This window comes from Rhizobium sp. 2YAF20 (genome assembly GCF_052114685.1).
GTDB lineage: Bacteria > Pseudomonadota > Alphaproteobacteria > Rhizobiales > Rhizobiaceae > Rhizobium.
Window position 1 is genome coordinate 1 of the sequence record NZ_JBFRFF010000037.1, and the last position, 57,538, is coordinate 57,538.

General features: G+C 57.4%; 53 protein-coding genes and 4 pseudogenes (1 of these 57 cut by a window edge). 23 read left to right on the top strand and 34 right to left on the bottom strand.

From position 1 onward, the window contains the following. The 5 genes and pseudogenes from AB4Z52_RS28520 to AB4Z52_RS28540 form a co-directional block, all read left to right on the top strand. Window positions 1–846: zinc-binding dehydrogenase (locus AB4Z52_RS28520; protein WP_442221249.1), on the top strand; the 846-nt coding region annotated here is incomplete at its 5' end. Window positions 847–885: 39 nt separating this feature from the next. Next, the gene (locus AB4Z52_RS28525; protein WP_442221250.1) at window positions 886–2,457 is read left to right on the top strand and encodes a Re/Si-specific NAD(P)(+) transhydrogenase subunit alpha; all 1,572 of its coding nucleotides are present in this window, start codon (window positions 886–888) and stop codon (window positions 2,455–2,457) included. A gap of 19 nt (window positions 2,458–2,476) precedes the next feature. Then, window positions 2,477–3,916, top strand: a complete 1,440-nt coding sequence (locus AB4Z52_RS28530) for an NAD(P)(+) transhydrogenase (Re/Si-specific) subunit beta (protein WP_442221251.1) — start codon at window positions 2,477–2,479, stop codon at window positions 3,914–3,916. A 498-nt stretch (window positions 3,917–4,414) separates the two neighbouring features. Continuing rightward, a pseudogene (locus AB4Z52_RS28535) lies at window positions 4,415–5,450 on the top strand (IS110 family transposase). Between the two features lie 329 nt (window positions 5,451–5,779). After that, a protein-coding gene (locus AB4Z52_RS28540) for an IS5 family transposase (protein ID WP_442221252.1) occupies window positions 5,780–6,612 on the top strand; the annotation gives its coding sequence in 2 pieces (ribosomal slippage) (window positions 5,780–6,209 and window positions 6,209–6,612; 834 coding nt in all). Between the two features lie 408 nt (window positions 6,613–7,020). On the opposite strand, the gene AB4Z52_RS28545 is transcribed toward AB4Z52_RS28540, so the two are convergent. The 7 genes from AB4Z52_RS28545 to AB4Z52_RS28575 form a co-directional block, all read right to left on the bottom strand. After that, window positions 7,021–7,341, bottom strand: a complete 321-nt coding sequence (locus tag AB4Z52_RS28545; protein WP_442221253.1) for a 2Fe-2S iron-sulfur cluster-binding protein — start codon at window positions 7,339–7,341, stop codon at window positions 7,021–7,023. Window positions 7,342–7,375: 34 nt separating this feature from the next. Then, a complete protein-coding gene (locus AB4Z52_RS28550; RefSeq protein ID WP_442221254.1) occupies window positions 7,376–8,617 on the bottom strand; it encodes an NAD(P)/FAD-dependent oxidoreductase in 1,242 nt (413 codons plus the stop codon). Window positions 8,618–8,621: 4 nt separating this feature from the next. Further along, entirely contained in the window at window positions 8,622–9,173 is a 552-nt protein-coding gene (locus AB4Z52_RS28555; RefSeq protein WP_442221255.1) for a cupin domain-containing protein, read from the bottom strand. Next, window positions 9,166–9,834: a 4-carboxy-4-hydroxy-2-oxoadipate aldolase/oxaloacetate decarboxylase gene (locus AB4Z52_RS28560; protein WP_442221256.1), complete on the bottom strand. Its 669-nt coding sequence runs from the start codon at window positions 9,832–9,834 to the stop codon at window positions 9,166–9,168. The genes AB4Z52_RS28555 and AB4Z52_RS28560 overlap by 8 nt, the downstream gene beginning before the upstream one ends. Window positions 9,835–9,955: 121 nt before the next feature. Continuing rightward, window positions 9,956–10,885: an ABC transporter substrate-binding protein gene (locus AB4Z52_RS28565; RefSeq protein WP_442221257.1), complete on the bottom strand. Its 930-nt coding sequence runs from the start codon at window positions 10,883–10,885 to the stop codon at window positions 9,956–9,958. Between the two features lie 31 nt (window positions 10,886–10,916). Continuing rightward, entirely contained in the window at window positions 10,917–11,942 is a 1,026-nt protein-coding gene (locus AB4Z52_RS28570; protein ID WP_442221258.1) for an amidohydrolase family protein, read from the bottom strand. Further along, a complete protein-coding gene (locus tag AB4Z52_RS28575; protein ID WP_442221259.1) occupies window positions 11,942–13,132 on the bottom strand; it encodes a cytochrome P450 in 1,191 nt (396 codons plus the stop codon). Before AB4Z52_RS28575 ends, AB4Z52_RS28570 begins: the two co-directional genes overlap by 1 nt. Before the next feature lie 233 nt (window positions 13,133–13,365). Between AB4Z52_RS28575 and AB4Z52_RS28580 the strand changes: the two genes are divergently transcribed. From AB4Z52_RS28580 to AB4Z52_RS28600, 5 genes are read left to right on the top strand one after another with little or no spacing between them, the layout of a single operon-like run. Then, the gene (locus tag AB4Z52_RS28580) at window positions 13,366–14,157 is read left to right on the top strand and encodes an ABC transporter ATP-binding protein (protein ID WP_442221260.1); all 792 of its coding nucleotides are present in this window, start codon (window positions 13,366–13,368) and stop codon (window positions 14,155–14,157) included. Continuing rightward, a complete protein-coding gene (locus AB4Z52_RS28585; protein WP_442221261.1) occupies window positions 14,154–14,870 on the top strand; it encodes an ABC transporter ATP-binding protein in 717 nt (238 codons plus the stop codon). The genes AB4Z52_RS28580 and AB4Z52_RS28585 overlap by 4 nt, the downstream gene beginning before the upstream one ends. After that, complete coding sequence (locus tag AB4Z52_RS28590) at window positions 14,867–15,748, top strand: branched-chain amino acid ABC transporter permease (protein ID WP_442221262.1); 882 nt, start codon at window positions 14,867–14,869, stop codon at window positions 15,746–15,748. The genes AB4Z52_RS28585 and AB4Z52_RS28590 overlap by 4 nt, the downstream gene beginning before the upstream one ends. Continuing rightward, complete coding sequence (locus AB4Z52_RS28595; RefSeq protein ID WP_442221263.1) at window positions 15,745–16,743, top strand: branched-chain amino acid ABC transporter permease; 999 nt, start codon at window positions 15,745–15,747, stop codon at window positions 16,741–16,743. The genes AB4Z52_RS28590 and AB4Z52_RS28595 overlap by 4 nt, the downstream gene beginning before the upstream one ends. After that, the gene (locus AB4Z52_RS28600) at window positions 16,740–17,972 is read left to right on the top strand and encodes an ABC transporter substrate-binding protein (RefSeq protein WP_442221264.1); all 1,233 of its coding nucleotides are present in this window, start codon (window positions 16,740–16,742) and stop codon (window positions 17,970–17,972) included. The genes AB4Z52_RS28595 and AB4Z52_RS28600 overlap by 4 nt, the downstream gene beginning before the upstream one ends. A gap of 67 nt (window positions 17,973–18,039) precedes the next feature. On the opposite strand, the pseudogene AB4Z52_RS28605 reads toward AB4Z52_RS28600, so the two are convergent. The 4 genes and pseudogenes from AB4Z52_RS28605 to AB4Z52_RS28620 all read right to left on the bottom strand — a co-directional run. After that, window positions 18,040–18,651: pseudogene (locus AB4Z52_RS28605) on the bottom strand (SAM-dependent methyltransferase); the annotation flags it as partial. A gap of 235 nt (window positions 18,652–18,886) precedes the next feature. Continuing rightward, window positions 18,887–19,201: a hypothetical protein gene (locus AB4Z52_RS28610; RefSeq protein ID WP_442221265.1), complete on the bottom strand. Its 315-nt coding sequence runs from the start codon at window positions 19,199–19,201 to the stop codon at window positions 18,887–18,889. A gap of 321 nt (window positions 19,202–19,522) precedes the next feature. Continuing rightward, entirely contained in the window at window positions 19,523–19,984 is a 462-nt protein-coding gene (locus AB4Z52_RS28615; protein ID WP_442221266.1) for a MarR family winged helix-turn-helix transcriptional regulator, read from the bottom strand. Window positions 19,985–20,087: 103 nt separating this feature from the next. Further along, complete coding sequence (locus AB4Z52_RS28620; RefSeq protein WP_442221267.1) at window positions 20,088–20,546, bottom strand: MarR family winged helix-turn-helix transcriptional regulator; 459 nt, start codon at window positions 20,544–20,546, stop codon at window positions 20,088–20,090. 112 nt (window positions 20,547–20,658) lie between these two features. Between AB4Z52_RS28620 and AB4Z52_RS28625 the strand changes: the two genes are divergently transcribed. The 5 genes from AB4Z52_RS28625 (at window position 20,659) to AB4Z52_RS28645 (ending at window position 28,146) form a co-directional block, all read left to right on the top strand. After that, window positions 20,659–22,479, top strand: a complete 1,821-nt coding sequence (locus AB4Z52_RS28625) for a chloride channel protein (RefSeq protein WP_442221268.1) — start codon at window positions 20,659–20,661, stop codon at window positions 22,477–22,479. A 224-nt stretch (window positions 22,480–22,703) separates the two neighbouring features. Next, on the top strand, window positions 22,704–23,363 hold the full coding sequence (locus AB4Z52_RS28630; RefSeq protein ID WP_442221269.1) for a peroxiredoxin: 660 nt from the start codon (window positions 22,704–22,706) through the stop codon (window positions 23,361–23,363). Window positions 23,364–23,854: 491 nt separating this feature from the next. Further along, window positions 23,855–24,607 (top strand): F0F1 ATP synthase subunit A, encoded by a 753-nt coding sequence (locus AB4Z52_RS28635; protein ID WP_442221270.1) that lies wholly within the window; start codon window positions 23,855–23,857, stop codon window positions 24,605–24,607. 596 nt (window positions 24,608–25,203) lie between these two features. Then, window positions 25,204–25,800, top strand: coding sequence for a carbonic anhydrase (locus AB4Z52_RS28640; RefSeq protein WP_442221271.1), 597 nt, complete (start codon window positions 25,204–25,206; stop codon window positions 25,798–25,800). Window positions 25,801–26,133: 333 nt separating this feature from the next. After that, window positions 26,134–28,146: a methyl-accepting chemotaxis protein gene (locus AB4Z52_RS28645; protein ID WP_442221272.1), complete on the top strand. Its 2,013-nt coding sequence runs from the start codon at window positions 26,134–26,136 to the stop codon at window positions 28,144–28,146. A gap of 70 nt (window positions 28,147–28,216) precedes the next feature. On the opposite strand, the gene AB4Z52_RS28650 is transcribed toward AB4Z52_RS28645, so the two are convergent. After that, the gene (locus tag AB4Z52_RS28650) at window positions 28,217–28,384 is read right to left on the bottom strand and encodes a hypothetical protein (protein ID WP_442221307.1); all 168 of its coding nucleotides are present in this window, start codon (window positions 28,382–28,384) and stop codon (window positions 28,217–28,219) included. Window positions 28,385–28,935: 551 nt separating this feature from the next. On the opposite strand from AB4Z52_RS28650, the gene AB4Z52_RS28655 reads away from it, so the two are divergent. Beyond that, window positions 28,936–29,208 carry a hypothetical protein gene (locus AB4Z52_RS28655; protein WP_442221273.1) on the top strand — a complete coding sequence of 91 codons (273 nt, stop codon included), beginning with the start codon at window positions 28,936–28,938 and terminating at the stop codon, window positions 29,206–29,208. 756 nt (window positions 29,209–29,964) lie between these two features. On the opposite strand, the gene AB4Z52_RS28660 is transcribed toward AB4Z52_RS28655, so the two are convergent. Further along, entirely contained in the window at window positions 29,965–30,204 is a 240-nt protein-coding gene (locus AB4Z52_RS28660) for a hypothetical protein (protein WP_442221274.1), read from the bottom strand. Window positions 30,205–31,536: 1,332 nt separating this feature from the next. Here AB4Z52_RS28660 and AB4Z52_RS28665 point away from each other — a divergent pair. Beyond that, window positions 31,537–31,911, top strand: a complete 375-nt coding sequence (locus AB4Z52_RS28665) for a hypothetical protein (RefSeq protein WP_442221275.1) — start codon at window positions 31,537–31,539, stop codon at window positions 31,909–31,911. A gap of 700 nt (window positions 31,912–32,611) precedes the next feature. Here the strand turns inward: AB4Z52_RS28665 and tkt are convergent. From tkt to AB4Z52_RS28690, 5 genes are all read right to left on the bottom strand, one after another. Continuing rightward, on the bottom strand, window positions 32,612–34,723 hold the full coding sequence (tkt, locus tag AB4Z52_RS28670) for a transketolase (RefSeq protein ID WP_442221276.1): 2,112 nt from the start codon (window positions 34,721–34,723) through the stop codon (window positions 32,612–32,614). Window positions 34,724–35,034: 311 nt separating this feature from the next. Next, a complete protein-coding gene (gene tal, locus AB4Z52_RS28675; protein WP_442221277.1) occupies window positions 35,035–36,138 on the bottom strand; it encodes a transaldolase in 1,104 nt (367 codons plus the stop codon). Next, entirely contained in the window at window positions 36,135–36,539 is a 405-nt protein-coding gene (locus AB4Z52_RS28680; protein ID WP_442221278.1) for a DUF982 domain-containing protein, read from the bottom strand. The genes tal and AB4Z52_RS28680 overlap by 4 nt, the downstream gene beginning before the upstream one ends. A gap of 252 nt (window positions 36,540–36,791) precedes the next feature. After that, on the bottom strand, window positions 36,792–38,525 hold the full coding sequence (locus AB4Z52_RS28685) for a molybdopterin-dependent oxidoreductase (RefSeq protein ID WP_442221279.1): 1,734 nt from the start codon (window positions 38,523–38,525) through the stop codon (window positions 36,792–36,794). A gap of 41 nt (window positions 38,526–38,566) precedes the next feature. Next, window positions 38,567–38,782, bottom strand: coding sequence for a DUF2945 domain-containing protein (locus AB4Z52_RS28690; RefSeq protein ID WP_442221280.1), 216 nt, complete (start codon window positions 38,780–38,782; stop codon window positions 38,567–38,569). Between the two features lie 656 nt (window positions 38,783–39,438). Between AB4Z52_RS28690 and AB4Z52_RS28695 the strand changes: the two genes are divergently transcribed. After that, on the top strand, window positions 39,439–39,663 hold the full coding sequence (locus AB4Z52_RS28695) for a hypothetical protein (protein WP_442221281.1): 225 nt from the start codon (window positions 39,439–39,441) through the stop codon (window positions 39,661–39,663). A 61-nt stretch (window positions 39,664–39,724) separates the two neighbouring features. On the opposite strand, the gene AB4Z52_RS28700 is transcribed toward AB4Z52_RS28695, so the two are convergent. The 9 genes and pseudogenes from AB4Z52_RS28700 to AB4Z52_RS28740 form a co-directional block, all read right to left on the bottom strand. Then, window positions 39,725–41,281, bottom strand: coding sequence for a mercuric reductase (locus AB4Z52_RS28700; RefSeq protein WP_442221282.1), 1,557 nt, complete (start codon window positions 41,279–41,281; stop codon window positions 39,725–39,727). Continuing rightward, the gene (locus AB4Z52_RS28705; RefSeq protein WP_442221283.1) at window positions 41,278–42,540 is read right to left on the bottom strand and encodes a glucoamylase family protein; all 1,263 of its coding nucleotides are present in this window, start codon (window positions 42,538–42,540) and stop codon (window positions 41,278–41,280) included. The genes AB4Z52_RS28700 and AB4Z52_RS28705 overlap by 4 nt, the downstream gene beginning before the upstream one ends. Window positions 42,541–42,985: 445 nt before the next feature. Further along, window positions 42,986–43,303, bottom strand: a complete 318-nt coding sequence (locus AB4Z52_RS28710) for a hypothetical protein (protein ID WP_442221284.1) — start codon at window positions 43,301–43,303, stop codon at window positions 42,986–42,988. A 530-nt stretch (window positions 43,304–43,833) separates the two neighbouring features. Next, the gene (locus tag AB4Z52_RS28715; RefSeq protein WP_442221308.1) at window positions 43,834–44,028 is read right to left on the bottom strand and encodes a hypothetical protein; all 195 of its coding nucleotides are present in this window, start codon (window positions 44,026–44,028) and stop codon (window positions 43,834–43,836) included. Between the two features lie 26 nt (window positions 44,029–44,054). Next, window positions 44,055–44,495, bottom strand: a pseudogene (locus AB4Z52_RS28720) (helix-turn-helix domain-containing protein); the annotation flags it as partial. A gap of 211 nt (window positions 44,496–44,706) precedes the next feature. Further along, window positions 44,707–44,937 (bottom strand): LysR family transcriptional regulator, encoded by a 231-nt coding sequence (locus AB4Z52_RS28725; protein WP_442221285.1) that lies wholly within the window; start codon window positions 44,935–44,937, stop codon window positions 44,707–44,709. Window positions 44,938–44,987: 50 nt separating this feature from the next. Next, on the bottom strand, window positions 44,988–45,131 hold the full coding sequence (locus AB4Z52_RS28730; protein ID WP_442221286.1) for a hypothetical protein: 144 nt from the start codon (window positions 45,129–45,131) through the stop codon (window positions 44,988–44,990). Window positions 45,132–45,250: 119 nt separating this feature from the next. Beyond that, the gene (locus AB4Z52_RS28735) at window positions 45,251–45,742 is read right to left on the bottom strand and encodes an RrF2 family transcriptional regulator (RefSeq protein WP_442221287.1); all 492 of its coding nucleotides are present in this window, start codon (window positions 45,740–45,742) and stop codon (window positions 45,251–45,253) included. Between the two features lie 57 nt (window positions 45,743–45,799). Continuing rightward, window positions 45,800–46,264 carry a group III truncated hemoglobin gene (locus AB4Z52_RS28740; RefSeq protein ID WP_442221288.1) on the bottom strand — a complete coding sequence of 155 codons (465 nt, stop codon included), beginning with the start codon at window positions 46,262–46,264 and terminating at the stop codon, window positions 45,800–45,802. A gap of 470 nt (window positions 46,265–46,734) precedes the next feature. On the opposite strand from AB4Z52_RS28740, the gene AB4Z52_RS28745 reads away from it, so the two are divergent. Then, window positions 46,735–47,064, top strand: a complete 330-nt coding sequence (locus AB4Z52_RS28745; protein WP_442221289.1) for a c-type cytochrome — start codon at window positions 46,735–46,737, stop codon at window positions 47,062–47,064. Window positions 47,065–47,376: 312 nt separating this feature from the next. Here AB4Z52_RS28745 and AB4Z52_RS28750 read toward each other — a convergent pair whose 3' ends face one another. Further along, on the bottom strand, window positions 47,377–47,745 hold the full coding sequence (locus tag AB4Z52_RS28750) for a DUF488 domain-containing protein (protein WP_442221290.1): 369 nt from the start codon (window positions 47,743–47,745) through the stop codon (window positions 47,377–47,379). Between the two features lie 142 nt (window positions 47,746–47,887). Between AB4Z52_RS28750 and AB4Z52_RS28755 the strand changes: the two are divergent. The 3 genes and pseudogenes from AB4Z52_RS28755 to AB4Z52_RS28765 all read left to right on the top strand — a co-directional run bounded on the left by AB4Z52_RS28755 (window position 47,888) and on the right by AB4Z52_RS28765 (window position 51,772). Continuing rightward, window positions 47,888–48,546: pseudogene (locus AB4Z52_RS28755) on the top strand (transaldolase family protein). 265 nt (window positions 48,547–48,811) lie between these two features. After that, complete coding sequence (locus tag AB4Z52_RS28760) at window positions 48,812–50,347, top strand: FAD-dependent oxidoreductase (protein ID WP_442221291.1); 1,536 nt, start codon at window positions 48,812–48,814, stop codon at window positions 50,345–50,347. 1,140 nt (window positions 50,348–51,487) lie between these two features. Continuing rightward, complete coding sequence (locus AB4Z52_RS28765) at window positions 51,488–51,772, top strand: DUF2945 domain-containing protein (protein ID WP_442221292.1); 285 nt, start codon at window positions 51,488–51,490, stop codon at window positions 51,770–51,772. A gap of 132 nt (window positions 51,773–51,904) precedes the next feature. On the opposite strand, the gene AB4Z52_RS28770 is transcribed toward AB4Z52_RS28765, so the two are convergent. The 3 genes from AB4Z52_RS28770 to hmpA all read right to left on the bottom strand — a co-directional run bounded on the left by AB4Z52_RS28770 (window position 51,905) and on the right by hmpA (window position 54,605). Next, window positions 51,905–52,423, bottom strand: coding sequence for a uracil-DNA glycosylase family protein (locus tag AB4Z52_RS28770; protein WP_442221293.1), 519 nt, complete (start codon window positions 52,421–52,423; stop codon window positions 51,905–51,907). Between the two features lie 433 nt (window positions 52,424–52,856). Continuing rightward, the gene (locus AB4Z52_RS28775; protein WP_442221294.1) at window positions 52,857–53,324 is read right to left on the bottom strand and encodes an RrF2 family transcriptional regulator; all 468 of its coding nucleotides are present in this window, start codon (window positions 53,322–53,324) and stop codon (window positions 52,857–52,859) included. A 72-nt stretch (window positions 53,325–53,396) separates the two neighbouring features. After that, window positions 53,397–54,605: an NO-inducible flavohemoprotein gene (gene hmpA, locus AB4Z52_RS28780; RefSeq protein WP_442221295.1), complete on the bottom strand. Its 1,209-nt coding sequence runs from the start codon at window positions 54,603–54,605 to the stop codon at window positions 53,397–53,399. 523 nt (window positions 54,606–55,128) lie between these two features. Between hmpA and AB4Z52_RS28785 the strand changes: the two genes are divergently transcribed. Further along, on the top strand, window positions 55,129–55,443 hold the full coding sequence (locus AB4Z52_RS28785) for a signal-transduction protein (RefSeq protein WP_442221296.1): 315 nt from the start codon (window positions 55,129–55,131) through the stop codon (window positions 55,441–55,443). A gap of 786 nt (window positions 55,444–56,229) precedes the next feature. On the opposite strand, the gene AB4Z52_RS28790 is transcribed toward AB4Z52_RS28785, so the two are convergent. The 3 genes from AB4Z52_RS28790 to AB4Z52_RS28800 form a co-directional block, all read right to left on the bottom strand. Continuing rightward, on the bottom strand, window positions 56,230–56,529 hold the full coding sequence (locus AB4Z52_RS28790) for a helix-turn-helix domain-containing protein (RefSeq protein WP_442221297.1): 300 nt from the start codon (window positions 56,527–56,529) through the stop codon (window positions 56,230–56,232). Between the two features lie 96 nt (window positions 56,530–56,625). Continuing rightward, on the bottom strand, window positions 56,626–57,027 hold the full coding sequence (rnk, locus tag AB4Z52_RS28795; protein WP_442221298.1) for a nucleoside diphosphate kinase regulator: 402 nt from the start codon (window positions 57,025–57,027) through the stop codon (window positions 56,626–56,628). Window positions 57,028–57,051: 24 nt separating this feature from the next. Continuing rightward, window positions 57,052–57,538, bottom strand: the 3' portion of a protein-coding gene (locus AB4Z52_RS28800) for a PTS sugar transporter subunit IIA (protein WP_442221299.1). It continues 17 nt past the right edge of the window; the window shows 487 of its 504 coding nt (coding positions 18–504); its start codon lies off the right edge, out of view — the gene reads right to left on this strand; the stop codon is at window positions 57,052–57,054.

Sequence of the window (57,538 nt, forward strand, 5' to 3'; positions counted from 1 at the left end):
TGCCCCTCCTGCCTGTCGCGCAAGACCAACCTGTGCACCGCCATTCGTTCGACCCAGGGTCAGGGCGTCATGCCCGACGGCACCTCGCGCTTTTCGATCGGCAAGGACAAGATCCACCACTATATGGGCTGCTCGACCTTTGCCAATTACACCGTTCTGCCGGAGATCGCCGTTGCCAAGGTCAACCCGGACGCGCCGTTCGACAAGATCTGCTACATCGGCTGCGGCGTCACCACCGGGATCGGCGCCGTCATCAATACTGCCAAAGTCGAGATGGGGGCGACGGCGATCGTCTTCGGTCTCGGCGGTATCGGCCTCAATGTCATTCAGGGGCTGCAGCTTGCCGGCGCCGACATGATCATCGGCGTCGATCTCAACAACGACAAGAAGGCCTGGGGCGAGCGCTTCGGCATGACGCATTTCGTCAACCCGAAGGACGTCGGCGACGACATCGTTGCCTATCTCGTCAACATGACCAAGCGCGGTGCCGATCAGATCGGCGGGGCTGACTATACCTTCGACTGCACGGGCAACACCAAGGTGATGCGCCAGGCGCTGGAAGCCTCGCATCGCGGCTGGGGCAAGTCCGTCGTCATCGGCGTTGCCGGCGCCGGCCAGGAGATTTCGACCCGCCCGTTCCAGCTCGTCACCGGCCGCACCTGGATGGGCACCGCCTTTGGTGGGGCGCGCGGCCGCACCGACGTGCCGAAGATCGTCGACTGGTACATGGAAGGCAAGATCCAGATCGACCCGATGATTACCCATACGATGCCGCTGGAGGACATCAACAAGGGGTTCGAACTGATGCACTCCGGCGAAAGCGTCCGTGGCGTCGTGCTCTTCTGACAGGACCACGTCGACAGCATCTGATAGGAGGAGAGTGAATTGTATATCGGCGTTCCTAAGGAAACGGCCACGGGAGAGGCGCGCGTTGCGATGACGCCAGATAGCGCTCTCCAGCTGCAGAAACTTGGCTATGATTGCTTGATCGAGGCGGGAGCGGGCAAAGCCGCCGGCTTTACGGACGATGCTTATCGTGCCGCTGGCGTGACGGTGCTTGATGGCGCCGAGGCTTTGTTTGCGACGGCCGATGTCATCGCCAAGGTCCGCCCGCCGCAGAGCGCGCAAGTCGATCGACTTTCTCCCGGTAAGACGCTGATATCTTTCTTCTACCCGGCCCAGAACATGGACTTGCTCGAACAGGCCAAGTCGAAGGGTGTCAATATTATCGCCATGGATATGGTGCCGCGCATCAGCCGTGCTCAGAAGATGGATGCACTGTCGTCGATGGCCAACATTGCCGGCTATCGCGCCATGATCGAGGCCGGCAACAATTTCGGCCGCTTCTTCACCGGTCAGGTGACGGCTGCCGGCAAGGTGCCGCCTGCCAAGGTGCTTGTGATCGGAGCCGGCGTTGCCGGTCTTGCTGCCATCGGCACGGCGACGTCGCTCGGTGCGATCACCTATGCCTTCGATGTTCGTCCTGAGGTGGCCGAGCAGATCGAGTCGATGGGCGCACAGTTCGTCTTTCTCGAATTCGACGCGAGCCAGGATGGTGCTGCGACCGGTGGCTATGCTGCTCCCTCATCGCCTCAGTTCCGTGAAAAACAGCTTGCCAAGTTTCGCGAGCTGGCGCCTGAGATCGACATCGTCATCACAACGGCGTTAATCCCGGGTCGCGATGCGCCGAAGCTGTGGCTGGCCGATATTGTTGCTGCAATGAAGCCGGGTTCAGTTGTGATCGACCTGGCTGCCGAGCGCGGTGGCAACTGCGATCTGACGGTGGCCGACCAGAAGATCGTTTCGGAAAACGGCGTGACGATTGTCGGCTATACCGACTTCCCAAGCCGCATGGCGGCCCAGGCCTCGACGCTTTATTCGACCAATATCCGCCACATGATGACGGACCTGACGCCGGCCAAGGATGGGGCTGTCGTTCACAACATGGAAGACGATGTCATCCGTGGTGCGACCGTCACGTTCCAGGGCGATATTACCTTCCCGCCGCCACCGCCCAAAGTACAGGCGATCGCGCCAGCCAAGCCCAAGGAAAAGGTGAAGGAACTCACGCCGGAAGAAAAGCGCGCCAAGGACATTGCCGCGTTCAAGGTGCAGACCCGCAATCAGTTTGGCCTGCTGGTGGTGTCGACCGCTCTGCTTCTGGTCGCCGGCGCCTATGCGCCGGCAAGCTTCATGAGCCACTTCATCGTCTTTGTTCTTTCCTGCTTCATCGGCTTCTCGGTCATCTGGAACGTCAGCCATTCTTTGCACACGCCGCTGATGGCAGTGACAAATGCCATTTCCGGTATCGTGATCCTGGGCGCGCTGCTGCAAGTCGGCTCCAGCAACCGGCTGGTGGTGATCCTGGCGGCTTTGTCGGTGCTGATCGCGACGGTCAATATCGTAGGTGGCTTTCTCGTAACACGACGCATGCTTGCCATGTTCCAGAAGTCCTGATCGGGTAGGGGAAAACACTATGACAATTGGTATCGTCTCTGCGGCCTATATCGCCGCTGCAGTTCTCTTCGTCCTCGCGCTCGGCGGTCTGTCCGATCAAGAAAGCGCAAAGCGGGCCGTCTGGTACGGTATTGTCGGCATGGCGCTTGCCGTCTTTGCCACGGTCTTTGGCCCAGGCGTCGGCAACTGGATCATCATCCTGGTGATGATCGCCGGTGGCTCGGTGATGGGCTACTATGTCGCTGCCCGCGTGCAGATGACGGAAATGCCGCAGCTGGTGGCGGCCCTTCATTCCTTCGTCGGCCTTGCGGCCGTGTGCATCGGCTTCAATGCCGTACTGGAACTCGGCATTGTCCTGGCGCTGAAGGCGGCTGGCGGTGATCTCAACACGCTGGCTGGCTTTGCCGAAAAGCTTGCCCACAAGGACGCGGCCGAGATCGCTCTCCTCAAGGTTGAAGTGTTCCTTGGCGTCTTCATCGGTGCGGTCACCTTTACCGGCTCGGTCATTGCCTTCGGCAAGCTGGCCGGCAAGGTCGACGGCAAGGCGAAGAAGCTGCCCGGCGGGCACATGCTCAACGCCGGCTCGGCGCTGCTGTCGGTGATCCTGTTGATCGTGTTTCTCAATGGTGCGGGCATCTCGTCGCTGATCCTGATGACGCTGCTTGCTTTCTTCATCGGCTACCATCTGATCATGGGCATTGGTGGCGCCGACATGCCGGTGGTCGTCTCGATGCTCAACAGCTATTCCGGCTGGGCGGCGGCGGCCATCGGCTTCACGCTCGGCAACGATCTGCTGATTGTCACCGGCGCGCTGGTCGGCTCCTCGGGCGCAATCCTCTCCTACATCATGTGCAAGGCAATGAACCGTTCCTTCATCTCGGTCATTCTCGGAGGTTTCGGCACGACCACTGGCCCTGCCATGGCGATCACCGGCGAGCAGATCGCGATCGATGGCGAGGGTGTGGCAAACGCGCTCAACGAAGCCGATAGCGTTGTGATCGTGCCGGGTTACGGCATGGCGGTCGCCCAGGCACAGCAAGCGGTCTCGGAACTGACCCGCAAGCTGCGGGCGGCCGGCAAGACCGTGCGCTTCGCCATCCATCCGGTGGCCGGACGCCTGCCGGGTCATATGAATGTCCTGCTCGCCGAAGCCAGGGTTCCGTATGACATCGTCCTTGAAATGGACGAGATCAACCAAGACTTCGCCAACACGGACGTCGTGATCGTCATCGGCTCGAACGACATCGTCAATCCGGCGGCGGAAGAAGACCCGAACTCGCCGATCGCTGGTATGCCGGTTCTGCAGGTGTGGAAGGCCAAGCAGGTCTTTGTCTCCAAGCGCGGCCAGGGCACCGGCTATTCCGGCATCGAGAACCCGCTCTTCTACAAAGACAATACGCGGATGTTCTATGGCGATGCCAAAAGATCAGCCAACGAGCTTCTGGCGATGATCAAATAGAAGACCTACGTGCTGTATGAAGGGAGCAAGGCCGAACTCGCTTTCTCGACGATGCCGCTTCCTTCTTGTCCTACGGACATTGGTGAGATCAAGGCCAACATGCTTCAACGTTGATCTTGGACAAGGCGTTTCAATCGCCGCGGTCGCGATGATCAATGTCGGTTGAGCGCTGACACCATGAATTCTGACCTCGACATCGCGGCGCCGGCGTCGGCTGGATTGGGTCGCTTCGATTTCCACCGTATCGGCCGGCCTCGCTTCTCGCTGGGATGACTCGCGACGAAGAGATGTGGTCAGTCACGATATCGCCGCCCACGACTATCATCGGGGGCTTGGGAATACTGAGGCGACGGCCGCTGCGAAAGCGGCCTCTTAGAGCCTGACCGAAAAGATAGGGTAATCGGCTGAGAGCCTATCTTCAACCTGGTTAAGGTAACAGCACTTCGATGATAAACGTCTGACGCCATCAGCCACAATCATCTGAAAGGAAGTGCTGCCATGAAATACTATGCCGGTCTCGACGTTTCGGTGAAGGAGACGAGTGTGTGCATTGTCGACGAAAAGGGGAAAATCTGCCGGGAAAGAAAGGTGGTCAGCCACCCGGACGATCTTGTTTCATTTCTGAGCGATCCTCAATGGCATTTTGAAAGGGTCGGCCTTGAAGCCGGACCGTTATCCCAGTGGCTGTATGAGGGTCTGGCTAAGGCGGGGTTCCCTGCAATCTGCATCGAAACCCGGCATACTAAGGCTTTCCTCAAGGCCCAGCCGAACAAGACTGACCGTAACGATGCCCGTGGCATCGCACAGATGATGCGCGTCAATCTATTCAAGCCGGTACACGTGAAGACCCTGACGAGCCAGAAGCGGCGGGCTCTCTTGACGGCCCGAACGCTGCTGCAGGGGAAAGCTCTCGCAATCGAGAATGACATTCGCGGGCTGTTGCGGAACTTCGGCCTGAAGGTCGGGATGGTCGGGGCAGTCAAATTTGAAGATCGCATTCACGAACTGATCGAAGGGATGCCAGATATGGCGGAGATCGTGACGCCGCTACTTGCCGCACGACGCAAGTTGCGAGAGGAGTTCGAGAGATTAGACCACAAGGTTCGTGACGAAGCCAGGATCGATCCGGTTTGCCAGCGATTGATGACGGTGCCCGGCGTTGGCCCAATCGTGTCGCTGGCATACGCGGCGACAAATCGACATTCCGGCCCGATTCAGATCTTCGCGGGCGGTTGGAGCTGTTCTCGGATTGACGCCGATCCTCAACCAGTCGGGCGAGAGTAACCGCATAGGCCATGTCTCCCGTTGTGGCGACGGTATGCTGAGGACCCTTCTCTACGAGGCCGCACAGACTTTGCTAACACGGGTCGCGAGATGGTCCTGGCTGAAAGCCTGGGCAATGAATGTTGCCAAACGACGCGGCGCCCGTAAAGCTGTGGTAGCGCTGGCGCGTAGGCTCGCAGTCATCCTGCATCGGATATGGAGTGATGGAACCGAGTTCCGCTGGACACGAGAGGCAATGACTGCAGCATAAGCCTCGGCCTTCAAAGAGAATATAAAGTTCCGCCTCGCGGTGGAAAGACGTCCTTCGTGGACGATGAGTGATATGAGTTCGTACTCAACCATACTCGATGACTTGATCATCAGGGTGGCAAAAAGATTGAACCATATTATTCTCCTGACCCTATGGTGGGACGGCCTTAAAGCCGATCCCGGAGAGAAGAGAGGGCCACGAAAAGGCGTTGAACGCCGGAACGCGGAAAGCTCGATGTGCTTGATCTTGACCACGCCGATTAGAGAAGAGTTGAGTGAAATCAGTCATTTGTGATTCTGTTTGTTTGCTTAGGACGAACGGAGACCACAATGGGTTGGACTGATTTCACCCGTCGGCAATATGCCCGACGCACGAGCCGCTATGCAAGTGACCTGACGGATCGGGAATGGGGATTGATCTCGCCATTCCTACCTGGGCCAAGGCGTTTGGGCAGGCCGCGTAGCACCGATCTTCGCGAGGTCGTGAATGCGCTGCTTTACATTGCTTCGACGGGTTGTCAGTGGCGAATGCTGCCAAAGGACTTTCCACCGTTTACGACAGTTCAGGGCTATTTCTACGAATGGCGAGCGACGGGTTTATGGGGACGGATCAACCATCACCTTGTGATGGAGGCGCGCGAGCTGGAAGGGCGGCAAGACTCGCCGTCTGCTGGCGTGATCGACAGCCAGAGCGTCAAAACGACCGAAAGCGGCGGGATTGCGGGCTATGATGCGGGCAAGAAAATCAAGGGACGCAAGGTCACATCGTCGTCGATACGCTGGGATTGATGGTCGGCCTCATGGTTCATAGCGCTGATGTTCAGGATCGCGACGGCGCAGCCGCTGTCCTCAAATCCATTCTCAAGCGCTGGCCTTGGCTCAGACATATCTTCGCCGATGGCGGCTATGCCGGACCGAAGCTGAGGGGCGCGCTGCAAAAGATCGCTACCTTTACTCTCCAGATCGTCAAACGCACCGACAAGGCCAAGGGCTTCGAAGTCCTGCCGCGCCGTTGGGTCGTGGAGCGCACCTTCGCGTGGCTCGGCCGATGCCGACGATTGGCCAAGGATTGGGAGAAATCAATCGCTTCGGCTGGAACCTGGATCGTCATCGCCCACATCCGCATCCTGACCCGACGCCTCGCAAGATATTACGATTATTGAATTCTTTTCGAGTCCGGCTCTTAGACACCGGATGTGGGTCGATGACAGATCCCATGGAAAAGCGGGCGACGTCGGCCCGTCGAAATTCGCCCAGCTAGGGCCTTTTTTTTGGATGATCGGATGCTCTGCCATAATCGGTATGTCGCCAAGCTACGCTCAGCAATGCGGCGATCTCGGCTGCACGTGGCCCAGACCGTCGAAAGAGCAATCGGACGTCCGTCAGAGGTGGTGCCCAGCGAGTGACAGAGGACGTTCTTGGCAAGTCGCCGACCAGCGCAAAAGCTCGCCACGGGTGGGGATGTAAGCAGGCGAGCTTCTAGCTGAGGCGCACTCGGCAGGGAAAATTACTGTTGCCAGATAGACCCCACCGGAAAGATGCGGCATGAACGGCGAGTATCGTGCCGCGAACTAGTCCTCCGGAGCGATCCCCACGACAATGCCGTCCAGCGACTGGTCAAAAGGAATCTGGCAGGAGAGGCGGGAATTGTCCTGCCGATAGTCGGACCCTTCGAGCAATTCTCTCTCGTCGACCGAGGGCGTGGGCAAGACAGCACCCGGAGGAACGCTTTCGACGTAGATGTGACAGGTGGCGCAGGACAGACATCCGCCGCACATGGCAAGGAGCTCGTCGAATCCGGCGTTACGGATGTTTTCCATGATGGACATGGCGTTGCGGCCCTCGAACTGGTGGAGTTCGCCGTCGCGTGTGCGCAGTGAAATCGTAGCCATTGTGTTTCCGTGTTCTGTTTGGCGACCTCGGACGTCAATTCGTCTCGAAGGTCAATTCCTTGAGTTGTTTCGATATATTGGCCAGTTGAACGCTGCCCAGCTTCGCGTGAGCTTCAACGAGCTTGCGCCCTTGGACGTAGTCACGAGGAGAATTCACACAGTCGAGCGCGATCACAGCTCCTTTCTTCAGATAAACCAGACTGAAGCTGCGGCTTGCCGGCTCTCCGCGCACGACGGCGTCGTCGTAACCGAAATTGAGGCCGATCGTCTGAAGCTTGAGATCATACTGGTTCGACCAGAACCAGGGCAGGGCATCATAGGCTTTGAAGTTGCCGCAGATAGTTTTTGCGGCCGTCGTGGCCTGGTCGGTAGCGTTCTGCACGGACTCGATCCTGATACCGGGACCGTTGACGAGTTTCGCGCAGTCACCGACGCAATAGACATCCGGAAGCGACGTGCGGCAGTATTCGTCGACATCCACTCCGTTTCCACCTTGGGCGCCCGCGGCTAGAAGCGGCGCGGCAGAGGGGACGATTCCGATCCCGACCACCACAATGTCCGCGGCAAGGGGCTCGCCGGACTCCAAGAGAACGCCGTTTGCCCGGCCGTCGCGCTCCAAGATGGCTTTGACGCCACTGTTCAGCCGTATCTCCACGCCGTGGTTGCGATGCTCACGCTCGTAGAAGCGGGAAATCGGCTCTGCGGCCACACGGGCCAGCACGCGGTCAAGCGCTTCGACAAGGACGACATCCTTGCCGAGCTCCCGAAATACCGCCGCTGCTTCGAGGCCCACATAGCCGCCGCCAATGATTGCCACCTTGCTGACATCTGGAAGAACGGCCAGGAGCGCGTCACAGTCGGCCTTTGAGCGGATGTAGAATATTCCGGACAACGTGCTGCCGGGGCATGCAAGCTTTCGCGGCTCCCCACCCGCGGCCCAAACCAGGTACCGGTAGGAATATCGCGCGCCATTTTCCAAAGTGACCGTCTTTGCGAGTGGGTCAGCCGCGACGACGCGCCCGCCCAGCACGAGTTCCACGTTTCGCGAACTCCAGAAATCCTGCGGTCTCAGATGCATCCTCTCGAACGTCTTCTTCCCCGCCAGATATTCCTTCGACAAGGAAGGGCGGTCGTATGGCACCTCCGGTTCCGCACCGAGCAGGGCTATGCTTCCTTCGAAGCCGGCTTGACGAAGTGCGGCAGCCGTTTGGCAGCCGCCGTGTCCTGCGCCGACAATGATGCAATCGAAGCTGCCCTTAAGGACGTCCTGCGTCATGACATCACATCCTTTCAGCGCCGATGAGGACGAAGCACAGGGTGGCGGGCCTGTCGCTCTTGTTGCGCCAAGCGTGGCGGGTGCCGCACTGAATGGCGATATCTCCCTGCCTTAAAAGCGTCTCGGCGCCATCGTCGAGTTCCAGCCAGACTTCGCCGTCCAAGACAATGTCATAGTCGACAGTGTCGGTTCTGTGCATGCCGGGCGCATTCGCTTCAAAGGCTTCGATCAGACCGGGTATATGCACGGCCTGCTCGTCTAAGGCTGCAGCCGGATCGACGGTCGCAAACACCGAGTCTGGCGGGAAGACGACCACCATCAGCTTGGTCTCTCCTGGTTCCGGCGGCACTCGTATCTGAGGTGGCGCCGTCTCGGCGTGATCCTGCGGCAGGCGAGGTTCCGACGCTGTAGCGTAGACCACAGACGTCATGTGTCCGGGGACAGATTTGTAGACGTGCGCATTCGGGGTTGGTCCATCGCTCACGAAAACCGACTTGCCGTCTCTCAATCCGGTGACCACCCGTCGCGGAATGCAAAGCTTTGCTTGCCTATTCATAAATGAGGCCTTTCGCTTTCAACTGAGGGCGCATGCTGTTGATGTCGAGACTGAGCTGGCCGGTTTCGTAGAGCGCGCGCTTTTCGTCCTCCATTGCCTGACGTTTTAGTGCCTTTTCCAAAACCGATGACGCCTCGCCACGCTTGACGACGCAAACTCCATCGTCGTCAGCGACGATGACATCACCTGGTTCGATCGCCGCGCCAGCGCAAACGACGGGTACCTGAACGTTGGCCAGCGTCTCCTTGACGGTGCCTTGTGCCGATATCGCTTTCGCCCAAACCGGGAAATTCATCGATCTGAGGTCGGCGACATCGCGGACGCCGGCGTCGATGACCAAACCAAGGATTCCGCGCGCCTTGCACGAGGTCGCGAGAAGGTCGCCAAAATATCCGTCGGTGCAAAGCGACGTGGGGGCGACGACCAGAATGTCGCCGGGCTGCGCCATTTCTATCGCGACGTGGATCATCCAGTTGTCGCCAGGGGGCACTTCGCATGTGACAGCGGTGCCCCCGATGCGTGCGCCGTCGATGATCGGGCGCAGGTTTGAGGCCAGCAGGCCCCTGCGTCCCTGTGCCTCATGGACTGTAGCGACGCCCAATTTTCCCAAAGCTTCGCACACTTCACGGTCGGTCCGTGCCGTCTTGGTAACGACTTTCACTAGCCTTCCTCCCGGGCGAGCCGAACGCTTCTCAATGGCCCGCCACTACAAATACCAGTTAGTATGCAAATTCCAGATAGAATGTCAATTGGAAGATTCTGATGCGCCCGCAAGCCGCAACTCAGCTTGCCGACTTTTGGCCGAGCGCGACATCCAGATAGGACCGGTCAAATACGCCCGCCGCGGTGCTCCTTGCCTGCTCGTCGAGAAGGTTCGCGCGGATCATGAGATCGACGGTGGTTTTGAGCGCTTCGCCTGGAATAGAGAGATCGGCGGGCCACATTCCCATGTCGCGCATATAACGAAGGCCACGCAGGGCAAGATCGGCGTTGTCTTTGGTCGTTATCCGCTGGAAGATTGGAAGTGTGATATCTTCTTTTGAAGGATCGTTGGTAACGGCATAGGCCTCGACCAAAGCCTGAAGAAAGCGGACGACGACGTCACGATTTTCTGCAAGCCAGCCCTTCCTTGCGATGATCGCGGCGAAAACGATCTGCGGGATGACGTCGTTGATTTCGCCGATGAGGTTGTAGCCTTCTTGCTCGGCAAGGAAATTCCAGGGGGCGGGCTGCGGGGCGCAGTCGATTTCTCCGGTTTGCAACGCCTCCCAACGCTTCGTGTGGATGCCTGCAAGTTCAAACTCGTAGTCGCCCGGATATTTGAGGCCCTCTCTTGCCAGGAGAAGCTGGGTGTAGATTGCCGTGCCTTCCGTCAGCGACGAAGTACCGACCTTTTTTCCCTTCAAGTCTTTGATCGACTTGATCAAGGGCTGCGCCACCAACGACATCGGAAGCCGGTTGGAATTCGACGCGATCACGCTGAGTTCCCCGCCACCGACGAAATTCGACACGGCTCCTTCCGGTGGCGTGATCGCGAGGTCGGCTTCTCCTTCGAGGACGGCGGTGGTCGCCTTGTCCACGGTGCCCATTTTCTTGTACTGGATGGACAGCCCGTGTTTGGCGAAAATTCCGTGCTCTTCGGCAACGAACACGGGAAGCCAATTGAAACCTTGTGCCCCGCCAGCAAGGCTAAGCTCTGTCGTCGATGTCATGTGGATTCCTCTCTGAGGATGATGGACCTGGTCACAGGTTACGGTCTTGCAGTCTCTTGTGAAGCAACGGGTAGACGCGCCTTGCATTGCCTTCAAAGACGGCGTGTCTTTCAGGCTCGCTGAGGCCCAACTGATCGATGTATCTTTTGGTGTCGTCGAATGGGTGCCCGGTCTCGGGATCGATCGCTTTTACCGCTCCGAGCAGCTCTGAGCCGAACAGGATGTTCTTGTTGTCGACAACCCGGAACAGCGTGTCGATCCCGGCCTGGTGGTACACGCAAGTATCGAAGAACAGGTTGTTCATCAGATGCTCGTCCAGACCCGGTTTTTCGAGCATGATGGAGAGCCCTCGGTAACGGCCCCAATGATATGGCGCGGCACCACCGCCGTGCGGAATGATCAGCTTGAGCTTGGGATGTCGCTCGAACAGGTCACCCTGGATGAGCTGCATGAATACGGCTGTGTCAGCATTGATGTAGTGCGCACCCGTTGTGTGTAGGCAAGGTTCGCAGGAGCCCGAAACATGGATCATCGCCGGCACTTCAAGCGCGATCATGGCTGTCCAGAGCGGATCCCACCATTCGTCGTATATCGGCGGCGCGCTCCATCGCCCGCCAGATGGATCAGGGTTAAGATTGCACCCTACGAAGCCGTTTTCCACGCAGCGCTCAAGTTCTGCAATGACCGGCGAAAGATCGCCGTCCACCGTTTGCGGAAGCTGGCAAACGGCGGCGAAGTTATCCGGGAACATCTCGACAATGCGTTGAATGTTGTCGTTCGAGATACGCGCCCATTCCTCAGCGATTGCGACCCCAGGGACATGGTGGCCCATTCCCGATGCGCGTGGACTTAGCAACGTCACATGAGAACCGCGCTCCTTCTGGATCGCCAATTGGTTCGCTTCAATGATCTCATGGAGCTCTCTGTCTGGAATTGGGCTGTAGATAGGACGTTCCGCTGACCTAGCCTCCGCGAACGCCACCTGAGACCTGCGGAACGTGTGGTGTTCCGCAGGCTCTGATGTGAAGTGGCCGTGGCAGTCGATGATCAGGGCCATCACGCATCCCACTTCGCAGGAAGATCGGACACCCCTCGAAACCGCCAGCCCTTAGCTTTGATCTCCTTTGCAGGATCGAGCCGAAGGTTCGCCAATTGCGAGAAAACCTCCTCGAGCGCGATCTCGCCCATCGTACGGGAAAGGAAATGACCCGAACAGAAGTGGGGACGGAACCCGAACGAAAGGTGCTGTTTCTTCTTGCGGAACATGTCGAATTGGTCGGCATTTTCAAACCGTGTTTCGTCGCGGTTTGCCGAGCCCATAACAATGGCGACTGAAGAGCCCTTCGGGATCACCGTCCCGGCGAGTTCGAACTCCTCTCTGGCCACACGCGGAGTGACGCCGATGGGAGCGATCCAGCGCAAGCCCTCATCAAAAGCACGCATCGCGTTTTCGCGGGGCGCGTCTACCATGATCTTGCTCTGGTCCGGGTTCGATAGCAGTCCGGCGCAGGCGTTCGCAGCTGCATGACCCGGCTCTTGCAGACCGCCGAGGATGATCACCCGCATCGTCGGCGAAATCTCCTTCCAGGAGCGGACCTCTCCCTTCGGCATTCCGCCGTACATCACATGGCTAAGAAGCGAGTTATTGGGCTTGGAAAGGCAAGCCTGGTAGAGATCGCCCATCTGTTTATCAATGTCGGCGAGCGCCTCGTCCAGGCGTGTCCAGACCGCCGGATCGTTGCTGACGTTCTGCAGGCCCAAGGCCATGGCATGAAACCACTCGACCAAGGTCTCGTTCGGCGTTTCCGTAAGGCCGATGACGTCGCCGATGCAGCGCACGGAGATCGGCTCGAAGAGCTCCGCTGTAAGGTTCGCCTCGCTCTTCTGCTTGATACTATCGATATAGCGCTGCACGACCGGACGCGTGAGACCCTCGACGAACGAGCGCACGCGTTCCTGTGTGAGGTTTGAATCGATACCTTCTCGAAGGCACGTATGTTCGTTGCCCGACATCGTCAGGACATTCGGCATGCCCATCACTCGGGCTTCCGGTCGATCTGCGGATCCCGATGGTCCGAAAATCTTATCGTTTCCACCGACCGTTCGGCAATCGTCGAAGCGGGTGATGAAATACTCTTTGGTGCCCTCGAAGAAGGTCACGGGCTCTTCCCGGCGCAACCTCTCATAAACCGGATACGGATCTCTGTAGAGATTTTCCCCGGTTAGTTCCGTATACTTGTCCGCCATATTTTCCTCCCTTTGCCTGCCTGCGCAGGCGGTCTGTGACGGCGATCGCCACCGTCTCCATTACGGTGGCGACCGCCTTCTTCGTCGCTTCTGTCAGGGTTCGCTCTTTGCGATTGACGCTTGACATACCAAAACGACTTCGGATACTGATAGGTATCCAAAGCGGAGATGGCTGTCAATAATAGAATTGGACAAGTCGTCTGGGAGACCGCTGGCGGATGGGAGGAACATCAGTGAGTGACAGCAGTAGCAACGGGGTTCAGCCTGTGCTCCAGGCACGGGATGTGTCAGTTCAATTCGGGGGCATCAAGGCGCTTACGGGCGTATCGCTCTCTGTGCGCGCGGGTGAGATTTGCGGTCTCATCGGCCCCAATGGAGCCGGCAAATCGACCTTCCTCAATGCCGTCACGCGGCTTGTGACACATGGCACTGGCACCATCACGCTTTACGGAGCATCGATCGAAGGTGCGAAGGTGCGCGAGATGATCGGCCTCGGTGTAGCGCGCACGTTCCAGAATCTGGGTATCTATGCGTCGATGACCGTGATCGAGAACGTCATGCTCGGTGCGCACCATCAACTTGGAGGGAAATTCGTCCAGGCGATCTTCATTCCCTTAAGATCATGGCGTGAGGAACGTGTAGCGCGTCAGAAGGCGATGGCGGTTCTCGACGAGATGGGGATGGCCGACGTCGCTGGAATGATGGCGGGCTCGCTGCCCTACCCTTTGCAGAAACGGATGGAGATTGCACGCGCGCTCGCCTCGGAGCCAAAGATACTGCTGCTCGATGAGCCCGCCGGAGGTTTGACGCACGGAGAGGTCCACGAATTCGGAGAACTGGTCGACAGGGTGCGGCGCAACCGCAATCTGTCGATCCTCCTGATTGAGCATCATATGGGCCTCGTTATGGGGCTTTGCGACCGAATCGTCGTTTTCCATCTGGGACGTAATTTGGCCGAAGGCAGTCCGGAAGAGATCAAGTCGAACGAAGCTGTCATTTCCGCATATCTGGGGAGGGCAGCATGACATTTCTGCAAATCCAAGGCCTTTCGGCCTTCTACGGGCGGACGCAGGCGCTGTTCAACTGTTCCTTCGATATTTCCGAAGGCGAGTTCGTAGCACTTCTCGGATCCAACGGTGCGGGCAAGACGACCATGTTGCGCGCCATCTCCGGCTTGCTGCCTTTCAAAGGTTCCATTACCTACGATGGGAAACACCTCGAAAAGGTCGCGGCACAAAAACGCCTCGAACTCGGAATTGTGCACATTCCGCAAGGCCGCGGGACGTTCACGGAATTCACAGTCGACGAAAACCTGTCGCTGGGAGCCACAATCGTGGCCAGCAGATCGCAGATCAAGGCGGACAAGGAGCAATGGTACGAAGCATTTCCTCGCTTGAAGGAGCGCCGCGACCAGCTTGCCGGAAACCTGAGTGGTGGCGAACAACAGATGCTCGCCGTCGCGCGCGGTCTTATGTCGCGGCCAAGGCTGTTGATGTGCGACGAGCCCTCACTCGGCCTGGCTCCGTCAATAACTCAGGAAATATTGAAGACTTTCAAAGCCCTTAATCGCGATCACGGCATGACCTTGCTGGTGGTGGAGCAGAATGTCGACATCACTCTCCAATATGCGGACAAGGCCTTCGTCCTTGAGGCGGGGCAGATCGTGGCGAGCGGCTCGGCCGAAGAAATGGTCAACAACGAAGACATCAAGAAATCCTACCTGGGAGCTGTCCGATGAGCCTCTTCTTTCAGCTCGTCGTCAGCGGGCTAACAACGGGTGCGATATACGCTGCGCTCGCTCTGGCTTTGGTTCTCATCTTCAGAGCAACCAACGTCGTCAATTTCGGCCAAGGCGAGATGGCCACGTTCTCGGCCTACTGTGCATGGCAATTGGTGGAGGGGGGCGCCCCACTTTGGTTGGCCCTAGTCGTCAGTCTCGCCGGCTCCTTCATCGTTGGCGTCGTCACCTTTCGATTGGTGATCAGGCCCCTCATGGACGCCCCCGTCGAAGCGGTCGTTGTGGTCACGCTGGGCATCTTCGTCCTGTTTCAAGCAGTCTGCATGTGGCTCTGGGGGGCGGAGCAGAGATCCTTCCCCAATTTGTTTCCTGATGGCGGCTTTAACATCGGCGACGTGCGAATATTGATTTCCGCAGCCGGAACGCTCGCGATCCTCATTATCGTGGCCGGCTCCATAGGTTTGCTCTTTCGCTTCACGCGACTGGGACTATCAATGCGGGCGGCGGCTTTCGACCGTATCCGCAGCATCTTGGTTGGCGTCGATGTCGAGCGAATGCTCATGCTCGGCTGGGGCTTTGCCTCTGTCATTGGAGGCCTCGCAGCCATCCTCATCGCGCCCAGATTGTTTCTCAGCCCGACGATGATGTCGCCCATTCTCTTCTACGGCCTCGCGGCGGCCACCCTGGGGGGATGGGATAGTCCTGTCGGAGCGATCGCTGGGGGCCTTATCGTCGGCGTGGCCGAAAGTCTCGGTGCCAGCTACCTGTCCTTCATTGGCGCAGACATGCGTATTGCAGTGCCCATCGTACTCACGTTGGTCATCCTATTGGTGAAGCCCGTTGGTCTGTTCGGCTCCTATAAGGTGACAAAACTATGAGTGATAGACTTCGCACGGCGCTCTTCAAACTGGCTTCGTTCGGTGTGGTGGCTATTCTGCTTCCCGCCCTCGTTCCAAGTTACGCACTCCAACAGATCAGCATCGCCATTGCCTATGCAATAGCGATCATGGGCCTGAACCTTCTAATGGGTTTCGCTGGGCAAATTTGCCTTGCGCAGGGCGCGTTGTTCGGTTTCGGGGCCTATGTCACAGCGATCCTGAATTCGAGCTACGGTGTTCCTGCGCTGGCGACACTGCCGATTTCTGTCATCGCAACGGCGGCGGTGGGGGTGGTCATCGGGCTTCCGGCTCTTCGACTGCAGGGTCTGCAGCTAGCGATCGTGACGTTTGGCATTGCCGCGGCCTTTCCGCAGATCGTGTTGAAGATGAGCGGCATGACCGGAGGTGTTTCCGGGCTTCCGATCGACGCGCCGCAAGCGCCTGTCTGGCTCGATATCAGCCCTGAACTCTGGCTTTACGTGGTTTCACTCCTTTGTGCGAGCCTCGCCGCCTGCCTTGTCGCATTGATGCTTTCTGGCGATGTCGGACGCGCGCTTAGGGCACAGCGCGACAATTCGCAAATCGCAGAGGCTCTTGGAGTCAACCTCACCAGGGTGAGGCTATGGGCGTTCGCCGGGAGTTCGGCTCTCGCTGGCTTGGGCGGCGGCGTCTTTGCGATCATCAGTGGGTTTATCAGCCCGGAATCCTTTCTTTCGATCTTGTCGATCAACATCGTGATCGGAAGCATTGTCGGCGGGGCAGTAAGCATTGTTGGAGCCTTTTTCGGCGGCCTCTTCATGGTGTTCGTGCCGACATGGGCCTCCGACATCAGCCTGAGCCTTGGCAACCTAATCTACGGCCTTGCGCTGATCATCATCATGATGGTCGCGCGCAACGGCGTCACTGGTTTCATCGAGAAATGGCTTTCGATGATTTTGCGCAGGACCGCAGGCAAAACCACGCCTGTTGTTGAATTAAGGGAGGAACTGAAATGAGTTTTGTTTCCAAGGTAAAGGTTTGCACGATACAGTTGGCCTTGGCCGGATTGCTCAGCGCATCCTATGCCCACGCTGGCGAAACGTCGCCCGGAATTACCGATAACACCGTCAAGATCGGGATCACCGGTCCGCTCACTGGACCCGTGGCAGTCGTTGGAGCTGTCGCCGAAGGCGTGCGCGCGCGGATCGAACAGGTCAACGCACAGGGCGGGGTCAAGATGGGAGACGGCAAGACCCGCAAGATTGAACTCGTCATTAAAGACGACGGCCTCGACCCTCAGCGGACTCTGGCCAATGTCCGCAAGATGGTCGAGCAGGACCAGGTCTTTGCATTGGTTGGCACGGCAGCCACACCGAACAACCTCGCCATCGGACGCTACATAAATCAGAAGAAAGTCCCGAACGTGTTCATGTATTCGGGTGTCCACGCCTTGAACGCTCCCGACTGGGAAATCGGCTTCGTTCCGTCGTTCGCCACCGAGGCGGATTCCTTCGCAGAGTATCTGAAAGCCAACAAGCCCGACGCAAAAGTCGCGTTTCTCTATCTCAACACCGAGACGGGCGAAATCTTTATGAAGGCTTTTGACAGCGCGATCGCAGGCTCAAAAATCAAAGTCATCGACCGGCAGCCTGTGACCTCCCAAGACCCGACCGTGGAGACCCAACTATCCACCCTCAAAGCCTCGGGCGCGGACACGCTTGTGATTATCGCCGCACCCAGGCAAGGCAGCGAAGCAATCCGCTTCCAGTCGGAGAGCGGGTGGAAGCCGCTCACGATGGTAACCAATCTTTCCTCGGCCTATCCCATTCTCCAATCTGTCGGACTTGAAAATGCCAAAGGAATCATTACTTCCGACTTCCTCAAGCCGATCGTCGGCGGCAAGAAGACGGGCGATAAGGGGATTGACCAGTACCTCGACGCAGCGACAGCCTCCAAGGCGAACTTCAACGTTGCGAACACCATCGGCCAAACGGGCTATGCCATCGGCGACGCTCTGATCCAGGCGCTCGAAAAGATCAAGCAGCCGACACGAGAGGATTTGATGAAAGTGGTCCGCAACATGGACGGATGGGCAAATCCGCTCGTTCCGGACGATATCAAAATGACCACGAAGGAAGGCTCCGACATCTTTCCCATCGAGGCGCTGCAACTCTACCAGTTTGACGGCGAGAAATATGTCACTGTCGGCGGAGTTCTGCACTTTGAAGGTGGCACAAAGGAATAGCGCCGACCGGCAAGGCGGGACGCCGGGGGAGAAATCCGGCGCCCCCACTCGCATGTGGAAACGGCGACGATATGCCGAGATATGAAGCCATGGCGCTTGCTGCCGTGATGCCGGGGACAACGTCGACAGAGATTTTCTCTCTATCGAGGTGGGCAATCCCTTCGCCGGCACGGTCAAAGATCATCGGGTCGCCCGACTTGAGGCGAACGACGCGCTTGCCAGCCTTGGGGAAGGCCAACATTGTCGAGTTGATGTCTTCCTGTCTGCAGCTTTCGCGGCCACCGCGTTTGCCCACGAGCATGCGTTTGGCCTCGCGACGGGCAAATTCCAACACATCCCCGGAAATAAGATCATCAAACAAGATCACATCGGCGACCTGGAGGGCGCGGACGGCCTTTAATGTCAACAGTTCGGTGTCGCCCGGCCCGGCGCCTACGAGTGTCACGTGGCCGGCGGCGCTAACATTGCTGCGGATTCGATCGGCATCTGCGATCAGCTCCGACACTGCATCTGCATCGGGCTCCTTGCGGACGAAGGCGCGATCGACGAAACGCTCCCAGAAATTTCGGCGCTGAACAGAGCTCAGGGTGTCCGTGACATGGGTGCGGATGGCCTGCGCAAGTTGAGCCCAGGATTTGATGGATGGCGGGAGGAGTGTTTCGATACGCCGGCGGACGCTTGGCCGAGGGGATGGGAGCAGCACAGATCGCAAGGCGGCGTTTCAACGCAATCTTCTAGGGCAATATGATAAGTGGCGGCCCAAGAGCAATTCGATGCGAGGCTAGTCGGCAGATGCTAACGCGCCGGAAGTGCGGTTTAATCGCGGGGAAAATGCAATCCACCCCATTTAACTGCGCATCTCGAGCTGCTCGCTTTGCGTGATCGTCCTTCTTGTGCGGCGTCTCATCCTCGCATTAGCGAGATTGATCTGCGACCGGCTGGATGAACCGCGTGTCCTGATAACTGGCATATACTCCCAAACTATAGGCCAGCAGTGCAAGGTCATATCGCCACTCGAGTTTCAGTAACTCCCAGCTCATACCATTTGCGCTGTCCAGTTTCTTGCGAAGCCTGTGATGGATCGCATTCATTCGGTCATCATCGACATGGCTGTTTGCATCCGACCATTCGGGAAAATGTTTGGCTCGTGGTCCGAAGCGAAACGCCTTGAGGCGCGTTTCAAGTTCATCGGATTTGAGCTTGAGATCGGACGATGTAGCTTCATTCATGGGTCACTCCTGTGGAGTTTCGTCGACGGGACTACATATATCGTATTACGATATATGTATCAATCTTATTTTCTTGCATGAGATTACTGACGCGACGCTCCGTGGAAGGAAGGTCGCTTACGCAAAGGAAATCCTGGCTCGCCATAGCAGACAAAGTCCGGGGAGGCCCTCAAGAAGGACAAAGAAGGCTGGCGCGACTGATTTCCGTTCCCCTAGAACAACAGAATGGAAGCTCGCCCAAGAGATATGAAACAGCTTTGGTCGCAAAACCAACACGTTGGGCTTACCAGCTATTGTGAGATGGGGAGATCTTTCTGGCCATTACGCGATTTCCCTTTGAAGACGCTGCAGGATGATGATGAGTTCCGGCGCCATTTCACGGATTTCCTTGAGATGGACAGCACTTAACCGCAGCAAAACGGCTTCTGCTTTTTCCGTCAGCGTCAGGGTTTGACGGCGTTTGTCCTCCAGATCCGCATGCCGCTGCACCAACCCAGCGGTGCTTAGTCTCCCGACCAGCTCCGTTGCCGTGTGCGGTGCAATCAGCAATCGCGTCGCCAGAGTTCCGATGGTCATTGCCTCGGTGGCCGGATGTCCTTTAATTGCCAGCAGCGCCTGGTGCTGCTGGCTCGGAAGACCCTCTTCTTGCGCCGCCGACGTGCTGAAATCCATGAACCTTCGCAGCGTAAAGCGAAGGTTGGCCAGGGCCTCGTAGTCTTCGTCACTCAGTGTCTTTTTGGAATTTCCCACAGTCTCTCCATCTTGAGCCGGCTCCATCGGCATTCTAGAGCATTTCCGCTTTTCTCCGAATCGCGAAAACGCTCTATCTCTTTGTCTTTCCGCAATTCCGGACACAAAACCGCTGCGCACTTTTGCTGGAATTGCTCTATGCCATCCAGGCGATCTGCTCCAGCTTGCGCCGATCCTGCAGGAGATGCAGCGCCTGCATCAACTCCGGGGCCATTTCCCTGATCTCGTGCAGATGCGCACCGCTTAGCCGCTCCAGCACGCGCTCGGCCTTTGCCAATAGCTTTACAACTTGCCGCCGTCCGTCCGAGTGGCTTGTGGTGCGCTCGACATAGCCTGCGTCGGCCAGTCGGTTGACAAGCTCCGTCGCCGAATGCGGTGCAATCAGCAGCCGATCGGCAAGCATCCCGACGGTCATCTGTTTCTCAGCCGGAAGCCCCTTTATGGCAAGCAATGCCTGATGCTGCTGTGGCGTTATGTCGAGCTTCATCACCTCCGCCGTACTGAACTCCGTAAACTTCCTCAACGCATAGCGCAGGTTTGCCAGCGCCTCGTAGTCTCCAGGGGAAAGCGCGTCCTTCCGTACCGTCGTGGTCATGTGGCAACTCCATAATAATCTTATTGATTTATATCGTACCACGATATATGCGAAACGCCGATGAGAATTTTGTGCCCTGCGTTGAAGTGCAGAGCGACCTGGAGACACCGCATTGTTAAACCCAGAAACGAGACCGCAACGCCGCCCGCATGATTTCACCGGCGGACTTGCCCGGCGCGAGGCCGGTGACTTCACCACTGACAAACGCGTTCTTCTGTTGATCGGCATGGCGATCGTCGTCGGCACCGGAGGGGCGCTGGCAGCCTGGGTGCTGGTCGATCTGATTGCGCTCGTGACGAATGTCGTCTGGTTCGGGCAGATCAGCACCCAACCGTCGTCACTGGCCAATGCGCACCGGTCGCTCTGGATGGTTGCTGCACCTGTCATCGGCGGGCTCGTGATTGGCTTGATGGCGCGATTTGGCTCGGAAAAAATCCGCGGCCACGGCATTCCCGAAGCGATCGAAGCCATCCTGATCGGTGGCAGCCGGATGTCGCCAAAAGTGGCGCTGCTGAAGCCGCTCTCCTCGGCAATCTCGATCGGAACGGGTGGTCCGTTCGGCGCCGAGGGTCCGATCATCATGACCGGCGGTGCAATCGGTTCGCTGTTTGCGCAATTCTTCCACATGAGCGCGGCTGAACGTAAAACGCTTCTGGTCGCCGGTGCTGCAGCCGGTATGACGGCGATATTCGGCTCGCCGATTGCGGCGGTGATGCTCGCGGTCGAATTGCTGTTGTTCGAATGGAAACCGCGAAGCTTCATTCCGGTTGCCGTCGCAGCTTGCGTGTCGATTTGCTGGCGGCCATTCCTTTTTGGTCAGGGTCCGCTCTTCCCGACCAATTTCCAGGTTCATCTTCCCTGGTGGGGCATATTCCTGTGTGCGGCGATGGGCATCATCTCGGGGCTTCAGTCCGGCGTGATGACGACGCTGCTTTATAAGATCGAGGATGCCTTCGAACGGCTTCCGATCCATTGGATGTGGTGGCCGGCCCTCGGGGGCTTGATCGTAGGACTGGGGGGCCTGATTGAGCCACGCGCGCTCGGCGTCGGATACGACATCATCTCGGATCTTCTTGCCAACCATATCGTTGCGAAGGCCGTCCTTGCGATCCTTCTCGTCAAGGCAGGAATCTGGCTGGTAGCGCTGTCGTCGGGAACCTCGGGCGGCGTGCTTGCTCCCCTCCTCATTCTAGGCGGTGCGCTGGGCTGGCTCGTCGGCCTTTTTTTCCCGGGGGACCCCGGGTTCTGGGCACTTCTCGGCATGGCCGCGATGATGGGCGGAACGATGAGGGCGCCTTTGACTGGAACATTCTTCGCGGTCGAGATCACCGGCGACATCAGCACTCTTGTGCCCCTGCTTGCAGCAACGGTCACAGCCTATGCCGTGACCGTGCTATTGCTTCGCCGCTCTATCCTGACCGAAAAGATCGCGCGCCGCGGCCAGCACATCACGCGCGAATATGGCATCGACCCCTTTGAACTCACGCGTGCCGCTGACATCATGGTCCGGCAGGTCGACACTCTGCCCGGCTCAATGACCATCGGTGCAGCCTGCGACTTCTTCTCCTCCGGGGAAAAAACGCATCGGCTTTATCCGGTGGTCGAAGACGGCACGCTTGTCGGCGTCGTATCGCGCGCAGACGCGCTTCGCTGGCAGGGCGACAAGGAGCTTGCCGATCAAAGTCTGACAGATCGGGTCTCGGATGCATCGAACCCGGTTGGCCATCCGGAGGACACCGTGGGCTTCATCGCAGACCTGATGCTCGCCGCGGAAACCGGCCGCGTCCCGATCGTGGATCCGGCTTCCGGAAAGCTCATGGGCCTGATCGCACGGAAAGATCTGTTGCGGCTGAGAAGTGCATTGCAATCCTCGGAACTGGAGCGCCGTCCCTACCTGGGTGCGCGCCCGGCAACTGAGGCCGCCATCGAATGACCCAAAGCTTTGTGGATGATGTTCCTCACGTCGGTTTCGCTCGGGCGGTAAAACCCATGGCATTGGATTTTGATATGCTTGAGCGTCGTTTACCGTGCACAGCTTTTCTGTGAGGGTATGGCTTCCCTTGCAACGACGGACGCCCGATCTTCGGACGGTTTTCATAACCGGCTATCGCCACCAAGATTTGCAAAGACGACACCCTGAAATTTGGAGGACTGAACATGAGCTTGCGTATCAACGATATCGCGCCGGATTTTTCTGCCGAGACGACGAAGGGGCCGATCCGGTTCCATGATTGGATCGGGAGCGATTGGGCGGTTCTCTTCTCCCATCCGAAGAATTTCACGCCCGTCTGCACGACCGAACTCGGTGCAATGGCCGGCATGGAACAGGAATTCGCCAAGCGCGGCGTCAAGATCATCGGCATCTCCGTCGATCCGGTCGAGAGCCATGATAAATGGAAGAACGATATTCGTATAGCGACCGGCTTCGATGTCGACTATCCGCTGATCGGGGATAAGGACCTCATTGTCGCCAAGCTCTACGACATGCTGCCGGCGGGCGCGGGCGAAAGCTCGGAGGGTCGTACACCGGCCGACAACGCGACCGTGCGCTCTGTCTTCGTCATCGGCCCTGACAAGAAGATCAAGCTGATCCTCACCTATCCCATGACCACAGGGCGCAATTTCAATGAAATTCTGCGTGCTATTGATTCCATCCAACTGACGTCAAAGCACCAAGTCGCAACCCCAGCCAATTGGGAACAGGGAGACGATGTCATCATTACTGCTGCTGTGTCGAACGAAGACGCGATTACACGGTTCGGATCGTTCGATACGGTTCTGCCCTATCTGAGAAAGACGAAGCAGCCGTCGGCGTGATCAGAATCGGAAAGGCCGACGGATTGGACCTGAAAACGCTTAGGGACGTCGCAAGGCGTCCAGCCCTGAAACAGACCCGCACCTCGGCCGCGGTGTCAGCCATTGCGCGCGCAGAGGGGAAGGCTTGATATATGTCGTAATACGACATATATTGGCGCCATTCCTGTCCTTTGAGAAGCGCGTTCCATGGAAAACCTATTGCGTCCCAGGTGCATTGACCTGGGGCTTATCGTTTGGACGACACCTTCGGTCACCTCACACGCCAATCTCGTGACCACCCGCCGATCCGGGAGTGGAGAAAAGCGTTGCCGCGGCACGACAGCGAGTTGTTCCAACCGATGTTCTCCTCTAACCGGCTTCGACAAGGTCATGACTTGGTGCCAATCGCGACGGTCTCCGAGCAGGTAAATGTGAGCCGGACATATCGCTGATGCGCAGTTTCCAAACCATCGATTTCCCTCGGGAAGCCCAGAAATGAGAGAGAGCAACCGGTGGTAAACGATCCTACCCATCAGTTCCTGATTTACAAGATTGTGCCAATCAAAATCGGCGGAATTGATTTTTCGTTCACCAACGCTTCCCTCTTCATGGTGGCTGCGGCGGTCATCTCCGCCGGCTTCCTGTATTTCGCTACTTCCAGCCGCAGCCTCATCCCGACGCGATTACAGTCCGTGGCCGAAATGTCTTACGAATTCATTGCCTCGATGCTGAAAGAAGGAGCGGGGAGGGAAGGGATGAAGTTCTTTCCGATGGTTTTCTCCCTGTTCATGTTCGTGCTGACCGCGAACCTACTTGGCATGGTTCCCTACTTCTATACGGTCACGAGCCAGATCATCGTAACCTTGGCGCTGGCGCTCTTCGTCATCCTGACCGTGATCATGTACGGCTTCTATAAGCACGGTTTCGGCTTCCTGAGGCTTTTCGTGCCACTCGGTGTGCCCGCTTTGCTCCTGCCGCTGGTGGTAGCAATCGAAGTCATCTCCTTCCTCTCTCGTCCGATTTCGCTCTCGGTTCGTCTTTTCGCCAACATGCTTGCCGGCCATATCGCGATCAAGGTGTTCGCAGGCTTCGTCGCCTCGCTCGGAGCCCTGGGCGCGCTTGGCGTCGGCGGTGCCATTTTCCCCCTGATAATGACCGTGGCCCTCACCGCTCTTGAAATCCTCATGGCCTTTCTTCAGGCTTATGTATTTGCAGTACTGACTTGCCTGTATCTCAATGACGCAATCCACCCCGGCGGTCACTAAGATATTGTCCGTTCCGGCCGGGCTGTTTCCAGGTGTCGTTTGGCACTTCTGTGGTTGCTGCCCGTTTTGGAGGTCGAGCCAAGCGGCAAATTAACGACCCCATCGGAAGCTCTGCATCGCCCGACGCGAAAGCTTCGACGGCCAAAGCGGTCAATGGTTCAACGCCCGGCATGGTCTGAATCCGGCCCGCGGCTCCGGGCAGTTCCGCGAGCTTCCTGGTCTTCTCTCGATCCTGCATCTTCTCACCAATCTGGTTCAGAAGGTCGCGGCATTCCGCGTGCAAAATCTCGGGCAGGCCGATCTCAGTATTGTCGAGGATAGCCTCAATGCGCTTGATGTGACCAATCCCCTGCGGAACGGCTTTCGGTCGGAGAACAGCAGACCGAGCGTGAGGAGTTCAAAACCTGCCGCCGATCGACTCCCGCGAGATGGTCGGCTATGGAAGGGGCGCGGTGTTCCGACAGGCATCCGTTCGACGCGCCTTGAAAAATCTCGGCAGATGAATCTATTTTAAATCATGTCGTTGTATCGCGACCGGCCGCTGAATTGCCAAAAAGCCGATCGACGGCGGTTAGGTCAATCCCTGGTGAGATTTTGTGGTAATTGAAGATCTTTTTGTCAGAAACAGGCTATGGTCTGCCGACCGCAAGGCCGAGGACGCGGCTTATTTCGAGCAGCTGTCGCAGTTGCAGCAGCCGGACTATCTGTGGATTGGCTGCTCGGACAGCCGAGTGCCCGCCAATGTAATCACGGGCTTGGAGCCGGGTGAGGTTTTTGTACATCGCAACGTCGCTAATCTCATCCACCCCGCCGACATGAACATGCTGTCCGTTGTTGAGTATGCCGTCCATCAGCTCGGTGTGAGGCACATTATTATCTGCGGGCACTATGGCTGCGGCGGAATACGAGCCGCTGTCAGTGACAAGCGCTTCGGACTAATCGACCACTGGCTGCAGCCGGTACGCGAGGTTGCCGAACAGCAATTTGAATGCAGGGAAGGCCATCTCTGGGCGGAGGAAGACCTCGACCGGCTCTGCGAGGCCTGCGTCGCCACCCAAGTGAAGCGCCTTGCCCGTACTCCAACTCTGCAGGCGGCCTGGCAGGCGGGAAAAGACGTCGCGATCCACGGATGGGTCTACGGCTTGAAAGACGGGCTGCTTTCTGATCTCGGATGTACAGTGACCGAACCCTAAGGACGGTGAATCTCGCGCGGTCCAAATCATTCTTAAGTTTAACGGGCTTTGTCGAATAGTCTTGGGTAAGCCCGGAGGTAGTTCGCATACAATCACTGTATCTGGCTCGTCGATCGCCGCGTAGGAATTGTACGAACGTTCCCCGGATCGCGCATTCTTAGCCTCAACGGAAACTTAAGCAATCTGTCATAATTCTAATTGATCATCTCGTCGCAGAGCATGTGAAGACGTGTCTGAGTTAGCATGCATGTGCCGCTGGAACACGCTTATCCAGCTTGTTGACCGATTGCGTTAGCCGGGAGCCGAGACGTCCCGTGCGACAGGAGAGTTATAATGCCATCCAAACTTTTCACCCGCATCAGTGTCAAGCTGACTGCCATGTCGGCGGCCGGTATTCTCATGGTTTTGGCCTTGCTAGCGGCGGTCTGGGTTGGCGACGCCTCGATCGGTAGAAGCTCCGACTTCGGTCGAATGCAGCTGGTCATTTCCAGGGACCTGGTCGACGCGAAAGCGTCACTCCGCGGCATGATGATGGGAATGTTGCAGCTGCGTCTCGCGGAAACTGCGACCGATGCGACGAAAGCGCGGGAATATGTTGCCAAACGACATGAGTCGGTGACTAAATACCTGGAAAGTGCGAGCGCCCACGTCACTTTGCAGGCGAACAAAGATCGGATAGCCAAGGTCACCGAGCTGACCGGTCAATGGATAACCGAATACGAGGGTCTTTCAAAATCAATCGACGCAAGATTGACCAGCGCTGCCAACAGTTCCGAGACCTCCGACAATGGAAAGTCCGCTCAAGGCAAGCTCCTGGATATTGCCGACCAGATCGGGTCGCTGATCGACGAGTGTGTGAATGCGGCCAAAAGTAAAGCGGACGAAGCGGGGGCGCAGATGTCGGCCACATCCACTCTGGCGCTGCAAATTAGTCTTGGAATGGGATTTCTTGTTGTCGTGACGCTTATCGCGTCCGCTATTTTTGGCTCGAGAGCGATCGCCCGCCCAATCGGACGGCTGACGGCAACAATGAAACAACTTGCCGGCGGCGACCTCGAAACCCACGTGCCATTTGCAAGCCGAAGCGACGAGGTCGGCGATATGGCGACCGCCGTCGAAGTGTTTAAGCAAAACGGCATAAGGATGCGTCACATCAATGCCCAGGAAAGCGCATTGCAAGCAAAGAGCGCGGATCTCTCCTCGAACATTTCGGCCGTCGTCGCTGCGGCGGTGGCTGGCGATTTCACTCGGCGAATTCAGAAAGTCTACGACAATCCGGATCTCGATCGTTTCGCGGCAAGCGTCAACGAGCTTGTAGCCTCCGTGCACCAGGGCGTCAGTGAAACGCAACGCGTTATCGCGGCATTGGCACAGGGGGATCTTACGGACGAGATGCGAGGCGAGTTCCAAGGCTCATTCGGGGAGCTGAAGCGCGATGTAAATGCGACGATGGGCGGCCTGCGTACCGTCATGGCAGAAGTTCGGGCCGCGATCGACACGATCAACGCTGGCACTGGCAATCTCAGCAATGCTGCCGGCGACCTCTTCAAGCGCACTGAACAGCAAGCCGCTTCTTTGGAGGAAACCGCTGCAAGCCTTGAGGAGATCACGTCGGCGGTCAAGAGTTCTACAGATCGAGCAGCGGAAGCCAGCCACATGGTCGGCGAGGCGCGCAAGAGTACGGATCAATCGAGCGCGGTGGTCACGGATGCTGTCGCGGCCATGGGTCGTATCGAACAGGCATCGAGCGAGATCGGTCAGATCATCAGTGTCATCGACGAGATTGCCTTCCAGACGAACTTGCTGGCACTCAACGCCGGCGTCGAGGCGGCACGCGCCGGCGAGGCCGGCAAAGGGTTCGCGGTCGTCGCCCAAGAGGTGCGCGAACTCGCGCAACGTTCCGCTCGCGCTGCCAAAGACATCAAGGGTCTGATTACCCGTTCCGGCCAAGAGGTCCAGACCGGTGTGAAACTCGTGACTGCGACAGGCGAAGCCCTGAACCTGATCCAAGCCCAGGTCACCAAGATCAATGATCATGTCCATTCGATTGCCACGGCGGCGAAAGAACAGACGACCGGTCTTACCGAAATCAACGTGGCCGTCAATCAGATGGATCAGGTCACGCAGCAGAACGCGGCTATGGTTGAGCAGGCGACGGCAAGCACCAGCCGACTGGCAGAAGAAGTCGTTACTCTATCTCGGCTGATTTCCCGCTTCAATGTTGAGGCTGTGGGACGACATGGGTTCGCTCTTGTCAGAGCGGCCAGCCATCACGCGCCTACAGCTTCTCCAGCGCGTGCGTTACATCAGACGCTGGCAAACGCTGTCAGTGGGCGAGCACGCTGACGGACGAAAAGGCGTCCGAGAGTATTCCCATCGATCTTGCTTGCCGCCCGCGTCTGCCCTTGCATGACGATCAGTGATCCAAGCCGCCTTGTAAGTATCGCCGGGCGGCGTCTCCGCTCGGAACGTCATATTCAACTATCTCGTCAAAACGGCGCGCGAGGGCACGATCAAGGATTTCAGGATGATTTGTCGCGGCGGCAACGACGCTGTCGGTCGCGTTCGGCTCCGCCATAAACATCAAGATCGAATTCAGCACACGACGGATTTCGCCAACGTCATTCGTCAAACCCCGTCGAACTTGTCCGACAGATACACGCCGCGTGTCTTCGCGACCGCGTCGAACAACAATCTGAGTTTGCTTGCCGTTTCGCCGAAGAACCGGCTGAAGAGCGAGTCTACACAGTGTCGTCGTCGCTCCAGCGAATCGATGGGCTGGGGACACGGCGATCCGGCATTGGCTGCGGATCAACTGAGGGCCTCTGGAACCCAATCGAAGCTTGCTTCGCACTAATCACAGAAGCGGTCGCAGATTACAAGAATGTAACGTGAAAACAAAAAACAACGACGTTAAAGCTTCACAAGGGTTTCAGTATCGTGGTCTTGGCGAGCGCAATAATGTGGGTCGGGTCCTTTGATGGCGCTCGCCAGATTTCCACATTTATCGCCACGCCGGCATGACGCCGAATCTTCACGTCAGTAACGCGGTAAAAGAACGTTTGTAGCCTCGAACTATCAGCACGGCCGCGTGCCGCGTATCTCTGCGGCGATGATAAAGGTGTTCTTCACGACATGGCAGACAGCTTCGCGATATTCTGCTTCCCGCTTGGCTTCGGACGGGCCATGGCCTACGAGGTTACAGAGGAAGCAGCCTACGAAGCGGCGAAACGGCATCGAGCTTCCATCCTCGCCGATCCGGCAAACGTTTTGCCGACGCGCACGCCGATCAATCGAGTTGTGTTCCGACCGGTCACTGCGGATATCGTCGTGGCTATTCTCAATGAAAACGACTCAGGGTTTTTAGATCTCATCCAGGCAATGGAGCCGATCGGTTACGTCGAATAGACATCGATTTCCCGTGCGAAATCGGGCCAGCCAGAGCGGGCCCTAATCAATCACTGACCTTCGAGCAAACAATGCCGGTAATGGATCTTGGTGACGGGGTAAATCAAGTATAGCGGTAGTCGCGTGCATACATCCCCGATGAACGTGCTTTCCTTCTACGATTGAACATTGTCCCGTCGCCCTACCAGGTGGCGGGTCTTTTTTCGTGGCATCGGCTCCTCAGCTTGGCCTAATATCAGTATGGTTTGAGTGGCCCCGTATCCGGGCAGGCCCACCCGACCGGATAGGCAGGGAGCTGCCCTGCCGAGGCTGGCGCGACCCCCCGAGTGTCGCCAGCTCTCCATTGAAGGCTTAGCAATGATAGGCCAAATTCGATCTATTACAGTTCGTGCACATCAGGGAAGGTTTGGGACGAAGTGAAGCAGGGTCTCTGGAGCTGAGCAAGCAGGAGTTCTGCAAGCGATTTGCTGATCGGATGGTCCGCGCATCTCCCTCGGGGGGACCCGGTCGCAGTCCGATCCGGGCATATGCGGAGCCGGTCGCCCCGGTATATTGGGCGGAGGCGCATCGAGATGGGCTCTCCCCGGAAAATTGCGGCGATGATGACATGGCTTTTTGGCGGAAGGAATCCTGACACCCAACGGCAAGCTTTGCGGCCTCGATCTGCCGCTGAACTAGGCGCAGTCTGGATGCAGGGAACTATGCCTGGCCGTCCAGCGCCCAGGGTCCGTGTTTGTTCAAACCGTGACCGATGAACTAACCGTCAAATCGCACAGAGGTTCCAAGTCGGGAGAGCGGTACGACGTCGCCCTCGAGTTCAATTTCGAGGCCCTCCAGCAGGCGCTCCGGCGTGTCGTTGCCATGGTTGTAGAGGGTGATTGCCAGCGAGATCAAATAGTCATCCGGGTCGACATGCCTCCGAATGCACCATTCGGTCAGGGCCTCGAAGACAACCTCCGGGTCGGCATGAAAGAACGCCTGAGAAAAGCCAGGCATAGCAGCTCTCCACTGGGCGAGCGGACGATACCTACTAACGCTCGCACCCTGAATTTTAACGCTTTCGAGAATCTGATTCAAGCGCGTTCGATATCATGGAGTGACTGTCGACTCGTGTGAAATCCATAGCCAGTGGCGAACAGGTGCCGCGGTGAGGGGCGCGTGCGACGCTGTCGCCTCGTCCGCCAAAATTGAAACCGTAGCCCGGCCGCTGCGAGTTCTGTGGGGCTACGGCCTCCAGGCCCCCAAAATCGAGGCCGCGCTCAACTTTGTAGAATACGCCCGAAGAGAACCATGTGGAAGCGCTATATGGGGAGCGCCCGGCTAATGCTTTTTTGTTCATTGGAACCTGACCAACTGGAAGTTGGTCTGCTGGGACCAGCCGATGGCATACGAGCCAGATATGGCAGTCATTTTCGAAATCACTCCCAAAGCTGCCGGGAGGTCAGGCCTGCGAAGCGGTTGATGAGCCATCTCACCACTCGCGAATTGCGAGAAGCTGTCCACGCAGATGTGGAGCGTGATCACCGGCATCACGGCTTCCCTTGACCCCGATCCGATAACTTTACAGTGCCCAGGCAACCATTCGCCGACGCGCCTACGCCATGATCCGGGAAGCCTTTGCAGCGAACGGCATCGGATTTGCCTCATCGACCGTGCAGGTTGGTGGCAATGACGATCAATCAGCCAGCGCCGCGGCCGACATGAGAGATAGGATGGTTCGCAAAAAGGCGGTCGAAGAACGAGGGCCGATGGCGAGAAATGACCCATGCGTTGGCAAGGGCTGACATTGCCGATGATCGGCGCAGTTGGAGAGCGTTTTTGGCCACAAAGTTGCCGATGGTGGCATTGTGGCACAAGACAGTAAATGTCGCGCCATTTGCACCACCAATGTGACGCGACGGTCCTTCGGTTGATGGAGCTAACAGATAAAGGCCGGGACGAATTCGCACCGACCTTCTCGGCGTCGCTCTCCACACCGGTGCATATGGCTCGGGTGTGTCCGGGACCCGCTTCCGACGCCCAGCACCTTCACATGCCTCACAGCATCAAAACCGTGACGGCGGCAAACTTGAGCAATTCGGCTCCGCGGATGCAGTTCACCTCGCAGATAGGGAATCGGCAACTGATGCGACCCAGCGCCTGCCATGAGCAAGGACCAAGAAATCGATAAGAAAGAAAGCAGAAGGCTTGCGGTCGCGGGGCGCAGCGCTCCGGGAATGACGTCAAATCGCGACAAGGCTCCCTCAACCTGAAAAGTAAGACACCCCCGGGGAACCGTCGGACGTCCAGCGCCTTTTAGACGAAGAGAGATAGTCACGGGAGAAACCGATGTCAGAAATACCTAGCAATCCGGGACGGACCATCAGCGCGATGTTTGACTCAGAAAGCGACGCCCAGAGCGCCGCGGAAGGATTGATTGCCTCCGGCCTTCAGAAGCAATCCGTGATGATCACGCCTGGGCATAAGGAAGACCTTCCGGCGCGAGATCACGCAGGCTTTATTGACGCTATTGCCAACTTCTTCTTCACCGACGAAGCGCGCAACCTCTATGCCGAGGGCCTGAGGCGCGGCGGGTTCCTCGTGACGGCGCAAGTGAACGACCAGCTTCAACATGACGCCGCTCTGCGTATTCTGACGGAGAAAGGAAGCATCGACGTCGATGAACGCGCCGAAACCTGGCGCTCTTCTGGATGGGAAGGTTGACCATGATGACAGCCAACACGAGCGAGGGAATCCGTCGCCGCGCCTATCGAATTTGGCAAGACGAGCGCGCGCGGTGCTGGAGCCCAACGACACGCGATATCACAATTACCTGGGAAGCCCACATGAGCTGAATCCAAACCCGCAAAGAGCAGGGCATACCTTGCCCTGCTCGTCAGTTCTGATCTGAATCGGCCTGCTGGCGGATGGGAGTAGTATTCCACAAAATTGATTGCCAAGAAAAATGCGTCGGCTAGGATCCTCCAAGGGTCCCGCCCTGAATTTGAAATGGTTTTTCTGAACCCAAGCGAAACGGCGCGAGCGTCTTTGCGGCATGCAACCCCGCCTATGGCGGCACGTCTACCGACACGGCAATACTGGCACTCAACCTGCGTTGGCCATGGTTTGTCACTTTTGCCGGTTGGGGTCCTGAACTGCCGTCGTCCCCGCACGCCATCATCACAACGCTTCGTTCGCCGCACATCTCAAGGGCGCTCGCAGTGGCGGGCTCCGAAAGCGCATGGGCCTCAATGCCGACAAGTACGGGTCCATCGGCTTGGATGTCCCGAATGCTACGCGCCGCAAGGGAGGATCCGGCGCGTAGCTGTATTAAGCCCTTGACGAGCTTTGCGACATTGACCGGCATGTCAGGTGGGGTCGGCTTTCCGGCCAACGGGCCGAGTTTCGTAATCGTGCGATTGCCTCATTTGGTGAAGGCCGCGTTGGCTGGTCTGCTGGAATGCCGGCTCGCAATTTGCGCCTCGGCTGCTGCAACGATGTATGCTGGCTCGAAGCCGAAGTGTTTTGCGACAATTTTTGATGGTGCTGACAAGCCGAAACTATGCAGAGCGAGGATAGCGCCGTCGAAGCCCGTGTAGCGCTCCCATCCGAAACCGGATGCTTCCTCCACCGCCACGCGGGCCGTTATAGCGGGCGGCAAGACCATCTCGCGATAGTCTTTTGGTTGGCTTTCGAACAATTCCCATGACGGCATACTCACGACACGTGTCTTTATGCCATCGGCTTTCAGCAGTTCATATGCCGTCACACAGAGCGCGACTTCGCTGCCGGTCGCCAGCAGCAGGACATCGGGCTTGCCGTCGGGAGCATCGGCTAGCACATACGCGCCCTGCGCTACGCCGCCTGCGTCTGCATAGATCGAGCGGTCGAGCGTTGGCACCGTTTGTCGCGTAAGCACGAGGCAGACAGGCCTGTCCCTAAGATGCATGATGACCTTCCACGCCTCGACGACTTCATTCGCGTCTGCCGGGCGTAGCACGATCATGCCCGGCATGGCGCGGAACGAGGCAAGTTGTTCGATGGGTTGGTGGGTTGGCCCGTCCTCGCCGAGACTGATGGAATCATGGGTCCAGATGGAGATGACCGGGAGTTCCATCATCGAACTCAGCCTCAGCGCCGCGCGGCAATAATCTGTGAAGATCAGGAAGCTGGAAACGAACGGACGCAGCTTCGACAGGCTCATGCCGTTGCCGATGGCGCACATGGCATGTTCGCGCAGACCGAAATGGAAATTTCGCCCGCGGTAGCTGGCGGCCTGTTCACCCTCAGGAGCCTGAAAATCGCCAGCAAAGTCAAACTCGAGGCTGGTCTTGGTTGACGGCGACAGGTCTGCCGCGCCGCCCAGTAGCCATGGGATGTGGGCCGCGATGGCGTTCAACACCTGGCCGGACGAGTCTCGCGTCGCCATGCCTTTAGCATCGGCTCTAAAACTGGATAGCGTCGCATCCCACCCGGGAGGAATTTCGCGTCGCTGCATCTGATCGATCTGAACTGCCAGGTCTGGATATTGCTTTCGGTAGGCGGCAAACAATTTCCGCCAGGCGGCATGAGCGGCGTCCCCTCGCTTGCCCATATGCGCATGAAAATGCGCGATAACGCCTTCCGGAATCTTGAAATCTACGTCTGGGTCCCAATTGTAGAATTCCTTCGTCAACCGAACCTCTTCGGCGCCTAACGGCTCTCCGTGAGCGTTGTTTGTGTCGTGCTTATGCGGCGCGCCAAAACCGATATGGCTTTGAACGACGATGAGAGTTGGGCGATCTTGCGTATCGATGAACCTCTGATAAGCCTTGCCCAACAACTCCAGATCATTTGCATCGTTTACTCGCTCTATGTGCCATCCGTACGCAGCGAAGCGGGTTGCGACATCTTCGGTGAACGTAAGTTCAGTCGGACCCTCGATGGTGATGTGGTTCTCGTCGTAAATCCAGCAGAGGTTCGACAATTTGAGGTGCCCCGCCAACGATGCCGCCTCGTTGCTGAGCCCTTCCATCATGTCGCCATCGCTGCACAGCGCGTAGACGTTGTGCGAGAACAGATCGAATTCGGGTCGATTGTAGGTAGCGGCCAGCCAGCGTTCAGCAATCGCCATGCCGACGCTTGTGGCGGCACCTTGTCCGAGTGGACCCGTGGTGGTCTCGACGCCTGAGGTCCAGCCATATTCGGGATGTCCCGTGCAATGGCTGCCCGCCTGACGAAAAGTCTTGAGATCGTCGAGCGTCACGGCAATTCGGTCGCCTTTGGGATAGCTTGCACCTTTTGCCTTGACGTCGCACAGGCAAAGCAGGCTGTAGAGCAGGGCGCAGGCATGGCCGGCCGACAGCACGAAACGGTCGCGATTCGGCCAATCGGGATCAGAAGGATCATAGCGTAGGAAGCGCTGCCACAAGCAATACGCCAGCGGCGCGGCGCCCAGCGGTGTTCCGGGGTGGCCGGACTTTGCTTTCTGGACCGCATCGATGGAAAGAATTCGCAGCGTGTTGATGCAAAGCTGGTCAAGTGGCACCTGTTTCATGGGGGAATCCTTTGACCGGATTTATGCAACCCGATTGTCCAAATGCCGGCTGGCTCGGCTTTGGTGATAAAATGAGTGCAGCGCGGTGTAGCCGGGTTCACCCCATCGATCGACGGACCGTCCCAGTGTGACGCAGTTTTTGGAATAGTCGAGATTAAGCCCGCACACCTCGGCAGTGACCTGGGTGCTACGCTGGGATCGTCTACGAAGGGCTGTTGCCGATGCAAAAGACGCACGTCTTCGCAGCGTCAGCAATGCCTTCCAGGCTGGAAGTTTCACAAGTGGCAATGTCCTGGTCGGAAAAGGCTGGCTCATAATCCGCCGGCCGAACCGTGAGAGCGATGCAACTGCTCGCTCTTTGACGCAATCACTGCCAGCAGATCGTTCCATGATTTGGTGAAGGATTGGGCGCCTTCCAATTGAAGSTGCGCGGCTAGCGCCTCAGTGTCGACGCCAGCCTTTGCGAAGTCCGCRAGCACGGTTTCGCTATCGCCGCCGTCTTCCCGCATGATACCATTTACCGCACCCTTTTCCGAAAATGCATGGAGCGTCTTTTCGGGCATCGTGTTGATTGTGTCCGGTGCGGCGAGCGCCTCGATGTAGTAGGATTCAGGAAGCTGCGGATCTTTGGTCCCGGTGCTCGCCCAAAGCAGACGCTGAGAAAGTGCGCCGGTGCCGGCCAGCTTGCGCCATTCGGCAGAGGCAAGTCGCTCCCGATAGGCCTTATAGACTTGCCCAGATATGGCGACGCCCAGACGGTTCCGCAGTGCTGGGGGAACCTTGTCCATCACCGCCTTGTCCCAGCGGCTGACGAAGATCGAGGCGACCGAAGCGATCTTGGGGTTGAGTCCAGCATCAACACGGCGCTGGATGCCTCGGCAATAGGCGTCGGCAGCAGCTACATACTGCTCGCACGAAAACAACAAGGTGACGTTCACGGGCACGCCRGYGAAGATCGATTCCTCGATGGCCTTCACCCCCGCGGGCGTGCCGGGAATCTTGATGAACAGGTTGGGACAGTGCGCCTGCGCGTGCAACCGCTTGGCGGCCTCTATTGTGGCGCCSGCATCGTTAGCCAGCAAAGGTGACACTTCCAGAGAAACCCAGCCATCGATGCCGCCTGTCGCCTCGTAGACCGGACGGAACAGTGCTGCGGCTTGCCTCAGGTCCTCCAGCGCCAATTCGAAGAATAGCTTCTCGCTGGCTTCCCCTTTCTTCTTTTTGTCGTGAAGGGCATCATCGTATGCCTTGCTGTTTCGAATGGCCTCATCAAAAATCGTCGGGTTCGACGTCAATCCCGTCACCGAATACTCGGTGCAATAGCGCTGAAGGGTGCCGCTGTTCAGGAGGTCGCGGGTGATGTTGTCCAGCCAAAGGCTTTGGCCGAGTTCGTGCAATCTGGTTGTTGCGTTCATGTCGACCTCGCTAGCGCGTAACCGCAGATATTGACGGGYGGGGAAATCGGTATCGACCYCGATGCGGCGTTGTCTCTTGTCCACGCGCAAATCAGCCGACCAACATGTCCGCTTCCCGCCGCTTTGATAAGAACTTCTCTGACAATGTCGGCGGGAAGGTTGACGTTCAAGGCATGCTGCCATGCCCGCAGCGCTGGTCTATACTTGTTGGTTCCGCGGCTACTCCGCTGTTCGGTGAGCAAGTCAAAAGCGTGCCTAGCACTGGTGCGGTTTCGGATGTCGCCGCTTGTGCCAAGGACGAGAGAGATTAGCTTGAAAGACGGCGCGTCGGACATGGGGGGCCTCAGTTTGGCTGGAGTTGCACAACGCACGTCGTCGAGACAAGTTTCATCAAAATGCATCACGCTCGCGTGAGACTAAGCGATATTCCGACGGCACTTTTCAGGGGTCGGGTGTGAAGGGCGATTGGAGCCGACGCGCCCGATTCGAGGTGTTCACGGGATGCAGGGCGACCCGAGTGGCCTGGTCCTCGTCCTTCTCGCCGACGAAGCTGGGCCGTCCACATATGAGGAAGAACATATTTTATTTCTGCCAGGCGACACCAGGCACAATCTATTCGATGGCTCGCCAGCGACGGTCACGGAGGGGAGCGATCAAATCGGCATCCGATAGCCGTAGAATTCGTGGTCCTCGTTGTACCCGCCGTAGCCCGCGCCGAGATCAGCGAAGTCGTTAACGAACTCGATCGCCGCAATCCATTTGACCATCTTGAATCCCAACTCGTTCTCGCAGCGCAGCCGCAGCGGAGCACCATGCAGGACGCTGATCGGCTCTCCATTCATCTCGTAGGCAAGGATCGTGAGTGCGTGGCGCATATTCGCAATACTATGGACGTCATAATATCGACCGCCATCGGCTCCATCGGCCAGGGAATAGAATACGGCGTAGCGAGCGTCGTGCGTCGGCTTCACCAGATCGAGGATGTCACGCATCGGAACGCCGCCCCACTCTGCGACCCCTGACCAGCCCTGGATGCAGAAATGCGTCGTGATCTGCTCCTGTTTCACCATCGCTTTGAGGTCTGCCAGCGAGAACTCACGTCGTGCCTCGACCAGGCCGCTGATCCGAAGCCTGTAGCTGGCGAAGTTCTCTGCTAGGAGATCATCAAATATTTTGGAGTTCGGCATCGTGCCGTTCGGCCAAAAATAGGGAGAAATGTCTTTCTTCGTGAGTTGAGATCGCGGATCCCAGCCTTCGGCGAGGCCCATGAGCCAGCCGATCATGAACGCGCCCGCGCGCTGCACGAGGCGGGCATAGCGGATGGTAAAAGGTGAGGCGACAAGCCAAGCCGTGACCAGGATAGCCATCGCGAGAAGGAACAGCGGGAACCCAGTCCATGAGGCGTCGTTGACGCCGCCGAACATATGATTGGTGTTCTGCCGGATGCCGGTGACGAACACCATGGCGCCATGTGCCAGGATGAAGCTGACGAACCAGGCGAACGCGATGAAGTGGACAGACCGCATCGCCTGTCGGTTGAACAGCCGACCGAACCACCCAAGTGCATTGGAGATTGCCGGGCTCTGCATCAGGCCGGTCACGATCGAGACGGGCGCTGCGACGAAGACGGTGATGAAGTAGCTAAACTGCTGTAGGCCGTTGTACCGAGTCCAGCCTTCGTCGACCGGAAAGTTCAGCGAGGCATACTGGATTGCCGTTGAAAGGGCGGCCGGAAATACCTCCCAAGTCAACGGTACAAGCCGGCGCCACTGGTCGGTAGCAAACAACAGTGCATAAAAAGCGATACCGTTCATCAGCCACAAGAGATTGACCGAGAAGTGCCACCAGCGCGCAAGGCCAAGTGTATGACGCAAGCCAGGGATGCCGAGCCAAGTCGGCAGGGTGACGGAATCATCCTTGGCCGTCCAGATGCGATCCTTGGGCACGGGCACCTGAAACCGGAACCAATCGGTTCCTGGCGTGCAGTCCCGTCTCCAGTAGAGCCGTGGGTGATCGGCTAGAATCTGCAGGCCGGCCCGCATGATAAACAACATGAAAAACATGTTCAGGAAGTGCTGGAACTGGAGCCACCAGGGAAAGCCGGAATCAACCGACGGCGCCGACTGTGCGATCCCAGGATGGTTCTGGATGAAGCTTCCTACAGAGTGCAGTTCGCGCAGGCTTTGCGCCAGGGCTATCAGAGAGAGTAACGCCGCCGCTGCGACGGGTAAGGCCCACAGGGTATTGATCCAACGCTGGCCGATTCTAATGTGCGGAAAAATTCCCTGCTGGGGTGGCATCCAATGATTGAGCCGGACGCGATCGTCCGCATCGCTGAGCCGAGCACGAAGCGGCTCGGGCGACGGAGATTGCGGATTCGTGGACATTGGCGATCGCTTTCTGTCGTTGATTGCGCCTGGCGGAGGCGTCAGTCGCGAATTTTGGTGAGCGCCGAGCCTTTGTGGAAAGCGACGTGCTCGGTCTTACTGCTCTTGATCTCGTACTGCGGCGCTTCACTGCTCGCATGATGCGTGTAGCCCTTGACGTCAAAATCGCGAATATGGATGCCAATAATCATGCCCCTCACGCGACCGGCCTCCGAATTCCAGCTTACGTGATCGCCGATCTTGAAGTTTTTGCCCATCGATATTCCGCCTGAAATTTGGCGCGGCGGTTCGCCGAACCATTGCGACCGTACACTTTCGCATCGATCATGCGCCGAAAACACCGTCGAGACCAACACGTTTTCGTCTATTTAACTTGCATTCTCGATGCCGTCTTCCCGGAACTGATGGGGGGCCGTCAACAGGCCGCTTTTGATATCGAAAGCAAATACTTACGACGTCCACTGAGGCGCTCGTGCCACGATACGGCATATTCGTAGGAGCCTGTGTTGCTTGCTAAGGGAGTGCCTTAGATCGTCGCTAAAACCATAAGACGGACATCGTCGCCAATAATCGAACATGAAATCCGCGAGAGTGCTACGAGCTCTGAGAACAGGAGGTCAAGCCACATAGAGCCGAACTTCGCCGTTGGTTGATATCAAGCATCATCGTGGCCTGGTCCGTTGGCGACATGCAAAACTGGTCCGCCAAGGTTTTTTAGTTACTCTCCAATCCGAGCGTCGTTGCGGCCTTTTGCAGGAGTCCACTGCGGCGCTTTTCTCGTAATCTGTAGCTGTCGCCACCGATTGTGATGACGTGACTGTGGTGCAGATTATGGCTAAACGTCCTGCCCAAGATCAGACGGAAGCCACATCAGATTCCGCCCGAAATCGCTGAGCAGGTCGCCCATCAGTTCTTGGACCGCCAGTTTCGTGAAACTCTCGACCAGCCGGTCGGCATGCTCGACAACCAAACGCCGCGACAGGTGGCAGAATCAGCAGCTGACCGCCATCAGGTCGCCGAGTGGCTCAAGTATCTCGAAAACCAACCTGCAACGCAGCCGAACTCCGCAGACCCCATGGCCACATACAGTTTCGAGTGGATGTGGCACGAACTCGGCGGCGTCGATCTGCGCCTGTAACCCCTACCGTATATCTGTGTCCCAATAATGTACTGAGGCCGGTTCCGGGCTTTCGATCCAATTAGCGCCGGTCTCCGTAGCTAATTCGCCTTTGTAACCAGAGCCAACCTCTGGACAAAAACTTGAGCAGCGAGGTCCGCCGGGCTCGGTCAAAGGCATCTGCAGCCATTTTGATGGCCATCGTCTGTGTTGGATACGTGTGAATGACCTTGGCGAGGGCCCGCAAACCAATTCCAGATGTTATCGCAAGCGAAACACCGTCGATCATTTCGCCGCCATGGCGTGCGACCACCGCGGCGCCGAGTATCCGATCTGTACCCTGCTTAACATGAATTTTTACGAATCCATCCTCTTCCCCATCCGTCACGGCACGATCTACGTCGTGCATTAGGATGGTGTATGTGGTCACGGGAATACCCCGCGCACGCGCCTCCGCAACATACAGCCCAACATGGGCGATCTCCGGATCGGTATAGGTGCACCAGGGGATTTGCAGCTTACTCAACCGTCTCCGGCCAAAGACCAGTGCGTTTGTTACCGCCGTACCTGCGGAAGCCTCGGCAGCATGGGTGAATTTATGCTCCATACACACGTCTCCGGCGGCATAGATTTTACGGTTGCTGGTTTGCAGAAAGTCGTTCACGAAAATTCCGTTCTTTGTGTCGAATTGCACATTGGCGACCTCTAGGTTCAAGTTTTCGACATTCGGCGTGCGCCCTGTCGCAACGAGAATTTCATCAACGGGAACGCTGGATTTCTCCCCGGCGCTCACGAGCTCCACAACTTTTTCCGCCCCGTCTAACTGCACGCCCACAACGGCTGTGTTCAGACGAACGTCGACGCCGTCGCGTGCCAATGCATCCGAGAGAATGTGCGCTGCGTCGCGCTCTTCCTTCGGCAAGAACATCGGGTCATTTTGTACAATGATGACATGCGAACCGAACCGACAAAATGCCTGCGCCAGTTCGCAGCCTAGAGGTCCGCCACCCATCACCAAAAGCCGCCGCGGACATTCCGTCAGGTTAAAGACGTTCTCGTTGGTAAGGAAGCCAACGTCGTCTAACCCCGGTAACGGTTGGACCAACGGGCGCGCACCTGTCGCGATTAGCGCTTTCTTAAATCGCAGCGTCTCCCCAGCTACCTCCACTGTGTTAGGTGCCGTAAAGCTTGCTTCCCCGAAATAGACATCAATGCCAGCCTCGCTCAATCGCTGAGCGGAATCCGCTTGGCTTAATCGTATCCGGAGCCGCCGCATACGCTCCATAATCGCCGCGAAGTCGACGACGACATTGGCCGGCACTTGAGCGCCCAGGATTTCCGCAGCGCTCATCTCAGCGTATAGCCGCGCGGTGCGAATGATCGCCTTCGACGGCACGCAGCCGACGTTTAAACTGACACCGCCTATGAATTTGCGCTCGATCAAAGCCACTTTCGCGCCGAGAGCCGCTGCTTGGCGCGCTGCAGTGATCCCGCCAGGACCGGCGCCCAGGACAACAAGGTTATATTTGCTTGCATTTGTCGGGTTTTGCCACGTGGGGGGACGAACATTGTCAAGAAGCCTGCTCCGCAATTGGCCATCCCGCGACCCGTTTGGATCTGATTGGTCCTTGCGTGTCACGACAACCAGCCGCCGTTAAATCCAGCGCGGCGAAGGCCCTTGACTATGTGGGGGCATTGCCGGGTCAGCTTCCAAATCAACCCCGAGCGATAATTCTCGATCATCATCACAATGATCCCCTGATCGAGTCCGAAGCAACCCTCCGATACCCATCCCCCTTGCCCGTGATCCGACAGCGTCGCATTGAAACTGCTGGTAAACCTCGAGTTTCGGATCGCCTCCGGATAACGCGAACAAAAGTGGCGCAAAGCCGACAGGGCAAGTTCGGGCGCGAATGGTAGCGACGCCAGCGCCGCGCATGGATCAATTGTTCCGTCATCGGGTCCATAGGGCACGCCGCGTGCGGCATAGCTGAAAAAGCGGCGCTCTCTCCCCTCGATTTTCAGCTTTCTGAAACCCGGGCCATCATTTGCCGTGATGCCCCAGCAATCCTTGCCATATCCTGCAAATTCCCGTGGGTTCCGTCGCGCGTATTCGCGCTGGACATACGTGGCGCGCCGGCTGTTTTCAAAGTAGTCACTCTTCTTCTCGCGCATGAAACGGTCGCGTATGCCGGAGAAATCGATCCAAGCCTGGGAATAGTGATGAATGAACAACGGACCCGCATAGAGAAATTCCAAATCGTAGATATTTTCCCACTGATACGTGCCTGTCCATTCAATGTAGCTATGTTCGGGAAGCGGACAGGTCGGGGACGCAAGGCCGAGAACATAAAGAATGATCGCTTCATCATAGCCATTCCAGCCATAGTGGATAAACCCGCCCTGCGGCTTCCAACCCTGTCGAGCAGTTCTCTCGCCGCCGCACGCCCAGTCAAAGTCGACACGACGGTAAAGTGAATCGGCCAACCCTCGAATCTCGTCCTCGTTTGGTTCATTTCCGCCAAAATAGACACCGGCAGTCAGTATCCCCGCCAGCAAGAATGTCGTGTCAATCACCGAGATTTCGCAGTTCCATGCACGCCTACCATCGTTCATGTCGAGAAAATGGTAGTAGAAGCCTTTATATCCGGTTGCGTCCGGTAGTTCGCTCTGCGAGCTCCTGTCGAAGAAGCGCAAAGTTGCGAGCGTCCGAGCCGCAGCTTCTGCCCGTGTCATCCAACCACGCTCGACGCCGACGGGGTAACAGGACAGCGCGAAGCCGACCACAGCAATGCTTGCCGGGCTACCCGCGCGACTGGTGTCGGCCACCAGGCCATTCTCAGGATTGGATTGTTCCAGAAAATAGTCGAACGCTGCACGCTGGAATAGCTCAAGCAAATCGTCGTCGGATCGGTCAGATGATTCAGGCAATATCGTTCACTCCCTAAAGGAGATCTTTCCCGCCGGGTCCCACGAACTCAATACGAAAACCCTGGCCTGTGCACTTTTGATAAATCGATCTGCGCTCAAAACGCCGACGATGATGCTTCCTGAGCGGCTGACATAATTCCTTGCGAACCCAAGCATCGGACCGTGCCGAGCGGATTGAAATTTCCTATTGATCAACTGTCGTTCTATCGAGTGTGAAACCGCAGTCATGATAGTGCGGCAGGGGCATCCCGCTCCCGCAAGCAATGCTTCGCGGGTCCGCAAGCAATCTAGATGAATGGTCATTGGTGCGCTCCTTGCCTGCCGCGATGCAGCGGTTACTAATGCCAGCCTTGGGCGGACTGAAATTACCCTGGTTGGGATGACGTCTTTGGCTGCACGGCCGGACATCATTCTACCGCCGTCGAGCATTGCGAACCGCATCGAGATCATCCGCCTGCTCTTGCACGCTCTTCAATAGTTCCTCCGCATATTTCTCCGCTGAAGAGATATCGGCTGCATCCAGCCGGGCATCGCGGCACTTGCAGTCGACCGCATGGCGCACCGCTGCCATCAGAGCAGATCGCTTTTGCGGATCATGGAGGCGAAGTAGACGTATGAGCGCCGTGTCCGCGATGAGTTCGAGGATCATCAGACGCCCTTCGATTGCACCGAGCGAAGGAATAGCCTTGCCGGGTTCGCCTCCCAGTGCGTCGCGTTTAGCTCTGAGCATGATCAAATCCTTTATGGGCGCCTCCAGGCATTCTGCGGCCTCGGCGAGGCTAGTGCCGCCACAAGGGCGGACGGGCCGCAGACACGTCTACAACCATTAGTCTGTATCGTTTCTCGACAATGAGCAAACGGAATTAATTGCCATTTAAATACAAAAATATTGTATTGAAAATTAGAGCCCCGCCCCGGCACGGTTTGCGCGAGGCGGATAAGTCTGCCATTGACTTGGGATTGTTGGGTATCTGTTGGAACTCACCGCAGCCAGCCGCGATTTCCGCATGAATGTCACGCAGGATGGCTGCCGGGCGGCTTTCGGTCTGCTAGAACGTCCAGCCGTCACTCGACGCGTTCTGTTGCCTTTCAAAGGCTGATGTTGCGACACCCCGGCGTTTGCAGATTCCGAGCGCGAACAGAACATGGCCTGCTGGAAATGCGCATCGCATCCGGCGAGCAGGGCACACTCGCGCCTTCGTCGACCGCAATGACTCCATACGGAACCAGGCCGCTTGAATCCTTGCCCGTCAGGTCATTCTACGTGGAAGCGAGCATGGTCATATCGCAGGGCGCGTCCCAGATCGAGCCGCCCTCGATATAGTGAGTTCTCTTGGGCTGCGTCCGTGCTTCCTCCGCAATGCGTTCCCGGCGAACTCCACAGATTTTCTTGACGAGGTCGAGAGTAATCTCGAGCTTGTTCGACAATATCGGCATTGCAATCCAAGCAAGCAACGAATTTTCCCGTCTAATTCGACGCCAAGTTCATCCTCCAGCGCACGAGCGCGATTGGTGATGTTCGAGGGCGCACGATTCACAATCATCGCTGAACGCGTCACGGTGGATTGTTCTGCGACATCTAGGAAAATCTCGAGGGCCGGTAAAATCCATAATCTCTCGGCAAGGTCGCCGGGAGGATGGTTTTCGAAGATTGTTCCTCGGCGGAGAAAGAACGATCGTATGAATGAAAACAATTTGGATGTATTCCTCGACGATGTGGCTTGCAAAATAATCAGTGCCCACTGGCCATTTCGGGGCGAGCCCGATCTCAGCGGTTCGATGGCTTCTCCCAATGAGCATAGCGCAATCTGTTTGTTACGATCGTTACCGAGAAGGTTAGGCCGTTGACATTCTACTGCAGACGACGCGGCGAGAGGCTTGGGCGAGGTATCTGGAATATTCCCATTCCGGTCGATGGCCAAGAAATGACACCTGACATTCTCATAGCCCCCGACCCCTACTCATTTTTCATCCAGACCAGCCACCCAAGGAGAATGGGGTTCCAGAGGCTGAGCTCTCCTCCCATCGCAATAGCGGCCGTCTGCCCTTGCGGAATGGCAATGTGAAGACGCGCACGCTCCCATGCCTGCATTAATGATTGCGCGAAACGCTCAAACTCCCGTCCTGCCGCCGTCAACTTGGCACTGATTGGTTCCGGATGAAGAGCTTGCGTCCGAGTTCTTCTTCAAGTGTCCGAATGCGCGCACTGACGATGGTTTGCGCCACGTGAAGCGCTCGGCGGCTTTCTGAAAGCTTCCAGTGTGAACGATTTCGATGAAGGTCCGGGCGCGGTCGATATCCAAGTCGAGATTTCCACCGTTTTTTTCCGCATCGTGAAAAGTTGACATAGATTCCAGCAACCATCACTTTGGATTCAATCCGACCGTCCTGGGTCTCGATCGGAAAGGCACTGACTAGACGAACATCATGACGACGATCGCGCCGATGACAATCAGGACAAGCCCGCCTATCAACATCGGCAACAGACTGTCGTCCGAGTCGATACCAGATTCTATTTTCTTTGTTACCTGCTTATCGTTCTTCTTTGATTTAATCATGGCTCATCTCCATAAGAGGTACTTCGTAGGTATAGGTGAGGGTGACGGGTGCCTGCTCTGTCCTCGAACCGATGCCACGACGAGACGTCGGGCTCTCCATTCTTCGTTCCGCAATCACCTTATCTCCGATCCGAAAAAAGACGCCGACTTTGCCCGCCGTCTCGCGCTAGGCCGGAACGGGAGGATGGTAGCTGTCCACTGAGGAAGTCCTGGGGCATCAGGGCCACGTCAGCCAGCGTGTAGCGGTCAAGGATGATCTGGAAGGAGGCCATCGATTCGCCAAACACGCTTGAAAGCTTGCAGGAGCCGGTGAGAACGCATTGGTTGCCGGTGGCAAAGCACTCCACAATCCCGAAATCCGGCTCGGTCAGTCGTATGACATTGCCGATCCGGATCATCTCGGGCGGGAGCCCCAGAACAAGGCCACCGGAACGGCCGCGGACCGCCTTCAGATAGCCGCTGCGGGTCAGGATATTGGCGACCTTGTTTAGGTGGCTCTTGGACACGTTGAAGGTGCGTGCAACCTCCTCGATCGTGATCAGGCGATCGCCGGCGGAGGCAGCGTACATCAGCATCCTCAAGGCATAGTCCAAGAAATTGGTCAGCCACACGGATTGCTCCTTTTATGAGCGGCGCCTTTGTATCGGCCATTCAAACACCACTCCCCATCACAGGTCTTTCTCGGCAATGGGGTCGATGCCAATCGTGGTCTCGCCACGGCTGAAAGCGACCGCGAGGCGGAAACTGTGAGCGATGCGTAGCGCGCGGTTCATGAAAAGTGCTGTCACCTCGGGCGGGCAGATGTGACGCACGGTGACGCGAAACAGCTTTAACCAACGCCGAAAATGTTCCTCGCCGAGATCGGAAATCGCCAAATGTGGCGGCAATGGCCGGCCTTTATATCGGGACGTCTGGAGCAGCGTCGCGGACCAGAAATCGCACATCTTAGCCAAATGGTGTGGCCACGCGTCTGGCTGGATGGCGCGATGGAAGATCGGGCCGAGAAGATCGTCGCGGCGAATTTCATCATAGAAACCGTGAACCACATCATGGATCATGGTCTCGTCAAGCACATCCGGCATCGGGACGCCGTCGATAATAATGGTTCTATTGCTCCGGCTATTCCCGGTCATCTGCATGCTCCCATTTTCTCAAGGCCATGGCGGCTTTGGCATTCTCGCCGAGCGCAATCAAGGTTTCCTTGTACGGGCTCCTGGAGAATACCCGCCGATGGCCAACACCAAGAACTGCCTCGGTCGACATCGAAAAAGCGCGAGTTTACAGCCGTGTCTTACGATAGGATCGATGGATTTACATTTTCACGCTGTCTCGGCAACCAACTCCAGACAGAGTTCCAAATAAAACATGTATTGTCAATATATGTTTTAAACGAAGCGATAATGCAATGCAAACCCGATCGGCAAACCAGCACTGTCGGTCCGCTGGACCAATCTCAACTCTGGCAATTCGCACATGACGACGGCCGGTCGGAAGCCGGACAAATAGTGCGGGTCCGGTAGACGGTTGTATCTCCGTCATTTCCGGCGGCAGTTTGCGCCCTTTACAGACCGCTCGTTGAAAGAGGCAAAACATAAAATCGACCATGCTTGGATTGGCGACCGCAATTCTGACCGCAATCGGCTCCGCCCATGCAGAGGAGCCATCATCCGGCAATGCCGAAGCCAGCGCCTTCGTCTTCAGAAAGTGCATGGCCTGCCACAAGGTCGGCTCCGACGCAAAGAACGCAATAGGTCCGGTCTTGAATGGGGTCGTCGGCCGAGTAGCTGGTGCATATCCGAATTACAATTATTCCGCGGCGAACAAGAATTCGGGCCTGACCTGGGATGAGCGGACGCTGACGGCGTATCTGCGCGCGCCGCGCAAAGTGGTCCCCCGCACAACGATGACATTTGCCGGTCTCAACAAGGACTAAGAGATCGCCGACGTCATTGCATATCTGAGACAGTTCAACGCTCAGGGCCAGAAGTTCGCGCCCTGAGCCAGGCAGGCGACCCGCCCCGACTGCAAAGCATAACCTTTCTCCTACACCAGGGCCTGGGCCACTCACGATCCACAAGTTCGGCGCCTGCCTGCGCAGCCATGGTGCCGACCATCATTGGATCGAGGGATATCGCGGCGACATCTTCGTGTTCGTGTCGGATGCGAGCGACGAGGCAATCCTTATAACGAATTCTGCGCCCTTCTCGATGCTGTGGGCGAAACAGAGAAAACGGGCGATGCCTCTCTATCGATGTGTCTGCAATATCTCTTTGAGGACGACGGCATCGTTGTGTGTCTCGTCATGAGCTGAATAGATAAGCGTGACCGTGCCGTCTGCTATCAGGCCTCGCAATCGGTCGAGTTCATCGCGATGCTCATGGATTTCCGCCGTGTACCGCTTGCGGAATTCGTCCCAGCGGGCTGGATCATGTCCGAACCATTTCCGAAGCTCGGTGCTTGGCGCGAGTTCCTTCATCCAGAGGTCGATCGCTGCTTCGCTCTTCTTAACCCCGCGCGGCCAAAGCCGGTCAACCAAAACGCGCATGCCGTCGTCGGTGTCCGGGGTTTCATATGCCCGTTTCAATTTCACTCTTTCGGAGATTTTTTTGCCCATCGACGTCGATCCTAACTGTCCACTGCTTTCAAGTATCTAGGGTGTTCCATCACAACTGCGAGGGCAAAATCATCGTTCTGGGAACCGAGCCAAGAAACCACATCAAATCATCGCCGGGCTATTCACGTTGAGGAGAAGGACAATGAAGTTCTTTATCGATACAGCCGGCATTGCTGAAATCCGCGAGCTTGCCGCCGCAGGCGTTCTCGACGGAGTGACCATCAACCCTTCGCTGATCGCAAAGACCGGCCGACCGATCAAGGATCTGATCAAGGAGATCTGCCAGACGATCGACGGTCCGGCTTCAGCAGAAGTTACCCCGCGACCGAGTTCGACGGCATGCTCGCCGAGGGAGAGCGATTGGCCAGCATTGCCACTAATGTGGCCGTCAAGGTGCCATCCACCTGGGATGGATTCAGCGCTTGTCGGGCACTCAGCGCGCGCGGGCCGAAGGTCAATGTCGCGCTCTGGTTTTCAGCCACCCGGGCGCTGCTCGCCGCCAAATCCGGTGCGGCCTACATCTCACCGTTCGTCGGCAGGCTAGATGAACTCGGGCTGGATGGCATGGAAGTGATCCGAGAAATCCGCACGATCTACAACAATGGCAAATCCTTCATGACGGAAATCCTGGCATCCTCAATTCGCACACCTCTACATGTCAAGCGGGCGGCGATAGCAGGCCCCAATATTGCGACCGTACCGCCGGGGGTGCGTAGAAATCTCGCCAAACACCCGCTTACCGAGAAGGAATTGGTATCCTTCCTCGCCGACTGGGGTAGGACAGGGCAAGCGATCCTGTGATATTCGACATGAACTACGAGGGTTCTGTTTAGCTATCATAAGAATTGTAGACAATTGCCGATTAAATTCGTTTGCACGATACCTCAGAAGGAGGGAAACTCCATCATATATCCTGTTTGATCGGTAACGAATGAGAACGTCCAACGTTCGACAGACTGAAAGGCGAAGGCGCTAGCCAGGCAAAAGGTATTCCGAGGCTGGTTGGCCTGGGAGTTCCGCTCCGCCATACCGACATTTTCACACTGGATCGCCAAGGGAGAAGAATATGGCTGAAGTCCATATTAAACTAAACGGGCCAGATCTTGTCCAGGGCATCGCGCTTTCCGATCTACCTGATGGCGGCAAGCTTGTTGGTCGCTGCGGCGACGAGCAGGTGTTGCTTGTGCGCCGCGGAGCCGCGGTCTTCGCTGTCGCGACGAAATGTACACATTATGGCGGGCCGCTCGTCGACGGTCTTGTAGTCGAGGATACCATCCGGTGTCCTTGGCACCACGCCTGCTTCGATTTGCGTACGGGCGAGGCCTTGCGTGCGCCCGCCTTCAATCCAGTCGTTTGCTGGTCGGTGGAACAGCGAGATGATCGGATATTTGTGGGAGAAAAGCGCAAATGGACGTCACCGAAGCAGTCCGATGGACGCTCCGGCCAGATTCCGGATAAGATCGTCATAATCGGCGGCGGCGCGGCCGGTTTTGCAGCGGCCGAAAGATTGCGGCGCGAACACTATCAAGGCAGCGTCGTCATGCTTAGCAACGACGATGCACCGCCCGTTGATCGCCCCAACCTTTCGAAAGACTACCTCGCCGGCAAAGCATCGGAGGATTGGATTCCACTCCGTGGCGAAAGCTATTACGCAAAGAACCAAATCGACTTGCGTCTCAATGCGAACGTTGCCAGCATCGATGCTGGTTCTGGCGAGGTCGTACTCGCGGACGGGGCCCGTATCCCCTACGACAGACTGCTGCTTGCGACCGGAGCCGAACCGGTCCGTCTTACCATTCCCGGCTTCGACCAGCCGCACGTTCACACGCTGCGCTCGTTCGCAGATTGCAAGGCGATCATCGAGCGAGCCGCGACGGCGCGGCGCGCCATCGTGCTTGGCGCCAGTTTCATCGGTCTGGAGGTTGCTGCGGCCCTGCGCTCGCGCAATCTCGAAGTACATGTCGTGGCGCCGGATAAGCGGCCCATGGAGCGGGTCCTGGGCCCGCAAATGGGCGACTTCATCCGCGCCCTCCATGAGGAGAACGGTGTCGCGTTCCATCTCGAGAATATCGTCAGCAGCATCGACGGCACGAAGGTGAAGCTTAGCAATGGCGATATGTTGACGGCGGATCTCGTCGTCGCAGGCATCGGTGTGCGGCCGCGGACTGAGCTTGCCGAAAGGGCGGGGCTGTTGGTTGAAGACGGGGTCGTTGTTAACGCGTTTCTGGAGACGAGCGTACCAGGGATCTTCGCGGCCGGTGACATTGCGCGGTGGCCTGATCCCCACAGTGGCGAGAATGTTCGAGTCGAACATTGGGTGGTCGCCGAGAGGCAGGGGCAAACCGCGGCCCTGAACATGCTTGGCCATGGCCTGGAATTCACCGCCGTGCCGTTCTTTTGGAGCCAGCATTACGATGTTCCCATCAACTATGTTGGCCATGCCGCGCAATGGGACGAGATCGTGGTCGATGGAGACATCATCGACAAGGACTGCCTGCTGCGCTTCAAGCGCGGTGGGCGTACGCTGGCTGTCGTTTCGATCTTCCGCGACACTGAGAGCCTGGAGGCCGAGGCGGAAATGGAGCACCAGATGGCGACGTAGCAAAGTGCTCTCGGGCACAGCAATCAGGGGAAGAGCGCAAAGAAATGGCTGAGCGGAATGCCCGTCGTGACCAAAGCAGTTCGAACTATATTCACAAAGCACCAGGAACTTAGCGCCACCGGGTATGTGCATGGTCGCACCCTCTCAACAGTATTCAACGATCGTCAAATTCATCGGAGAGGTCGCCAAGGAAGCGGCCAGTGCAGCGCCGACGTTGGTTGAAATCTTCTCGAACGGTAATCAGTGGTACGGCCAAACGAAACGACCGCCGATGGGTTCTTGTACCAAACAACAGGCTATGCGGATTCGAGATAACCAGAGAATGTTGATCGCAAAAGCGGAACGGCTCGGATCATGTTCGAGTAGGACGAACAACAACCAGTAATCAAGCTCAGTGTCGATCTGACTTGGCGGTTCGATGTACGCCTGATCGGCCTTTCGGCCGCCGACGTTCTACCGCCGCCGTGATGGAAGGAAGAGCAGCCTTTGAATGTGAGAGCGTGATCCGCCGAACATCGAGCGACGGATTGAAGGCCTACGCGCTGAATTCAAAGGTCTTGCTGGCGCAACGGTTGAGACGGAATGGCGTGGCGCGGTTGTCAATCCGACCGGTTTGCTGATCGACTCGGCGTCTATAACCGATCTCATCGTCACAGCGTCGCCCGAGGGCGCCTCTCCGGGCGACGTTCATCGTTCCGCTGATCTGGGCAACCTGATCCTTCAGGCAGGACGACCCGGTCTCGTCGCCTCGACCAATCAAGAAAATCTCCGATCAATTGGGTTCTTGTCGGACGGAAGGAAGATTTCCGCCGCCGGCGACATCGCCCGCCGGCTCGACCGTCTCGCCGAGGTGAGAACATTCGCGTGGAACACCGTGGGGTCGCTGAACGCCAGGGCCAGACCGCGGCACGCAACATGCTTGACCGTCGCGAACGGCTCGGTTGCGTCCCATTTTCCGGACCGAACAGTACGATTTCAGCTTGGCCTACTTTGGTCCGGCGAAGGATAGGACGAGGCAGAAATTGAAGGTAACCTCACGGCAAGGGACTGCTCGGTCACTATCGGCGCGGCGGCCAGAAGTCGGCAGCGGCCTTCGTCCATGCCGACTCGGCGGGACTCCGCGCCCAACGGGAGTTCGGGATGGCCAAGAACGGGTCACTTCAAGATCCGGTCCCTCAGGAAGGTCTCGCGCCGCCGCTCGCGATGACGAAACGGCTTGAGGTCGGGGATCGGGCGAGTTGGAACTCGGAGGCAGGCCGCGTCACCGTCACGGGCACGATCATTGCGATTCATACTCAAAATATAGAGTACAAAGCCCACACGCATTACACGAGCCCGCAGTCTCCTCACTACGAGATCAAGAGCAGCAAGACCTACCATGTAGCGCTGCACCGCGGCCAGGTGCTCACCCGATTGAGCGACTGATGGGAGCCCCGGCGTGGGCGTGTTTTGCTGAACGCGGCAGAAATTTCGGACCACCGCCGACCAGGCGATCACGCCAATCCGGATCTGGCCTGGCCGAACTGATCTAAACAATCAGGGGTATCACGACGCCGGTTAATAAGGGACAGCTACGTTGCCCAGGATGGCGGCAACCCGGATGCGCAGATGAGGCGCCAACTCGTTCTCAAACCATGGGTTGCGACGCAGCCAGACTGTGCTGCGCCACGAGGGATGAGGCAGCGGGATCACTGCGGGACCATAGTCGCGCCACGCAGTGACGGTCGCGGTCATCGACCGCCCCGAAGTGTGCTGCAACGCCCATCGTTGAGCGTAACCGCCGACCAGAAGCGTCACTTCCACCCTCGGGAGGCAGGCCAGAAGCGACCGCCGCCAGAGCGCCGCGCAGCGGGGCGGTGGTGGATAGTCGCCGCCTTTAGGATTGGTCCCCGGAAAGCAGAACGCCATAGGGGCCACGCCAATACGCGAGTCCGCATAGACGGCGTCGCGATCTAGCCCAAGCCATTCGCGCAGACGATCGCCTGAGGGGTCATCGAATGGCAGTCCACTCTCATGCACGCGTCGTCCTGGCGCCTGGCCGCAGATCAAGATACGGGTCTCAGAGGTTACCTGCATCACCGGGCGCGGTTCATGGTCGAATTCCCCAGCACACGCTCGACAGGCACGAATGCTCGAAAGCAACGCGTCAAGTTGCGGCTGTTCCGAACTAGCGGGTATTTCGGGGCTCCGCAGGTCGAAGTTAGTTGCAGCAACGTCCACCAAGTCGTTCCAATCCTATTGTTGCTCTGACTTATGTTCAGTTCAACGGCTGACCAATGAGAATGTGGGAACCTGGGTGAGATTAGAGCAGGTGCTACCAGCGTCGCGCGACCCTTCGCCGCGGTGAGGGAGTTTGACGTTTCTGGGTTGCGAAAGTTGAGCGAAGTTGACGGGCCTTTCGTTGCGCCCCCCCCCAGACTGCGGCGGTCCGCCGCCCAGACGCCACTGTCAGGGTCTCGTATTCCTGCTGACTTCTGCGAACGCGGGACCAAGGACGACATCGGCCTGTTCATCGCGGCCGCCCTCCAACGGCCCGGTTGTCCGAAATACCTAGGAGTTGCCTTAGGTCGGCGGCAGGATCGATCAGATCTTGAAGGGTATATCCGTCGAGAATTTCGAGAAAGGCACTCGTCGCTAGCGCAAGCGCGCGCTTTAGCACGCATGATGGTTGTACGACACAGACGATTCCGGCTCCCGGCTCCATACAAGGAACGAGAGCGAAATCGGATTCCGTAGCCCGCACGATTTCGCCGATGTGGATCAAAGAAGCCTTTCGACCGAGCCGCATACCACCTTGTCGGCCTCGCACAGTCTCGATCAGACCCTTCTTACCTAGCTCGTGCGTGATCTTCATCAGATGGGCCTTCGAAATCCCATAGGCGTTAGCGACGTCATCGATCGTGACGAGGTCGTCTCCTCCCAGGCCGAGATACATCATCAGTCGCAACGCGTAATCGGAATAAACTGTCAGCCGCATCAACTACCTCTTGGTTTTGCGCACCATAGCAGGAGCAGGCGGCGGAGCGAACTCTGACGCCTGAGGCAAATGTCATGCAGCGAGGTCGTCGGCCGGCCCGAAAAATTCGTAGTGGACACGGTCAGCCTTCACGCCCGCATTTGCGAGGCCGTTGACGAAGGTGGCCAGGAACGGCTTGGGACCACAGAGGTAAACGTCGGCCTCCGTCAATGGCGTATTTTCCGCGAGCCATTCGATGGTGACGAAGCCCTCATGATCGTAATGGGTCCCTTTGCGGTCATCTGCGTGCGGACTCTGGTAGAATACCGCCGTTCTTAGGTCGTCTCGCCCGAACGTCAGCTTCCGGACATGTTCGCTCATGGCGTGTACTTTGCCGTCCTGAGTTCCATGTATGTAGTGCACGTTCCCAGCATTTGCGCGGCCGGCGACGGTCTCCAGCATGCTGATCATCGGTGTCAAACCGACACCACCGCTTAGCAGAATCACAGGCCGCTGGGTGTCTTCCTTAAGAAAGAAGTCGCCAGTGGGCGGTGCAACATCGAGGATGTCGCCTTCAGACACATTGTCGTGCAGATAATTAGAGATCAGACCGGAGGGCTCACGTTTGACGGAGATCCTGTAGTGGCTGCCGTTGGAAGCAGACGAGATACTGTAGTTGCGTCGATGCTCGCCCGCATCCGGTACGACGATCCGGAATGTCAGATACTGGCCGGGACGGTGCTGGACAACGGGGCCGCCGTCTTCAGGTTTAAGGACGAAAGAAGTTATGATGTCACTTTCGCGCCGCTTCGTCTCGACCCGGAACCGCCGCCACCCGACCCATCCGCCTTCTGAGGCAATCAGTTCGTCGTACACCTGCTTCTCTCTGCCGATCAAGATATCGGCCAAGAACCAGAATGCCTCTCCCCATGCGGTGACGACCTCATGAGTGGCAGCATCGCCCAGAACTTGTTTGATGGCGGCTAGGAGTGCCTTTGCAACATGCGGATAATGCTGCGGTTGAATGTGGAGGCCGACGTGCTTCTGCGCAATCCGTTCGATGGCCGTGCCGAGAACGCCAAGATTGTCGATGTTTTGGGCATAGGCAAGTATCGCATTCGCTAGCGCCTTCGTCTGCCCTCCGCCTTCGCCCTGATTGGACTGATTGAAGAGATTGCGGACCTCATCATCTTTGAAGAGGAGGACGTACATTGCAGCGGTGATGTCCGTGCCGTGAGCCGTTAATGCAGGGGCGGTGGCGCGGACGACTGCCTTTGTAGCCTCGGTAAGCTCTCTAGCCATTTGGGTCTCCATGATATGAACGACGATGTCCCAGATCTATGCCTTAAAAGGTTTACGTGCAATATATCTTTTGACGATCATCCTGCGCGATTGTGTCACAACTGGGTTCGTTACTGCCTACCAAGCTCCATTGAGCGATTGTTGTGGTCGCGTCAGCCATCAAGCCGAAACGCCGCAGGTCGCAAGCTCAATATTGAGCGCGATCGTCGTCATGAGGCCTGTCTAATCTTCGAACGGCGCGGCGCGCGGTTCAAATGAAAATGCCCAACGCAAATAGCGGCGCTCACGGCTGACATTCTTTTCGGCAACCGTTGTTTCCATGTCATTGTTGCTTCACGCTGGCGGTTACGGCCATCATCATCAGGTTGCCGATCTCCTTCGGCGGCTGAGAGCCGGGAAAAGGACGGAAAGATGCTGGTCGATCGAGTACTACCTATGGCCCGTAAGAGACTCGTCACTGTGGGATATGATGCGCCCTTGCTTGAAGCAGCGCGACTGCTTGGTGGCTCATCGGACCTCGTCGTTGTCAGCGGCAAAGGACGTAATTACGAAAACCGACATCGTAAGGCAGATCGGCCAATGTCAGGGTTTCACCTGCGAGATCGCGATATCGTTGGTGATGACACAGGATGTCACCATCTGCCGACCGACGGACTGGTTGCACGAGGTCTGGTCGATCATGAAGGAACGACGGCTAAAAAATATTCCCGTCACCGACGCAGTATCTCGGCCGATCTGGGTACTCAATGCGCGAGATGCACTCGAGATCCTCATGCAGGAAGTGGAACAAATGGACACTTTGTTGCGCGATTATGTCATGGGCGTTGGCTATCGCTGATGGACGTCTATTGAAAATTTGTGTTCTAACGGACGGAATCCGCGACCAGCGGGATTGCGTTTGATCGAACCCTTGTCAAAGGCAGCGGTTTTGCAATGAAAAATGAGGAGACCGACATTGATTCGGTCTCCCATTTCATGCGGTAGCTCCATCCGAGAACGCGCCACCGAGTAGCATGACGTCACCATCGAATAATCTGGAAGAGGCTCCATTCGCGCGGTACTGGCCTGTGGGATTCGAACAGGCGTGGCACTTGGCGACTGCCTTGTTTTAATGCGACAGGGGAACCGGCAGGCGAAGGAGTCCAGCGTGCCGTGTCTTTGTGTCGATAACGCTCACCCGCGCCCGTAGTTTCAGATCGATGTCCTGAGCCCAGTAGAATTGAGGTGAGCGCAGCGGCTTCGAACTGTCAGGTGTGGTGCGGTCCCCGCGAGATAGCCCTTCGACCGATTAGGTCGGTCACGAGGGCCTGCCGCATCGGCGGTCAGGATTGTCACGCGCCCGCCATAGCCCTCACGCCGGAGGGTTTCAGCGGGCGCCTGGCCGGCAGCGCCGCCACCGACGATCATGCAGGGAGTCATTTGTGTCGGAGCTCATGAAAGGCCTCCTATTGGGCATGGCAGATCGGGCCGCCAACGCGCTGATGTGGATCTCGGCGGCAACCGAGTGCGCCACGTCCTGAAGAATTTGCAGCCGCACCCTCGGCAGGAGAACCCGCAACGCGGCACACGTCCGCCTGAAGGCAACGAAAGTAGGACAACATCGAATACGTTAACCTAACGTCACCTACGGAACGCGGTCAGCTGAAACTATACCGCCTTCATTCTCCAGCACCGCGATACGTTTAGCTTCAGATTTTGTGAATTTCAGACGCACACCGATGCCCCGGCCGTTGTCAGAAATGAATACGGCGCCGGCGTTTTCCAAAGCCAATTGTACGGCAAACACTTCATCGTCAGTTGGTTCGGCGAGCTTACGCTCAAAATGCACGATGGTTTCGATGCTAACGCCCGCAGATATTGCGAGACGCTCGCGCGAGAAGTCGATAAGTGCCCGTGCTGCACGACATTGAGAGCCAGTGATCATAATTCACCCTCCATTGCGCAATACGCTAACCCAACGAGCGCCGCAACTAATCGCCAGATCTGATTTCACGCGCGAACTCGCTTTCACAACAACATGCTATGACACACCGGTAACCGCTAGAACCCTCAGCTTGTGCTGCCGATCATCGCGTGCGGTCCAGTGCATCACCTGGCCGGCGGCCAGGCCGAGAAGGGCAGTTCCTATGGGAGTGAGGATGGATATCTTTCCTTCTGAAATATCGGCGCCTCTCGGGAAAACGAGTGTGACTCTTCGCGCACCAGTATCCGCCTCATACTCCACCGTCGATCCCATACGCACGACATTTTTGGGCACGGAGACGTCGGCTACCACACGTGCGCGTTCGAGCTCGCGCAAAAGACCACCGCAAATCTCGGGAAAGCGATCAGCCAAGGCGACGGCAACGTTGTTCAATCGCTCGTGATCCGTCTCACCAATCACGATTGATGGCATTCGCGGGTTCTTGATCTGTTTCTTCATTTTACTCACGCGTCCTTTTTTTGTTCACCTGAGCGACACCCAGGTAGCGGCTCGGTCCAATATCGGGGGCTCCTTCATCGCTCTCGGGTCACTGTCTAGGATTGCCATCACCTCGTCGGAGGACCGTGCCAGTCGAAGCCCCTCGCAAACCCGAGGCGCCCGAACCCGTCGGCACAGTTGGGCGAGTGCGGGCAGGAACGTGGTCGCGGCGGGGCGGGGCCAAAGCAGCGTGAAAACAAGATCGACGGGATCGCCGTCCGGACTGCCGAAATCAGTGGGGACGGCTAGTCGCGTGAACGACGCAACGGGACACGAGATCGATCGTAACATAGCATGCGGGATAGCAATACCGCGGCCAATACCTGTTGTGCCGGCACTTTCTCGCGTCCAAAGGCTCTGAAGAACAACTTGATCATCAACTTCAGTTTTTCGCGCAATCTTGACAGCAATCTTGGACAGCGCTGAATGCTTTCCCTTTGTCACAAGGTCAAGCGTGACGTCTTCTTCTGAC

Coding starts and splice junctions, on each gene's coding strand:
- AB4Z52_RS28745 (WP_442221289.1), top strand. CDS start 46,735: ATGCTTGGATTGGCGACCGCAATTCTGACCGCAATCGGCTCCGCCCAT.
- AB4Z52_RS28575 (WP_442221259.1), bottom strand. CDS start 13,132: ATGGCGGACAAGTATACGGAACTAACCGGGGAAAATCTCTACAGAGAT.
- AB4Z52_RS28790 (WP_442221297.1), bottom strand. CDS start 56,529: ATGATCACTGGCTCTCAATGTCGTGCAGCACGGGCACTTATCGACTTC.
- AB4Z52_RS28615 (WP_442221266.1), bottom strand. CDS start 19,984: ATGCCGATGGAGCCGGCTCAAGATGGAGAGACTGTGGGAAATTCCAAA.
- AB4Z52_RS28760 (WP_442221291.1), top strand. CDS start 48,812: ATGGCTGAAGTCCATATTAAACTAAACGGGCCAGATCTTGTCCAGGGC.
- AB4Z52_RS28770 (WP_442221293.1), bottom strand. CDS start 52,423: ATGCAGGTAACCTCTGAGACCCGTATCTTGATCTGCGGCCAGGCGCCA.
- AB4Z52_RS28775 (WP_442221294.1), bottom strand. CDS start 53,324: ATGCGGCTGACAGTTTATTCCGATTACGCGTTGCGACTGATGATGTAT.
- AB4Z52_RS28545 (WP_442221253.1), bottom strand. CDS start 7,341: ATGGCTACGATTTCACTGCGCACACGCGACGGCGAACTCCACCAGTTC.
- AB4Z52_RS28555 (WP_442221255.1), bottom strand. CDS start 9,173: ATGAATAGGCAAGCAAAGCTTTGCATTCCGCGACGGGTGGTCACCGGA.
- AB4Z52_RS28665 (WP_442221275.1), top strand. CDS start 31,537: ATGTCAGAAATACCTAGCAATCCGGGACGGACCATCAGCGCGATGTTT.
- AB4Z52_RS28530 (WP_442221251.1), top strand. CDS start 2,477: ATGACAATTGGTATCGTCTCTGCGGCCTATATCGCCGCTGCAGTTCTC.
- AB4Z52_RS28610 (WP_442221265.1), bottom strand. CDS start 19,201: ATGAATGAAGCTACATCGTCCGATCTCAAGCTCAAATCCGATGAACTT.
- AB4Z52_RS28655 (WP_442221273.1), top strand. CDS start 28,936: ATGGCAGACAGCTTCGCGATATTCTGCTTCCCGCTTGGCTTCGGACGG.
- AB4Z52_RS28600 (WP_442221264.1), top strand. CDS start 16,740: ATGAGTTTTGTTTCCAAGGTAAAGGTTTGCACGATACAGTTGGCCTTG.
- AB4Z52_RS28585 (WP_442221261.1), top strand. CDS start 14,154: ATGACATTTCTGCAAATCCAAGGCCTTTCGGCCTTCTACGGGCGGACG.
- AB4Z52_RS28690 (WP_442221280.1), bottom strand. CDS start 38,782: ATGGGCAAAAACTTCAAGATCGGCGATCACGTAAGCTGGAATTCGGAG.
- AB4Z52_RS28595 (WP_442221263.1), top strand. CDS start 15,745: ATGAGTGATAGACTTCGCACGGCGCTCTTCAAACTGGCTTCGTTCGGT.
- AB4Z52_RS28740 (WP_442221288.1), bottom strand. CDS start 46,264: ATGACCGGGAATAGCCGGAGCAATAGAACCATTATTATCGACGGCGTC.
- AB4Z52_RS28565 (WP_442221257.1), bottom strand. CDS start 10,885: ATGACATCGACGACAGAGCTTAGCCTTGCTGGCGGGGCACAAGGTTTC.
- AB4Z52_RS28725 (WP_442221285.1), bottom strand. CDS start 44,937: ATGGTTGCTGGAATCTATGTCAACTTTTCACGATGCGGAAAAAAACGG.
- rnk (WP_442221298.1), bottom strand. CDS start 57,027: ATGAAGAAACAGATCAAGAACCCGCGAATGCCATCAATCGTGATTGGT.
- AB4Z52_RS28765 (WP_442221292.1), top strand. CDS start 51,488: ATGGCCAAGAACGGGTCACTTCAAGATCCGGTCCCTCAGGAAGGTCTC.
- AB4Z52_RS28710 (WP_442221284.1), bottom strand. CDS start 43,303: ATGCTCAGAGCTAAACGCGACGCACTGGGAGGCGAACCCGGCAAGGCT.
- AB4Z52_RS28645 (WP_442221272.1), top strand. CDS start 26,134: ATGCCATCCAAACTTTTCACCCGCATCAGTGTCAAGCTGACTGCCATG.
- hmpA (WP_442221295.1), bottom strand. CDS start 54,605: ATGGCTAGAGAGCTTACCGAGGCTACAAAGGCAGTCGTCCGCGCCACC.
- AB4Z52_RS28570 (WP_442221258.1), bottom strand. CDS start 11,942: ATGGCCCTGATCATCGACTGCCACGGCCACTTCACATCAGAGCCTGCG.
- AB4Z52_RS28660 (WP_442221274.1), bottom strand. CDS start 30,204: ATGCCTGGCTTTTCTCAGGCGTTCTTTCATGCCGACCCGGAGGTTGTC.
- AB4Z52_RS28685 (WP_442221279.1), bottom strand. CDS start 38,525: ATGTCCACGAATCCGCAATCTCCGTCGCCCGAGCCGCTTCGTGCTCGG.
- AB4Z52_RS28650 (WP_442221307.1), bottom strand. CDS start 28,384: ATGTTTATGGCGGAGCCGAACGCGACCGACAGCGTCGTTGCCGCCGCG.
- AB4Z52_RS28590 (WP_442221262.1), top strand. CDS start 14,867: ATGAGCCTCTTCTTTCAGCTCGTCGTCAGCGGGCTAACAACGGGTGCG.
- AB4Z52_RS28750 (WP_442221290.1), bottom strand. CDS start 47,745: ATGGGCAAAAAAATCTCCGAAAGAGTGAAATTGAAACGGGCATATGAA.
- AB4Z52_RS28550 (WP_442221254.1), bottom strand. CDS start 8,617: ATGACGCAGGACGTCCTTAAGGGCAGCTTCGATTGCATCATTGTCGGC.
- AB4Z52_RS28630 (WP_442221269.1), top strand. CDS start 22,704: ATGAGCTTGCGTATCAACGATATCGCGCCGGATTTTTCTGCCGAGACG.
- AB4Z52_RS28730 (WP_442221286.1), bottom strand. CDS start 45,131: ATGATTAAATCAAAGAAGAACGATAAGCAGGTAACAAAGAAAATAGAA.
- tkt (WP_442221276.1), bottom strand. CDS start 34,723: ATGAAACAGGTGCCACTTGACCAGCTTTGCATCAACACGCTGCGAATT.
- AB4Z52_RS28620 (WP_442221267.1), bottom strand. CDS start 20,546: ATGACCACGACGGTACGGAAGGACGCGCTTTCCCCTGGAGACTACGAG.